Origin of the sequence: Microbacterium sp. MYb45 (genome assembly GCF_002979655.1) — a bacterium.
Classification (GTDB): Bacteria; Actinomycetota; Actinomycetes; order Actinomycetales; family Microbacteriaceae; genus Microbacterium.
On record NZ_PCPG01000001.1, the window covers coordinates 682,331 to 740,001 of the forward strand.

A 57,671-nucleotide genomic window follows, 5' to 3' on the forward strand; every position below is an offset into this window, starting at 1 on the left:
TTCTGTTCTGCCCCGCGGATCGACCGGAGCGCTTCCGCAAGGCGCTGGACCGGGCGGACGCGATCATCCTCGACCTCGAAGATGCCGTCCTCCCCGAGGGGAAGGCCGTGGCGCGCCGAAATGTGATCGATGCAGACATCGACGCCGCGCGGGTCATCGTGCGCGTGAACGCGCCAGGCACCGAAGCGTTCACGGCCGATCTCGACGCACTCGCCGCGACGGACTTCCACACGGTGATGGTGGCGAAGACAGAGAGCGCCGAGAGCCTCGATGCGTTCGACCAGCGGTACTCGCTGATCGCGCTGTGCGAGACCGCGCGCGGCATCCATGCGGCCGACCGGATCGCCGCGCACCCCCGGGTGACCGCGATGATGTGGGGCGCAGAGGATCTCGTGGCCTCTCTCGGCGGAACCTCATCACGGAATACGGAGGGTGGCTATCGCGATATCGCCCGGTACGCCCGTGCTCGTGTCCTCCTCGAGTCCGGCGCGCACGGCAAAGCGGCCATCGACGCGGTGCACATCGACATCGACGACGCCGAGGGGCTGCAGCGCGAGGCGATGGACGCCGCCGCCTCGGGGTTCCAAGCCACGGCCTGCATCCATCCGAACCAGGTGACGGCGATCAGGGCTGCGTATCGGCCGGACGACCATGCGGTGACTTGGGCGCGGGCGGTGCTCGCGGCTGCGGCCACGGAACGCGGCGTGTTCCTCTTCGAGGGACGGATGATCGACGAACCGGTGCTTCGGCACGCGCGATCGGTCGTCACCCGCGTCAGCTGATCAGAGGACCTTCGACTCCTCGAGGAGTCGAAGGTAACCGGGTGCCGCCACGAAGCGGTGTGCGGACCCGTTGCGCAGGACCTCCCCGTCGCGGGGAAGCGTCCCGCCGGAGACATGATCGATCACAGCGCGGATGACGCCGCCGTGTGCCACCACGAGCACCGATTCCGCTTGCGGGGCCGAGCGGCGCCGCGCTTCACGGGCTATCGAGTGGAGCGCAGCGATGGCACGCTCGCCGACCTGCTCCAGGGACTCCGCGCCCGGAACCTCGGCGTGCCAGTCGCCGTACGTCGAGATGTAGTCCTCGACGAGCATGCCTTCACCGTCGCCGAACTCGCGCTCCCGGATGTCGGGAATGACACCGACCACCTCGAGTCCGAGCCTGTCGGCGATGATCTCGGCCGTCTCCTTGGCGCGCAGCAGCGGACTGGTGTACACCGCGTGATGCGTGCTGGCGGCGAGGGTCTCGGCTGCCCTCCGCGCGTCTTCTCGCCCGGTCTCGTTCAGCGGGATGTCGGTCGAACCCTGGATTCGTCGAGCGAGGTTCCAATCGGTCTGGCCATGGCGGATGAGGGTGAGGTGGGTCACGAGAGAAGTTCCTGGAGTGCGGGGAGCACGTCGCTGGTGCCTGCGGCGATGGTGACATCGGCCCAGGCATCCGCACGCGTCGGCTCGCGATTGACGATGATCAGAGGGATGTTGCGGCGGCGGGCCCGCTCGACCAGCCGCACGCCGGAGTTCACGACGAGCGAGGAGCCGGCGACGATGAGGGCGGAGCTGGAGCGAAGCAGCGACTCTGCCGCACGGAAGCGGTCCAGCGGGACATACTCTCCGAAGAAGACGACATCGGGTTTCAGCATCCCGCCGCACACCGTGCACACCGGGACGATGAACCCCTCGGTGGATTCGGGGAGGACGTCGCCGTCTGGGGCGAGTGCCACATTCTCCGGAATGGTGATCCAGGGGTTTCGCTCCTCGATCTGCACCGCGATGTCACGGCGATCGAAGACCTGGCCGCACTGCAGGCAGAAGACGCGACGCATCGTGCCGTGCACCTCGATCACGTGCGAACTCCCGGCGCGCAGATGGAGTCCGTCGACGTTCTGGGTGATGACGCCCGAGACGTTCCCGGCAGCCTCGAGCTGTGCGACCGCGAGGTGACCGGCGTTGGGCTCTGCTCGCGCGAAAGCACGCCAGCCGAGGTGGCCACCGACCCAATAACGTCGTCGTGCCGCCTCGTCGCCCAAGTAGGTCTGGATCGTCATCGGGTCGCTGCGGGTTCTGGCGCCCTCTCCGCGGTACGCGGGTATCCCCGAGTCAGTGGAGATGCCGGCGCCTGTCAAGAGGGCGATGCGCCTGTCACGCAGCAGCTCGGCGGCGTGGGCGATGGCGGCCGACAGCTCGGCGGTGTTCGAGACGCTCACAGGACCTCCTCGAGCGAGTCTACGGCGTGGCGAGATGCGACGGACTCAGCGAGCAGCTCGTCGACGGCGCACGGTGCGTCGGAGCGGGGGTGCGAGCAGTGGCAGAGTGGGACGCATGCGACTGGTGCCTGTGACCGATGCCGACGATCCGCGCCTCGACGACTACCGCGGGCTCACCGACACGGCGCTGCGCACCATCCGTGAACCGGCGGGCGGGCTGTACATCGCGGAGTCGACGAAGGTCATCGCCCGTGCGGTGGCAGCCGGGCATCGTCCGCGCTCTGTGCTGGTGCAGGAGCGCCGCGTGGAGGACATCCGTGGAATCGTCGGCGATCTCGACGTGCCCGTGTACGTCGTCCCTGACGATGTGGCGGAATCGGTGACCGGTTTCGCCGTGCACCGTGGCACGATCGCGTCGATGCACCGCCCGGAGCTGCCGACGGTTCGAGACGTGATCGACGGCGCCTCCGTCGTGCTCATCCTCGAGAACATCGGCGATCACACGAACGTCGGTGCCGCGTTCCGTGCGGCAGCCGGTCTCGGCGCCGATGCCGTTCTGGTGTCACCGGGCGGGGCGGATCCACTGTATCGGCGCAGCGTACGGGTGAGCATGGGGACGGTCTTCCAGGTTCCGTGGACGCGGATCACCGATTGGGATACAGCCGTCGAAGACCTCCATGCCGCGCATTTCGACATCGCAGCGCTGGCTCTGCGCGACGATGCGGTGACACTCGACGCCTACGTCGCCGACCGCCCCGAGCGCGTCGCCCTCGTCATGGGTTCGGAGGGCGACGGTCTCTCCCGCACGGTGATCGACAGCGCAGACACCGTCGTCACGATTCCGATGTCCGGTGGTGTCGACTCGCTCAACGTCGCCTCTGCAGCAGCCGTGGCGCTGTGGGCGGTGAAGGGCTGACCCCGGGTCAGTCCCGCGGCGGAAGGATGATCGGCGAGGGCTCAGGGCGCTTCGCTGCCAGGTTGTCGCCCGACGACTGGTGCCGCAGTCGACGAAGCACCCAGGGCATCAGGTGCTCGCGCGCCCACCCGAGGTCTTCGGATCGGGCCTCGCGCCAGGTCCGCAGCGGGTACGGCTCGGGCTGCATGGCCTCGAGGTCGTTCGGGACGTTCAGGGCACGGAGCGCCATGCGTGCGACCTCGTGGTGGCCGAGCGCGTTGTAGTGCAACCGGTCGTCGTCGAAGAACCGCATGTCCTGCACGACCTTGAGCGCCCACTGGTCCGCGACGATGCAGTCGTGGCGCTCGGCGATCGCGCGGACGTTCTCGTTGTAGATGGCCACCTTGCCGCGGAAGGCGCGGAAAACCGGCGTGAAACCGGTGTCGATGCCCGTGAAAAGGAGGACGGCCGCTCCCGTCGATGACAGCCGCGCCACGGCATCCTCGAGCTGACTCGCGATGGCGTCGGGGTCGGTGCCCGGGCGGATCACATCGTTGCCCCCGGCACAGATCGAGACGAGGTCGGGACGCAGCGCGACGGCCGGTTCGATCTGCTCGGCGACGATCTGCGCGATGAGCTTCCCGCGGACGGCGAGATTCGCGTAGGCGAAGTCGTCCACCTGGGCGGCGAGCACCTCTGCCACCCGATCGGCCCAGCCGCGGTGGCTGCCGGGGTGCGCCGGATCCGGGTCTCCGATGCCCTCCGTGAACGAGTCTCCGGTGGCGACGAAACGGCGCCACGGGTGTGCGGTCTCGTTGGGGATGTACGGGGTCCGAGTCGAATCCTGGTCGGTCATCCAGCTCTCCTTCGCGAACGTCTGCCGAGGCGGCGGTGGCCGCAGCGCAGTGACCGAGCCTACTCGCACGCGCCGGCCCGAGGGAGGGGCGCGCGCGAGAAGCGCGGCACGTGCGCCAGTGTCCGCAGCACCGATTATCGTGGAGTCGATGCTCTCTCCGTCCTTTCCCCAGCGTGCCCCTTGGGGAACCGCAAGCAAGCTGCGCGCCTGGCAACAGGAGGCGCTGGAACAGTACTTCGAAGCCGATCAGCGAGACTTCCTCGTCGCGGCGACACCCGGTGCAGGCAAGACCACCTTCGCCCTCACCCTCGCGGTCGAGCTCATGCGCATCGGCGAAGTGAACCGCATCATCGTGGTGGCGCCGACCGAGCACCTCAAGACACAGTGGGCGGATGCGGCGGCTCGCGTGCACATCCGGCTCGACCCGCGATTCCGCAACAGCGACTGGGCGCCGGCACGTCACTACCACGGTGCCGTCGTCACCTACGCGCAGGTGGCTGCGAAGTCGTCCGTGCATCGGCATCTGACGGAAGACGCCAAGACACTCGTGGTGCTCGACGAGGTCCATCACGGTGGGGACGCGCTGAGCTGGGGCGACGCCATCCGCGACGCCTATGGCCCCGCGAAACGCCGACTGCTGCTCTCCGGAACGCCGTTCCGCAGCGACACAGCGCCGATCCCGTTCGTGGAGTACCACCCCGACGAATCCGGCGCACGCGTCTCGCGCACCGACTACAACTACGGCTACGGCCGTGCCCTCGCCGACGGGGTCGTGCGTCCCGTGCTCTTCCACATGTACGCGGGCAAGATGCGCTGGCGCACCACCACCGGCGATGAACTCGAGACGCACCTCGGCCAGGACAACACGAAGGACGTGACGTCGCAGGCCTGGCGCACGGCGCTCGACCCCGAAGGCGAGTGGATGCCGGCCGTGCTGTCGGCCGCAGATCGCCGCCTCACCGAGATCCGCCACCATGTTCCGGACGCCGGCGGCCTCGTGCTCGCCACCGATCAGACGGTCGCGCGCGCGTACGCGAAGATCCTGCACAGCATCACGGGGCAGCAGCCGACGATCGTGCTCTCCGATGACGCGACCGCTTCCGAGCGGATCGAGAAGTTCAGCGCGAACGACTCCCGCTGGATGGTCGCGGTCCGCATGGTGTCAGAGGGTGTCGACGTGCCGCGTCTCGCCGTCGGCGTGTATGCCACGTCGTCCTCCACACCACTCTTCTTCGCCCAGGCGATCGGACGATTCGTGCGGGCCCGTCGTCGGGGCGAAGCCGCCAGCGTGTTCCTGCCACAGGTGCCCGTGCTCATGGGTCTGGCGAACGAGATGGACAAGCAGCGAGACCATGCGCTCGACCGGCAGTCCAAAGAAGAAGACGGACTCGACGACTCCCTGCTCGAAAGCGCCAACCGCGAAGAGGAGACTTCGGATGCGCTGACGCAGGAGTTCAGCTACCAGGCGCTCTCCTCGGTCGCGCACTTCGACCGCGTCGTCTTCGAGGGCCAGGAGTTCGGCCAGCTGGCTGAGCCCGGCACCCCCGAGGAGGAGGAGTTCATCGGTTTCCCGGGTCTTCTCGAACCCGAGCACGTGCACGAGCTGCTCATGCAGCGCCAGTCGCGACAGTCCCGGTTGAGAGAGGCGCGCGAGGCGTCCACCGGGCCGACGGAGACGACGACGCTTCCGCCGCCCCTCCATCGCACCCTCAAGGAGCAGCGTCAGCTCCTGAACAGTCTGGTGGGCCTCTATGCCCGGCAGAGAGGCGAGCCGCACGGAGCGGTGCATGCCGAGCTCCGACGTATCTGCGGCGGACCGGCGGTGGCGCAGGCGACCGTGACACAGCTGCAGTCGCGTATCGAGGTCCTGCGCAAGCGCGTACGCTCCTGAGCGATCGTCTGCCGGCCTTGTTCGGCGGCCGTGCTTCGGATCCCCGAAATGCTGTCAATCCGCGTCTGAGCGCGGTCGCGTCGAGCCTCCGAGGCTAGCGTTGAACGGTTGCCCTCGCATCGGGCACCGGACACCTGGAGGATCCATGACAGCGCCTGCTGCCGCCGACCCGACCCCTGCTGATCGCAAGCGATGGGCCCGCTACCTCGTCGAGGAACGCGCCGAGGGCGCCGTGTATCAGAAGCTCGCGGCACGCCGCACGGGGGAGGAGCGGGAGATCCTCCTGAGGCTCGCAGACGCCGAGCGCCGCCACGAGCAGCACTGGCTCGACCTTCTCGGGGCCGAGCCCGCACGGTTGCCGCGCGCCGGCTTCCGCTCCCGGCTGCTCGGCTGGATGGCGGGCCGCTTCGGGTCCATCTTCGTGCTCGCGCTCGCGCAGAGCGCCGAGGCGCGCTCGCCCTACGATTCCGAGCAGTACGCGACCCCGGCGATGCGCGCCGACGAGAAGGTGCACTACGAGGTCGTCCGCGGACTCGCCGCGCGGGGGCGGAGGCGGCTCTCGGGGTCGTTCCGCGCCGCCGTCTTCGGCGCCAACGACGGTCTCGTGAGCAACCTCGCGCTGGTGCTCGGCATCGGTGCGACCGGGGTCAGTTCCGGATTCGTCCTCTTCAGCGGCATCGCCGGGCTGTTGGCCGGCGCGCTGTCGATGGGGGCGGGGGAGTTCGTGTCGGTGCGTTCGCAGCGCGAGCTGCTGGCCGCGACAGAGGCGAATGAGGACGCTCATGCTGCAGCCCGCGACCTCGACATCGATGAGAACGAACTCGCGCTCGTGTATCGGGCGCGTGGCATGGATCAGGAGGAATCGCTGTCGCGCGCGCGACGCATCGTCGCGGCGGCGCAGGCGGGCGTCAGCCGTGCGGCGACCGGGCCTGTGAACATCCAGGCTGGAGGCGATCACGAGATCGTCGGAAGCGATTGGACGGCGGCGATCTCGAGCTTCCTGCTGTTCGCCTCAGGCGCGATCATCCCGGTCCTGCCCTGGATCTTCGGGCTCCACGGCACGGCCGCGATCATCGTCGCCCTGGTCCTGGTCGGTGTCGCACTGCTGAGCACCGGCGCGATGGTGGGCGTCCTCTCGGGCGGCCCGCCCCTGCGCCGCGCCCTCCGTCAGCTCGCGATCGGGTTCGGCGCCGCAGCCATCACGTACGTGCTCGGTCTCGTGTTCGGTGTCGGCACAGCCTAAGGGGCGTGCGCGGACTCACCCCTCCACACGATTGATCGCGGGGACCGTGTAGCGGCGGTCGAGAACGGCGGGATCGGGCTCGTACATCCGCATCACCGGCCGGAAGTCTCCGGCCGGTGCGGGAAGCCAGTTGGCCGCCGCCGTCGCGTCTTCGGGTCGCGCATGGCTGATCGTGATGGTGAGAGCGCCTTCCGCATCGCGGACCAGGCCCGCGGTCCTGTCGCCGATCGAGTACCGCGCGATGGGATTCTCCACCAGGTAGAACTCCGGAACTGAGTACATCGTCAATGACCAGAAGGCGGACACGGGCGGCTCGGGGTCCAGACGCAGCGTGTATGTCCGGGCACCGGTGAGCTGATCTCCGCGGTCGTCGACGTACGTCATGATGTACGCCGCTTCGTACGGGTGGTTGCCCCATAGACCGCCGAGCGCGGCAGCTGCGCGTTCGGCGATTCGTAGTTCGGGGTCGGTCATCTTGAAGCGGTCGTCATCCAGGGCACCGACCTCGAAGTAGTCGAGGTTGTAGTCGAAGGCGTGGAAGGTGAGCTTCCAGCCGTTCTCTTCCGGGCTGGAGCCGTGCGTCAGGATCGTATGGAGGGTCTCCTTGGCGGCGTCCATGTCGCCGACCAGGCGCGCGGCGTCGGAGAGCGGCATCGACGCATAAGGTGATGCGCCCCGCACGGCGATCCCCGTAGAGGCAAGCGAGTCCTGCAACGGACGATCACGCTGTGCGGGTGGGAACTGCTGCGACCAGACGCGGAGCTTCTCGAGGAAGAGCGCGCTCCCTGGCACGTCGGGATCCGGGATGGCAAGGCCTGCAGGAACGGCATCAGGATCTCGCGGCGTCAGCGTCGTGGCGTCCTGGAGTGCGTGTACTTCGGGGAGCTCGTGATCACCGCTCACTGCCCAGCGTCCGACTATCGAGGCGATCGTCGTCGGGAATCGGATCACGACCGTATCTCCGGCGTCGCCGGTCCAGGACGGCGGAACGAGGAGGAACGTCCCCGCGCCCGTTCCGGTCGCGCGATGTCCGACGTAGGCGAAGTTGTTCGTCCATGCGTCGACGAACTGGAGGACGTAGTAGCGGCCGGCAGTGTCAGGGACCTGCAGCTCGACCGGGCCGACACTGAGGTCGACCTGCGCCATCGAGTACAGCGTGTCGTTGTTGATCGTGACGAACGTATCGGCCGGCCCTGCGAGCGTCCGAGCGTGGCTGAAGGTGTTGAACCGGGCGGCGGGGTTGGCGCCGACTCCGGTCGTCGTGTATCGCGTGACCTGATCGAGGTTGAACACGAGCGGAAACCCGTAAAGGTAGGCCTGGGTAATCGTCGATCGATCGGCATCGAGGGCTGTCATGCGGATCAGGCTATCCAGAGCCGTTCGCGTGCAGGGGGAGGAGATCATCCCCCTCGGATGAGGTCACTCGTGCGTTACCTCGCGTCGCGTGCGGACAAAGAAGAAGGCCCCGGATCTGTGGGATCCGGGGCCTTCTTTTACCTGTGCGCGGAGGGGGACTTGAACCCCCACGCCCTTACGGGCACTACGACCTCAACGTAGCGCGTCTACCATTCCGCCACCCGCGCAGGTTTTGGATGATCGTTGCCGACCGAAGAATGACATTACCACGTTCCCCGCGGCCTCTCGAACCGAGCGGTACGCCCGGGCGTGGCTCGCCGTTTCGATAGCCTGGAGCACATGACCGATCCCTCTCTTCCCGAGGTCGTGCGCATCGCCAGCGACCTCATCCGCTTCGACACATCCAACTTCGGTGGAGGGAATGCGAAGGGCGAGCGTGAGGCTGCGGAGTACGTGGGCGCCTACCTCGAGGAGCTCGGGCTGGAGGTCGAGTACTACGAGCCGATCGAGCGCCGTACCAACGTGATGGCCCGTGTTCCGGGCCGCGATCGGACCAAACCCGCACTCGTCGTGCACGGACATCTCGACGTCGTGCCGGCGATGGCTGACGACTGGAGCGTCGATCCGTTCGCCGGCCTCGTCCAGGACGGCATGCTGTGGGGACGCGGCGCCGTGGACATGAAGAACATGAACGCGATGATCCTCACCTCCGTCGCCGAGATCCTGCGGGCGGGGGAGCAGCCGGAGCGCGACCTCATCCTGGCGTTCTTCGCCGACGAAGAGAACGGGGGCGTCGAAGGTTCGGCTCTCGTCGTCCAGAACCGCTCGGAGTGGTTCGAAGGGGCGACGGCCGCGATCAGCGAGGTCGGGGGGTACTCGATCACTGTGGACGATCGGCGTGCGTACCTGCTGCAGGTCGGCGAGAAGGCGCTGATCTGGATCCGCCTGGTGGCGAAGGGTCGTGCGGGTCACGGCAGCCGCCTGCACGACGACAATGCCGTGACGAAGCTCTCGGAGGCCGTCGCGGCGATCGGCCGCACGCGCTGGCCGATCCGTCTGACGCCGACGACCACGGCGCTGCTGGAGGGCCTCAGCGCGCTGAGCGGGCGCAGTGCCGACGACCCCGATGCCCTCGCCGCTGCCGCGGGCCCCGCGGAGGCGTTCCTGAGGTCATCGTTCCGGACGACCACGAATCCCACGGCTCTGACTGCTGGCTACAAGCACAACGTGATCCCGGAGCGTGCCGAGGCACTCATCGATGTCCGCGTCATCCCCGGGACCGAAGACGATGTGCTCGCCGAGTTGCAGCAGATCGTCGGTGACGACATCGAGATCCAGACGGTCGTCCGTGACATCGGCATGGAGACACCGTTCGAGGGCGAGCTCGTCGAGGCGATGGTCGCCAGCATCGGTCGCCACGACCCCGGTGTCCCCGTGATCCCGTACCTGCTGGGCGCCGGCACCGACAACAAGGCGCTGGCCTACCTGGGCATCACCGGGTACGGCTTCGCGCCGTTGAAGCTCCCCGCCGACTTGGACTTCACAGGCATGTTCCACGGAGTCGATGAGCGAGTACCCGTAGAATCGCTTGTCTTCGGCCAGCGGGTGCTGGCCGATCTGCTGCGCACGTACTGAGCGCTGCGCGCTCCGTGCCTCTCTGAACTGAAAGCTCTCCATGCACCTGCTCGAAGCACTGATCCTGGGCATCGTCCAGGGACTCACCGAGTTCCTCCCGATCTCCTCCAGCGCCCATCTGCGCATCCTCGGCACGTTCCTGCCGTCGGGCGAGGACCCGGGCGCGGCCTTCACCGCGATCACACAGATCGGTACCGAGGCCGCGGTCGTCGTGTTCTTCTGGCGTGACATCGTGCGCATCATCGGCCAGTGGTTCCGCTCGCTCGTCGGCAAGGCGCCGCGCAATGATCCCGACGCGCGGATGGGCTGGATGATCATCATCGGCAGCATCCCGATCGTGGTTCTCGGGCTGCTCTTCCAGGACCAGATCGAGACGGTCCTCCGGTCGATGTGGATCGTCGCGATCATGCTCATCGTCTTCGGCATCCTGCTCGGCGTCGCCGACTACGTCGGGGCGAAGCGCCGGAAGTTGAACGACCTCACGTACCCGCACGGCATCGCCTTCGGATTCGCGCAGGCACTGGCGCTGATCCCGGGCGTCTCCCGCTCGGGCGGCACCATCACGATGGGGCTCTTCCTCGGTTACGAGCGCGCCGCTGCCGCCCGCTACGCCTTCCTGCTCGCGATCCCCGCGGTGTTCGGCAGCGGCTTCTACCAGGTGTTCAAGAGCTGGGACGAGCCGTCGTTCTTCTCGTTCGGCGACACGCTCGCGGCGACGGGCATCGCGTTCGTGGTGGCGCTCGGCGTCATCGCGTTCTTCATGAACTGGATCTCGAAGCGCAGCTTCCTGCCGTTCGTGATCTACCGGATCCTGCTCGGCACCGTGCTCCTGGTCCTACTCGGTACCGGTGTGATCGCGGCCTGACCCGGACTCAGCGCTTGCGGTCTCCTGGACCGTCATCGCGACGGCGGAGATACCGCTCGAATGCCTGCGCGATCGCATCGCCGGACGCCTCGGGGGAGTCCCACGTGTCGCGCGTGCGCTCGAGCTGACGGATGTACTCGGCCATGTCTTCGTCCTCCGACGCGGCCGCATCGATCGAAGCCTCCCAGGCCGCGGCCTCGGTGCGCAGCGTCTGGCGATCCACGTCGGCACCGGTCAGCTCCTCGAGCCGGTCGAGCAGGGCGAGAGTCACCTTCGGCGAGGGCGTCGCCGACGCGACGTAATGCGGCACGCTGGCCCATAGGCTGGCGGTGGGGATCCCCGCGTTCTCGGCGAAGTGCTCGATGACGGAAAGGATGCCGACCGGGCCCTCGTAGAGCGAGCGCTCGAGGTCGTGAGCTTCCCGCACCTGCTCGTTCTGGCTGGAGGCGAAGATCGAGATCGGCCGGGTGTGGGGGACGTCCGAGAGCATCGCGCCGAGGGTGACGAGTCCGGTGATGTCATCGCGCAGAGCCACGTCGATGAACTCCGAGGCGAACGCCTGCCAGGTTCGCGCGGGCTCCGCGCCGGTGAGCAGCCAGAACTCGGGTCCCGGCCCCGGATCGCGGGGACGCCACAGCCCGGCCTCCGGCCATGTCAGTCGACGTCGCCCCTCGGCGTCCATCCGGCTCGACGGTCGCGTGTACTGGTAATCGAAGTACAGCTCGGGATCGACGGAGTGCACGAGGTCGTACTCCGATGAAGCCCGCAGCGCCTCGATGGCGCCACTCGCCGCTTCACCCGCATCGTTCCAGCCGTCGAAGGCGGCGATGACGATGCGCTGACCGAGAACATCCATCGTGGGCTCCCTTCGAGATCGTGGACGAGATCCTTCCAGGCTAGTCCGCGACGGCGGGATGCGGGCGGTACCCCGGCTAGCATGGGTTCAGTGAGCAGAAAGCCCAGCGCGGTCCTGTGGGACATGGATGGAACACTCGTCGACACCGAACCCTATTGGATGGCGGCCGAGACGGCGCTGGTCGAATCCTTCGGCGGATCGTGGAGTCACGAGGATGCGCTGCAGCTCGTCGGAAGCGGCCTGCTCGACAGCGCGGTGATCCTCCAGGGGGCCGGCGTCACGATGGAGGCCCAGGCGATCGTCGACCATTTGACCGACGCCGTGCAGGATTCGCTCCGCACCAGTGGCGTGCCGTTCCGCCCGGGAGCTCGCGAACTCCTGAGCGACCTTCGGAGCGCGGGAATTCCGACGGGTCTCGTGACGATGTCCCTGCGGAGGATGGCGCTGAGCGTCGTCGATCTGATCGACTTCGAGGCGTTCGACCTCGTCGTGGCCGGGGACGATGTGGACAACCCGAAGCCGCACCCGGAGCCCTACCTGCAGGCAGCGGCCCTCCTCGACGTCGACATCGCCGATGTGATCGTCATCGAGGATTCGCCGACCGGCGTCCGCGCCGGACTCGCCTCGGGCGCGCTGACGCTCGCCGTGCCGCACATCGTGCCGCTCGACCACCTCGGGGCGCACGAGCTGTGGACGACGCTCGCCGGAAGGAATACCGGCGACCTCACCGATCTCTTCGACAGCATCAACGCCCGGACAGGAGCACCCCGATGACCGAGAGCCGCGTACCGAGGCCGAGTGGTCCTTTCCGACCAGGCGATCGAGTGCAGCTGACCGGTCCGAAGGGCCGCCTGCACACGGTGACGCTCCGCGAGGACGGGGAGCTGCACACGCACCAGGGCGTGCTGCGCCATCGTGACCTGATCGGCCTTCCCGACGGCTCCGTCGTGGCCAACAGCTCCGGACACGACTACCTGGCGCTCCGTCCCCTGCTGAGGGACTTCGCGATGTCGATGCCCCGCGGTGCAGCGATCGTGTACCCGAAAGATGCGGCGCAGATCGTGATGCAGGCCGACATCTTCCCCGGAGCGACGGTCGTCGAGGCCGGGGTCGGATCCGGGGCGCTCTCCCTTTCGCTCCTGCGGGCCGTCGGCCCGGGGGGAAACCTGATCTCGTTCGAACGCCGCGAGGACTTCGCCGACGTCGCCCGCGGCAACGTCGAGACGTTCTTCGGCGAACACCCCGACACCTGGCGCGTCGTCGTGGGCGACCTCGTCGAGTCGCTCCCGAATGAGGTGCCGGCCGGCACCGTCGACCGGGTGGTACTGGACATGCTCGCTCCCTGGGAGTGCATGGATGCCGTCGCCGATGCGCTCACCCCCGGCGGTGTCGTCCTCTGCTACGTGGCCACGGCGACGCAGCTGTCGCGTGTCGCGGAGTACATCCGAGGCACCGGGCTCTTCACCGAGCCGGATGCCTCCGAGACGATGGTCCGCGGGTGGCATGTCGAGGGGCTCGCCGTGCGTCCGGATCACCGCATGGTTGCTCACACCGGGTTCCTGCTGACGGCGCGACGACTCGCGCCGGGCGCCGTCGCGCCTTCGGTAAAGCGACGCGCTTCCAAGAGCAGCTACGGCGACGAGGATGTCGAGGCATGGACCCCTGGAGCCGTGGGCGACCGGGAGATCAGTGACAAGAACCTGCGCAAGCGGGCACGGGAGGCCGAGAAGGCTGCCGAGGGGGCACGCCTTGCTGCGGCGTCGCGCGATTCCGGGCACGCGACGGAATAGACTGGAGCGCGTGCGTAAAACGTCCGCCGTTCTGGCCTCCCTCAGCCTTGCCGTCCTCGCCCTGACCGGCTGCACCGCCGCGGCACCCGACGGTGGCGTCGCGTGTGATCGCGGGGCCGGATCGAACGAGATCCGTGACGCCGTGACCGTGGAAGGCGACGTCGGGTCGACGCCGGATGTGAGCGTGTTCAGCCCGCTGCACCTCAAGGAGACCGCTTTCGCCGACACGACGGTGGGCGAGGGCCGGAAGATCCTCGACAACGCGCAGGCTCTCGTGTTGGAGCTCTCGATCTTCAGCGGTGAGACCGGCAAGCAGGTCTACGCGACCTCGTACGACGAGTCCAAGGGTCAGGTCTCCACGGCCGACTATTGGGCGACGCAGTCGCCCGGGCTCGAGTCGGTGTTCGAGTGCGCGACGGCAGGGTCCCGGATCGTCGCCGCACTCACCCCGGAAGACTTCGGTGCGAACAACCTCGAAGGGTTCGGTCTCGCGGCCGACGACAACGCGGTGTTCGTCATCGATGTGGTCGATGTGTTCCTCTCCCGCGCCGAGGGTTCCCTGCAGTTCAACGACGCGAAGGGCATGCCGACCGTGGTGCGCGCTCCTGATGGCACGCCGGGCGTCATCATTCCGGACAGCGCCGCACCCACGGAGCAGGTTGTCCAGACCCTCATCAAGGGCGACGGTGATGAGGTCAAAGCGGGCCAGATCCCCCTCCTGAACGTGATGGCTGTGGGCTGGGATGACAAGAAGGTCATCAACAGCACGTGGGGCCAGGGACCGACCGGTGATCTCTCGACCTCGGCACCGACCGTCGCAGAGGCGCTCATCGGCGAGACCGTGGGCTCGCAGATCCTCGTCGTGACCCCGGCAGGTGACGCCGGTCCTGCCGTCGCGTACGTCGTCGACATCCTGGGCGCAGTCACGGCGCCGACGCAGTGATGGCCAGTCGGATCCCCGCGGAAGAGCGCCTGACGAATCTCGTCGTGGCGCTGATGGCCACGGAGATCGGGCTGACCAAGCAGCAGATCCTCGACAATGTCTCCGGATATCGGCAGCGGGCGGATGCGGGCACGCGCTCCGACGCGCTGGAGAAGATGTTCGAGCGGGACAAAGACGAGTTGCGCACCCTCGGCGTGCCGATCGAGACGATCGGAGACGCGGCTGATCCGAACGACCTCCGAGAAGCCCGCTACCGTATTCCGCAAGCGGAATACGACCTTCCCGGTGACATCGAGTTCTCCGCCGCAGAACTGGCCGTGTTGCAGCTGGCCGGGAGCGTCTGGAGCGCGGAGTCCGTCTCTGGCGACGCGCAATCGGGCGTCCGCAAGATCCGTGCCCTGGGCATCGACGGGGACGAGCCGATCATCGGCTTCGCGCCGCGCATCACCGCCCGCGACGCCGCCTTCGCGCCGCTCCAGGATGCGATCGAGCGGTGCCGCGTCGTCGCCTTCGATTATCTGAAGCCCGGGGAGGATGCGCCTCGGCGGCGGCGGATCCGCCCGTTGGCACTGGTCGACTACGAGGCCCGGTGGCACGTGTTCGGCATCGACGTGGACGTCGAGGAGGACAGGACGTTCCTGCTCAGTCGCATCGTGGGCGCCGTCAAGGTGAGCCCCACGACCTTCGACTCCGCGCTCCGTGACGGAGCGGGGGAGCGGGCGCTCTCCGGCCTGGAGCGCGTGGCGGCTGCGAACTCGGCTCTGCTGGAGGTGACGCCCGGCACCGAGGCAGCACTGCGGCTCGGGCGTCGTGCGACGTCGGCGCCGCAGGGAATCCACGTCCCGTTCGTCGACCTGCACATCTTCGCCGATGAGCTCGCCTCCTACGGACCCGAGGTGCGGGTGGTCGAACCGGTCGCGTTGCGCGATGCGGTCATCGAGCGGCTGCGAGCGGTCGTCGAATCGCACACCGATCAGGCGGAGGCGTCATGAGCGCGAAGTCCAAGCCGTTGCTCGCAGCCGACCGCGTCCGCCTCTACCTCACTCTTGTGCCGTACCTGCTCGAGCACGGCCAGGTGTCTCTCACCGAAGCCGCAGAGGAATTCGGCGTGACGCCGCAGGAGATGCGCGGCATGGTCGAGAAGCTGACGGTGATCGGGCTCCCCGGGGAATCCGGTTATTGGCAGCAGCCGCAGGAGATGTTCGACATCAACTGGGATCTGCTCGACCTCGAGGACGTCATCGAGATCACCAACGACGTGGCCCTGCGTCGAGTTCCGCGCTTCACTGCCCGTGAGGCGGCGGCGCTCCTCGCCGGACTGCAGATGGTCGCAGCGGTTCCGGCCGTCTCGGACTCGGGGCTCGTCGCCGGGCTCATCTCGAAGCTGTCCCGCGGTGCCGCGGATGCTCCCGCCGAGGTGGTCGTCGCGCCGAGCGCCGTCGACGAGGTGCGCGAAGCCGTCGCTCGGGGGCTGCACGAGGGCGTCGCGATCGCCTTCACCTATCAGGCTCCGGATGCCGCGCCGACGACCAGAACGGTCGACCCGATGCAGATCCTCATCACGAACGGCCAGTGGTACCTGCAGGGGTGGTGCCATATGCGGCAGGCGATGAGGACGTTCCATCTCGACCGCGTCAGCGCACCGACCCTCACCGACATCCCGATCACCCACGGCGGTGAACACGTTCCCGAGGCTTTCGCCGGTCTCGACGACGAGCGCGAGGTCACCGTGCGTGTGCCGGAGCGCCTCGCCCCCCTTTTGAGCGGCTTCGTTCCCACCGGGCAACCCGACGTGGTCGACGGGGCGGTGACCACCACGCTCCACCTCGCCGATCCGCGCGGCGTCAAGAGGCTCGCCGGGCGATTCGGCGGCGCGATGGAGGTGTTGGAGCCGGGTATCGCCCGATCCGCCACGCGGGACTGGGCCGCGTCGGGACTCGCGCTGTATCGCCGCCCCGATGCCGAGCATTGATCTGTAGACTGAACCGAACGCTCATCGACGACGGGAATCCTTACATGTTCGCTGGAATGCAAGGCTGGCACCTTCTGATCGTGCTCGCCGTCATCCTCCTTCTGTTCGGTGCCGCCAAGCTGCCGGCGCTGGCGAAGAGCATGGGCCAGTCCGCCCGCGTCTTCAAGGGTGAGATGAAGGCGATGAAGGAAGAGGACGCGCCTCGCGCCGACTCGACCATCGCCGACCCCACGTCGGTCAAGGACTCGGGCGCAGACCCTGAGACTCCGCCTCGCGCCTGACGGCCGTGGCAGCCATCGAACCGACCGTGATGCCGAAGGCGGATCGGGATCGGCGGATGTCGCTGGGCGCGCATCTCGTCGAATTGCGCAAGCGTCTGATGTATGCGGCGCTCGCTCTGGTCGTGGGCATGGTCGTGGCGTTCATCGTCGCCGACCCGGTCATCCACTTCATCACGGAGCCCATCCGCATCATCACCGAGAAACGCGGTGATGACTTCAGCGCGCTCAACTTCGGCACGGTGACTGCCGCGTTCGACATGCGCATGCGGATCGCCTTCTCGATCGGCCTCTTCATCTCGGCGCCGGTCTGGCTGTGGCAGGTGTGGGCTTTCATCATGCCCGGCCTGACCCGCAAGGAGATCAAGTACACAGTCGGCTTCGTGGTCGCTGCCGTCCCGCTGTTCTTCGCCGGGTGCTACCTGGGCGTGATGATCATGCCGCACGTGATCGAACTCATGTGGAGTTTCACGCCCGACGGTGCGACCAACTTCTACTACGCGCAGGAGTACTACGACTTCGTCTTCAAGCTGATGATCGTCATCGGCGTCTCGTTCGTCCTGCCGGTGTTCCTCGTCGCGCTTAACCTCGCCGGGGTCATGTCGGGCCGGGCGATCCTCAAGGGCTGGCGCATCGCCATCATCATCGCGACGGTGTTCGCCGCGCTCGCGACCCCGGCCGCCGACGTGGTCAGCATGCTGATGCTCGCGGGGATCCTGATCGTCCTCTTCTTCGCCGCCGCGGGGCTCTCTTTGCTGTTCGACAGGCGCAAGCGCAAGCGCGACGAAGCGACCGGGCTGTTGCCGGACGCGGTATGAGTTCGCCGTCCGATAGGTACGCGCAGGCGCAGCAGGCAGCGGAGCACCCGGAGACCTCGGCGTTCGCGGCACTGCAGAAGTTCGAGCTCGATCCATTCCAGGTCGCGGGATGCCATGCTCTGGAGAACGGCCGCAGTGTGCTGGTGGCCGCACCGACGGGGGCTGGCAAGACGATCGTCGGCGAGTTCGCGATCCATCTCGCGATGCGGACCCCGAGCGACAAGGCGTTCTACACCACGCCGATGAAGGCGCTCTCGAACCAGAAGTTCCGTGAGTTGGTCGAGGTGTACGGAGCGGATCAGGTCGGTCTGCTCACCGGTGACACCAACATCAACGGCAACGCGCGGATCGTGGTGATGACCACCGAGGTCCTCCGCAACATGATCTACGCCGACTCCGCCGCGCTCCGCGACCTGCGCTACGTGATCATGGACGAAGTCCACTACCTCGCAGATCGTTTCCGCGGCGCAGTGTGGGAAGAGGTCATCATCCACCTGCCTCAGCGGGTGCGATTGGTGTCACTGAGCGCCACGGTCTCCAATGCGGAGGAGTTCGGCGACTGGCTCGACACGGTGCGCGGCGACACCGACGTCATCGTCTCCGAGATCAGGCCCGTGCCGCTGGAGCAGCACGTCCTCGTCCGCGATGACCTGCTTCCGCTCTTCGACGATCGTGCGGGCATCGCGACCGCGCAGGTGAACCAGGAGCTGATGCGCATCCGCTCGTCGACCGGGTCGAACTACGACAACAACCGGCAGGTGCAGTCGTACCGCAGTGACCGCCATGCCGGGCGACAGGCGAAGCGTCCGCCGCGGGGTGGACGGCGGCCCGTGCGCGCCGCCAACGCCCGCCGGATCGAGCGGATGGATCGTCCGGAAGTCGTGCACCTCCTGGAGCGAGCGAACCTCCTCCCCGCCATCTTCTTCATCTTCAGTCGCGTGGGGTGCGACGCCGCAGTGCAGCAGGTGCGGCGCGCCGGGGTTCGGCTGACGTCCGCCGAGGAACGCGCGGAGATCCGTGCACTCGTTGAGGACCGCACCCGGACTCTCCAGGACGAAGACCTCGACGTGCTCGGCTACTGGGAGTGGCTGGACAACCTCGAGCGCGGCGTCGCCTCGCACCACGCGGGTCTGCTGCCGGCGTTCAAGGAAGTCGTCGAGGAGCTGTACCGACGCAAACTCGTGAAGGTCGTCTTCGCGACGGAGACTCTGGCGCTCGGCATCAACATGCCCGCCCGCACCGTCGTGCTCGAGAAGATGGAGAAGTTCAACGGCGAGGCCCGGGTCGCGATCACTTCGGGGGAGTACACCCAGCTCACCGGTCGCGCCGGAAGGCGGGGGATCGACGTCGAAGGTCATGCGGTCGTGCAGTGGACCGAAGGCATGGACCCACAGGCCGTCGCCGCGCTGGCGTCGCGCCGCACGTACCCGTTGAACTCGAGTTTCCGCCCCACCTACAACATGGCCGTGAACCTGATCGACATGTTCGGCAAGGCCAGGGCTCGTGAGATCCTCGAGTCGTCGTTCGCGCAGTTCCAGGCGGATCGCGCCGTCGTCGGACTGGCGCGCCAGGTGCGAGAAGCTGAAGCGTCGCTGGCGGGATACCAGAGCTCGATGGCCTGCGAGCACGGCGACTTCCCTGAGTACGCCGCCATTCGCCGGGAGCTCAGCGATCTCGAGAAGAAGAATCGTCAGGATTCCCAGGCGCCGCGGGCGTCGCGTGACAAACGGATGAAACGCATCCAGACGCTGCGCACGCAGATGCAGCGCCACCCCTGCCATCGCTGCCCGGATCGGGAAGCACACGCGCGCTGGGCGGAACGCTACTGGAAGCTCAAGCGCCAGACCGATCGGATCCGGCGTCAGATCGAGACCCGGACCGGGACGGTGGCGCGCGTGTTCGATCGGGTCGTCGAGGTACTCGAGACTCTGGACTACCTCACGGAAGTCGATGGCGAGACCACGTTGACGGAAGCCGGGCGCACGATGCGCCGGATCTACGGTGAGCGAGATCTCCTCGTCGCAGAGTCGCTGCGCCAGGGACTCTGGGCGGGCCTCGATGCCCCCTCACTCGCGGCGATGGCGTGCTGCCTCGTGTACGAACCGCGCCGTGACGAGGCGAACTCGGGGGAGCGGGGTCTCCCGCGTGGAGCATTCCGCACGGCCTGGGAGAAGACGACGACGCTCTGGGCCGAACTCGACGACCTCGAACAGGATCATCGCCTGCCGGGCAGCGAACCGCTCGCCGCAGGGCTCGCCGGCGCGATGCATGCCTGGGCTCGCGGCGGCATGCTCGACCGGGTGCTGATCGACGCCGACATGGCCGCGGGAGACTTCGTGCGCTGGGCGAAGCAGACGATCGACCTCCTCGATCAGCTGTCCATCGTGGCCGAGGATGCGGCTGTCGCTCGCACCGCACGCAGTGCCCTCGACGGTGTGCGCCGCGGCATCGTCGCCTATTCGTCGATGTGATGATGGCGACGACGTCCGCGAACGCCGCTGCGCCGGAGCGCGCGCTGCTGCCCCTGTGGGCAGCGGTGCCTACAGCCGCGCTCGGGGCACTGCTGATGAACCTCGCCTATCCGGGCGCCGCAGTATGGGCTCTCGCATTCCCCGCCACAGCTCTTGTGCTCGTGGCGCTGATCGGCAGACGGTTCGGCGGCGCACTTCTGGTCGGTCTGGTCTACGGCATCCTCTTCTTCGCTCTACTGGTCTCCTGGACGTCTCGCTACCTCGGGCCGATTCCGTGGGCGGCGCTCAGCGTCGTGGAAGGCGGTCTCACCGCCATCGCGCTCGTGCCCATCGCACTCGCCTACAGATGGCTGCCCCGTGCGTTTCCCGGCGCTGCAGGGCGTGTCCTGGGGCTTCCGACGGTCGTCGCGGCCCTGTGGGTCGGTCGGGAGCTCTTCGTCGGCTCCTGGCCGTACGGCGGCTTCCCCTGGGCGCGGATCGGGATGAGCCAGGCCGAGAGCCCCCTCGCGCCAATCTCCTCATGGCTCGGGGTGAGCGGTCTCAGTTTCCTGATGGTGCTGCTGGTCGCGATGCTGATCGAGCTCGTCCGCACGCGCGGGTGGCGTCGTCCGCTCGTCTTGCTGGTACCGGCGGTGCTGGTCGTGGTCCTGCTCTTCACTCCGCTGTTCCCAACCATGTCGTCGGGGTCGATGAGGATCGCCGCGGTTCAGGGCAACGGACCGACCGGGTATTTCGACGAACGCGAGCCGTTCTCGGTGATCCAGGCGCAGACCGACGCGACGGTACCGCTCTACGGGGAGGATGTCGATCTCGTCGTGTGGCCGGAGGGTTCTCTGGACGCCGACCCCTTCGAGAACGCGGCGATCGCCCGGAGGATGACTCTCGTATCGAACCGGATCGATGCGCCGCTGCTCGCGAATGCGGCGACCGCGCGGGACGATCTCTACTTCAACACCTCGATGCTGTGGACCGTCGACGGCACGGCCACGCAGACGCACGACAAACGACACCCCGTTCCCTTCGGCGAATACGTGCCCGACCGAGCGTTCTTCAACGCCCTGGCCCCCGACTTGATCGGCCTCATCCAGCGGGAGTACACGCCGGGGTCGAACCCGCCGATCGTCGAGGTCGACGGCGTCGCGATCGGGCTCGCCATCTGCTTCGACGTCATCTACGACGACGTGATCCGGGAAGGGCTGAACGACGGCGCCGAGGTGTTGGTCTTCCAGACCAACAATGCCGACTTCCGAGGCACCGACGAGAATCTGCAGCAGCTGTCCTTCGCCCGGATGCGCGCCATCGAGACAGGTCGCAGTGTCGTGAACGTGTCGACCGTCGGTACGAGTCAGGTCATCAGATCCGATGGATCGACCATGGCCAGCCTGGATGCAGGAAAGGCCGGAGCGCTGCTCGAAGATGTCGAGCTTCGTTCCGGCCTCACGGCGGGGGTTGTCCTGGGCCCCTGGATTCAGCAGTTCCTGCTGTGGGGCGGTCTGGGCGCGCTTCTCCTCGGGTGGTGGCGCGCCCGGGGCACTACGCCCCGATCTTCTCGCGGGTAGGGTCTTCTCCGGCGCCGCGGCGGGCGCGGATGAAGGCGAGTCGCTCTTCCAGCAACTCTTCGAGCTCCGCACGGGTACGGCGCTCCATGAGCATGTCCCAGTGGGTGCGAGCGGCCTTCTCATCGCTCGCTTCGAGCGTCACGGCCTGGCCGTCGACGTTCAGGCGTGCTTCGGCACCGCAGGCGCGGCATTCCCAGGTCTGGGGCGGTTCGGCGTCGGCCGCGAACATCAGGTTCGTGACGTGGCCGCAGGTGTCACAGGTGTAGGTGGTCTCACGGCGCTCCATGAAAACGACGCCCTCTTCGCTCTGTAGGCTCTGGGCGCCGAGTCGGATGCCGCGCAGGCTGCGATCTGCCATTTTGTGGTCCTCTCGTCGCTGTCAGGTATAACGCTCCAGCCTGTGCGCTTCATCCACGCGGGCGGCATCTCGGCGCGATTCACAGCTGAATCTCAGCGCCGGAGGTTATGGGGCGCGTCGGGAGTCGTCGGTTCAGGACAGAGTCCGAAGGGCGACGTCAGACCGATCCGAGACGATCCCATCGACTCCAGCGGCAACGAGACGGCGCATATCGGCGGGATCGTTGACCGTCCACACATGTATCTCGACACCGCGTCGGTGGGCGGCGCGGACGAGGGCAGGGGTGAGCACGGTGAGCGCTCCGTGTCGCTCGGGGATCTGGAGCGCGTCGATTCCCTGGAGCACGCGTGCGGAGGAGAGGCGGAGCGCGGACAGCGCGCGAAGCCCCGCGATCGTGCGGCTTCCGCCCGATGTCGCGGGCCGAAGCGAGGCGCCGGCCCGCAAGACGGAGGAGACGGCGGCGCGGCGGCTCGCGTCTGAGAAACTCGTGACGAGCACGCGGTGGGTGTGTTCGACCAGAATCGGTCCGAGCGGGTCGACAGCGGCGGGTGTCTTCACATCGATGTTGAAGCGCACATCGGGAAACGAGTCGAGCGCCTCCGCCACCGTGAGCAGTCCGCCGTGGGCGGAGAGGATCTCGCGTAGCTCCCGCGTGCGCACGTCCCGCACTGCTCGCGTGTCACCGACGAGCCTCTCGAGTGTCGAGTCGTGGAACAGCACCACATCGCCATCCGCCGTGACCTGGCAGTCGGTCTCGACATACTCGGCGCCCGCCGCGTGTGCGGCGGCGAAGGCAGCAGCGGAGTTCTCCCAGATGCCCGAATCCTCGCCCTCCGCGGTGACCAGACCGCGGTGAGCGAGGACCCGAGGATGCCGTGCCTTCGTGAAGTACGGGTGCGTCACGCGCCGGGAAGCGTGTTCGTCGGGCCCTGACCCGGCTTCGGAGTGAATGCGCTGCCGATGCCCTTGAGCGCCTCGGTGAGCTCACTCGGGATGATCCACAGCTTGTTGGACTGTCCCTCGCTGATCTTCGGCAGCATCTGGAGGTACTGGTAGGCGAGGAGCTTGTCGTCGGGCGCGCCCTGGTGGATGGCGGTGAAGACGTTCTGGATCGCCTCGGCCTCACCCTGGGCGCGGAGGACGGCGGCCTGCTTGTCACCCTCGGCTCGGAGGATCTCGGCCTGGCGAGCGCCTTCCGCCTCGAGGATCGCCGACTGCTTGGTGCCCTCCGCCGTCAGGATCGCGGCGCGGCGGTCACGCTCAGCGCGCATCTGCTTCTCCATGGAGTCCTGAATGGAGATGGGCGGATCGATCGCCTTGAGCTCGACGCGGCCCACGCGGATGCCCCACTTGCCGGTCGCCTCGTCGAGCACCACCCGGAGCTGGCCGTTGATGTTGTCACGGCTGGTCAGGGCTTCCTCGAGGTTGAGGCCACCGACGACGTTTCGCAGCGTCGTCGTGGTGAGCTGCTCGACGGCGCCGAGGTAGTTGGCGATCTCATACGTCGCCGCGCGGGCATCCGTCACCTGGAAGTACACGACCGTGTCGATCGAGACGACGAGGTTGTCCTCGGTGATCACCGGCTGCGGCGGGAACGAGACGACCTGCTCACGCATGTCGATCAGCGGCCGGAGCCGGTCGATGAAGGGGACCAGGATGTTGAGTCCGGGGGTGAGGGTCTTGTGATAGCGGCCGAGGCGTTCGACGACGCCGGCCGTCGCCTGGGGGATGATCCTGATGGCGCGTGCGACGGTGACCACCACGAAGATGATCACCGCGATGGCGAGGATCCAGCCGATCGCTGCGGGAATGAACGATGCGTCGTCCAAGGGGGTTCTCCTAGTCGTTGACGGGTCGGACGATGGCGGTCGCGCCGTTGATCGCGCTCACGGCGATCGGGGCTCCCTGAGGGATGGCGACCGGCGTAGCGGTGCGCGCGGTCCAGGTGTCGCCGTTGGCGAGCTTCGCCTGGCCGGAGATCTGCGTGATCTCGGCCAGCGCGATGCCGCGCAGATCGACGAGAGCGTCCACGTTGGACTTCGTCGGGTCTTCGCCGCGCCGGAGGCGCTTGAGCAACGGCGGTCGGAGGAAGAGGATGAACGCTGCCGCCGCCACGGCCGCGATGATCACCTGCACCCAGACCGGGACACCCAGCAGATCGGTCACCAGTCCGACGACACTGCCGAAGCTGAGCATGAGGAACGTGAAGTCCAACGAGAGCATCTCGATGACGAGGAACACGGCGATCAGGACCAGCCAGCCGATCCAAGCCCATTGGTCGATGAACGTGACGAATGTCGTGAAGTTGTCCATGCGGCCTCCTTTGTGGTCAACGTATCACGCGGGGGACCGCCGATCCGGGTGCCACAGCGCTCCCTTGATAGTGTGAGTGAGCCGTGCGATCACGGCCTTTTCGCGCATCATGAGGAGTCACCGTGACCGACGTTCTTCCCGCAGGTTCCCTCGACGGCAAGGTGGCGCTCGTCACCGGCTCATCACGCGGGATCGGCGCAGACACCGTCCGCTACCTCGCCGAGGCCGGCGCGGATGTCGTCATCAACTTCCGCAACAAGGCACCGCGCGCCGAGAAGCTCGCCGCGCAGCTGCGCGAGCTCGGACGTCGGGCGCTCGTGGTGGGGGCCGACCTCACCGATCCCGCATCCGTGGCCCAGATGTTCGACGCCGTCCGCGCCGAGTACGGACGTCTGGATGTCCTCGTACTGAACGCCTCCGGTGGCATGGAGTCGGGGATGGCCGAGGACTACGCGCTCACGCTCAACCGGGATGCGCAGCTCAACGTGCTGAACGCGGCGACCCCTCTGTTGGGCGACGGGGCGCGCGTCGTATTCGTCACCAGCCACCAGGCGCACTTCATCCGGACGACACCGACCATGCCGGAGTACGAACCGGTAGCCCTGTCGAAGCGAGCGGGGGAGGATGCACTCCGTGAGCTCATCCCGGCTCTCGCCGAGAAGGGGATCGGCTTCACGGTCGTCTCCGGCGACATGATCGAGGGCACGATCACCGCCACCCTGCTGGAGCGGGCGAACCCGGGCGCGATCGCCGAACGCCGGGAATCGGCCGGCAAGCTCTACAACGTCTCCGAATTCGCCGCCGAGGTGGCCAAGGCCGCGGTCGACCCGGTGCCCTCCGACAACACGCGGCTCGTCGGAGATGTGAGCGCGTTCGTCGCCGAGTAGCCGCAGACGAGAATCGGCCCCGTCCTGCTGACGCAGGACGGGGCCGATTCGGCGATGGGGGGAGACGTCAGCTGACGGGCTCTCCCTGGACGGCGGCGACGTACTCCTTCTCATCCTTGCCGAGCGTGATGGCACGCACGATCTGGATGATTCCGAGCACGATCAGCGAGATGCCGAGCAGCAGCCAGAAGGCGAACCCGGCGATCAGCGGCGAGAACAGCACGATGATTCCCGCGATGATGCTGAGGATGGCGTACAGGACGGTCCAGACCCGCGAGCCGTCGCTACCGAGGAGCGTCAGGGCGACGACGCCGTCGACGATCCAGCTGACACCGATGAAGATCACGACGACGAAGGCCAGCGTTGCCGCCGCGGCGCTCAGGTTGAAGAACGCGATGACGCCGGCGACGACGTAGAGCAGGCCGAGGACGATGTGTCCCACGCGAGCCCATCCGCCCTTCGCGCCCGAGAAGATCCCGAGGCCGATGTAGACCAGGCCGGCGATGACGAGGTAGGAGGCGAAGATCGCCGTCACGATGACCGCGGACTTCACCGGCCAGACCAGGAGGACGATTCCGGCGATGAGAGCGAGAACGCCCGCTACGGCCAGCGAGACACGGATCGACTTGAACAGTGACTTCGCCTGGGTGAGTGGTTCAGACATGGTGGGGACCCCTTTCTGAGAAGTTCCTGTGAGGATGCACCCTCAGGGTAGCGCTCTCGCAGGCGGACGTGGGGCAAGCTCCGCCGACCGTGTTGCTCGAAGTAATCGCGGGACTCGGGGCGACATGACAGGATCGACGGGTGACAGGCCCGGACGAGACGCGTTTGCGCGAGCTCATCGTGATGCGCAAGGTCAGAGACCGGATCGATCGGGAGTACGCGAAACCCCTCGATGTGGAGGCGCTCGCACGCGGAGTGCACATGTCGGCGGGGCACCTCAGCCGGTGCTTCCGGGAGGCATACGGCGAGTCGCCTTACTCCTATCTGATGACGCGTCGGATCGAACGCGCGATGGCACTGCTGCGACGCGGAGACCTCACGGTGACGGAAGTGTGCTTCGAAGTCGGGTGCTCGTCGCTCGGAACCTTCAGCACGAGATTCTCGGAGCTGGTGGGTGTCCCACCCAGCGTGTACCGTGAACGCGCCGCGAACGTCGAGGGGATTCCCTCGTTCCAGGTGAAGCAGGTCACCAGACCGATCAGGAATCAAGAAGCACCGCGCACCGACACGCATCTAACGTGAACACCATGAAGATCAGCATCCATTACGCCTTCCTTCCCCACACCGACGCCGAGGCCGCTCTCGCCTTCTACCGGGACGCCCTCGGGTTCGAGGTGCGCAACGACGTCGGCTACGACGGTCTCCGCTGGCTCACGGTCGGTCCCGAGGGTCAGCCGGAGACCTCGATCGTGCTGCATCCGCCGGCAACCGACCCGGGGATCACGGAGACCGAGCGTCAGACGATACTCGAGCTCATCGCCAAGGGCAGCTACGCGGCGCTGACCCTCGCGAGCGATGACGTCGACGATCTGTTCTCCCGCCTCGTCGACAGCGGTGCCGACGTCGTGCAGGAGCCGATGGATCAGCCGTACGGCGTGCGCGACTGCGCGTTCCGCGACCCCGCGGGCAACCTGCTGCGTATCAATCAAGCAGCCTGAACACTCTCCGATTCACGAAGGACGCAGATGACCGACGACCAGCACCCCGCGGACACCCATGACCTGATCCGCGTGCAGGGCGCACGTGAGAACAATCTGAAAGACGTGAGCGTCGACATCCCGAAGCGGCGGCTGACGGTCTTCACCGGGGTGTCAGGGTCGGGCAAGAGCTCGCTCGTCTTCGACACGATCGCCGCCGAGTCTCGGCGCATGATCGATGAGACTTACAGCGCGTTCGTGCAGGGGTTCATGCCGTCGGTGCCGCGCCCGGATGTCGACGTCCTGGAGGGACTGACCACCGCGATCATCGTCGACCAGGAGCGTCTCGGCGCGAACCCGCGGTCGACCGTCGGTACCGTCACCGATGCGAACGCGATGCTCCGCATCCTGTTCAGCAAGCTCGGCCAGCCGTACATCGGCGGTCCGACGGCGTTCTCCTTCAACATCCCCACCCAGAAGGCCAGCGGAGTGATGACCGGGCCCGGGGGAGAGAAGAAGATCGTGAAGGATGCGATCTACCTCGGGGGCATGTGCCCACGGTGCGAGGGCAGGGGAGCAGTCTCCGACCTCGACCTGGCTCAGATCGTCGATGAGTCGAAGTCGCTCGACGAGGGCGCGATCATGGTGCCGGGCTACACCGCTGACGGCTGGATGGTGAAGGGGTTCTCGCAGTCCGGGTTCTACCCCGCCGACAAGCCGATCGCGCAGTTCACCGAGAAGCAGCGCCATCTCTTCCTCTACGGCGAGGTGACGAAGGTGAAGATCTCGGGGATCAACATGACCTATGAGGGTCTGATTCCGAAGATCACGAAGGCGATGCTCTCGAAGGATCTCGACGCGTTGCAGCCGCACATCCGCGCCTTCGTCGAGCGCGTCGCCACGTTCGCGGTCTGTCCCGAGTGCGATGGGACCCGGCTGACGGAGGGCGCGCGTTCCTCGAAGATCGACGGCATCAGCATCGCCGATGCCTGCCGGATGCAGGTCACGGATCTCGCCGCCTGGGTCCGCGGACTCGATCTTCCCGGAGCCGGACCGCTGCTCCAGGCGCTCAGCGCGAACCTGGACGCCTTCGTGACGCTCGGCCTGGGATACCTCAGTCTGGAGCGACCGTCGGGCACATTGTCCGGGGGAGAGGCGCAGCGGATCAAGATGTTGCGTCACCTCGGCTCGTCCCTGACCGACATCACGTACGTCTTCGACGAGCCGACCATCGGTTTGCACCCGCACGACATCCAGCGCATGAACGGACTGCTGCTCCAGCTGCGCGACAAGGGCAACACCGTCCTGGTCGTCGAACACAAACCGGAGACCATCGCGATCGGGGACCATGTCGTCGATCTGGGTCCGGGCGCGGGAAGCGCCGGTGGAGAGATCTGCTTCGAAGGCACGGTCGAGGGATTGAAGGCGAGCGGCACCAAGACGGGAGACCACCTCGATGACCGGGCGCAGCTGAAGGATGCTGTGCGGTCGGCATCGGGGGCGATCGAGGTGCGTGGCGCCACGGCCAACAACCTGCAGAACGTCGATGTCGACATCCCCACCGGTGTCCTCACTGTCGTGACCGGCGTCGCCGGGTCGGGAAAGAGCTCGCTCATCCACGGCTCGGTGTCGAAGCGCGACGGAGTCGTGGCGATCGATCAGGCCGCGATCAAGGGCTCCCGGCGGAGCAACCCGGCGACGTACACGGGGCTGCTCGAGCCGATCAGAAAGGCGTTCGCGAAGGCGAACGGTGTGAAGCCCGCCCTGTTCAGTGCCAACTCCGAGGGAGCCTGCCCCTCGTGCAAGGGCGCGGGTGTCATCATCACCGAGCTCGGATTCATGGACACGATCGAGACCCCGTGCGAGGACTGCGGCGGCAAGCGCTTCCAAGCAGGCGTCCTGGAGTACAAGCTCGCGGGCAAGGACATCACCGAGGTTCTCGATCTCCCGGTCGCCGAGGCGCGAGTGTTCTTCAGCGAAGGGGAGTCCACGCTCCCCGCCGCCACGGCGATCCTCGGCCGCATGGAAGACGTGGGGCTCGGCTACCTGTCGCTCGGGCAGCCGCTGTCCACGCTGTCGGGCGGCGAACGCCAGCGGATCAAACTCGCGATCCAGATGGGGGAGAAGGGCGACGTCTATGTGCTCGACGAGCCGACGACCGGCCTGCACCTCGCAGACGTCGACAAGATCCTCGGATTGCTGGATCGACTCGTCGACTCAGGGAAGACCGTGATCGTCATCGAGCACCACCAGGCCGTCATGGCGCATGCCGACTGGATCATCGACATCGGCCCTGGCGCCGGCCACGATGGCGGACGGGTCGTCTTCGAGGGAGCGCCGAAGGATCTGGTATCCCAGAAGTCGACAGTGACGGGGGAGCACCTCGCGGAGTACGTCGGCGCCTGAGCCGATGAGTGCGATCAGGTTCGCGGAACCGCGCCCCGCCACGTCGTGATCGCAGTGCGCGTCTCATGGTCGAGGCCGGCTTCCGTGAACCAGTCGTCGATGCGAAGGTTCTCGTACATGTCGCGGAACGCCGAATCGGGTGTGTGCCCGAAACGGCCGAGGATCTGGTGTCTTTCCTCGACCTCGAACGAGCGCCGGTGCAGGAGCGCCATCCGTTCGGCGTTCGCGAACGATCCCATGTAGTCGCGAACAGCTGCATCGCTGGTGACGTCGAGCGCACGGAGGAGCACCGCGGCTACGAGCCCCGTTCTGTCCCACCCGGCAGAGCAGTGGAAGAGGATCGCACCATCGTCGGCGGATGCCATCGCGGTGAGCACCTCAGCGAGGCGATGAGGCAGCTCTTGCAGATGTGCCAGGTAGTAGAGCGGCGTTCCCCACCGTCCGTCCGCTTCATAGGGCGCCCAGAAACCGACGTCGTCGCCGTCGAGGTCCACCCGTACGTGGGCGAGCGGAGACGGCACCTCGCCGCTGGACTCGTCGGGGCGACGGAGATCGATGACGGTACGCACTCCGTATGCGAGCAGAGCCTCCCACCCGGAAGCATTGACTTCATCGAGACGTTCGGCGCGAATGAAGATGCGATCGGGCGTGGTCGTTCCGTCGACGCGCTCGAGCCCACCGAGATCCCGGGCGTTGGCCAGGCCGTTGATGGTGAGGGCGGGCTTCATGCTTCCCATCCTCGCATCGGCCCGGACCGTCAGCCTCTGCGACGAACTCTGCGCACGATCAGGAGAAGGGCGCCTGTCAGCAGGGTGGCGGCACCGATCAGAACCAGGGGAGTGGCGTCAGCGCCGGTGACGGCGAGTGAGCCGTCCTGTCCTGCCGGCACGTTCGGCGTGCCGGGACTGCCCGGCGTGCCAGGGCTCACGGGCGAATCGGGGACCGAAGGCGGGTCCGTGGGCGGAACCAGCGACACCGGGTTCTCCAGGCTGATCGCGACGGTGTTGTCGGTGATCGTGAACGTCGCTGTGCCGTCGCGATTGTCGGTGACGCCGGTACCGGTGTAGATCGGCGTTCCGTAGATGACGTCCTCGCCCGCGGCAGCAGCCTCAGAGAGTGTGACGACTGTGCCCACGGGCAGGTCGGTTCGTCCATCGGTCGCGCCATCCGTGAGCCCGAACTCGCCGGTCGTCGCGGAACCGGCAACGATGAACGAGTAGTCGATCGTGTACTGAGCCCCATCGACCGCATTCGCGCCGTTCCCGCTCACGGTCTTGGACACATCGAACCCACCGAGACCGTCACCGTCACCGTCACCTCCGGACGCGACGTAGGTGACGGGGCCTGCGGTGACCGTACGACCGGCGACCGTCATGCTGTTGCCGAAAGCCTCGCCATCTTGGACGCCGGACGGAAAGTCCATCACGGTGATGAACTGGTAGACGCGGTCATCGCTGGTCACCGGTTCGTTGAAGGTCACCGTGAAAGTGTGAGAAGCCGCATCCGCGACGAGGGAGTAGGTCCCCGCGCCCGTGCCGTGCGAAACGGTGTGCCAGACGTCGTCGCCCCAGTCCGAGTCGAGAGTCCAGCGTGCGGAGGTCGCCGCCGGATCGAAGGTGAGCTGCTCGTCGTACTCATCAACGATCGTCACAGGTTGGCCGTCGGCCGACGCCAAGACCTCGGCCGGGATGTTCAGAGCCCACGTCATGGACTCTCCGTCGAAGTTGACGGATCCCCATTTCTCCGGACTCTGGGGGAGGCTGGCAGCGTTGTCGCCCACGCCGCCGGGAGTCGCCATGTCGAACGTCAGGCCGTTGTCCGCGGTGAAGACGACGGACTCGTCATCGAATGCAGATGTGAAACGTGCCTGGAAGTGCAGCGAACCGCTTACGTTCGTGTGGGTCTCGACATAGTCCCCGAGTGTGCAGAGGAAAGACCCGGACGAGACGACGCAGCTTCCGACCTCAGCTCCGTCGTCGTCCCGCAGTGCGAAGGACGCCGCGTACCCGGACATCGAATCGGGAAAATCGAGGCTGAAGGTGTCGCCCGCCATCGCGGTGTCATCCACCGCCCAGGTCGCTTCGACCGTGTAGGGCGTTTCCGTCATAAGGGGTGGCGCGTTCATGATCTCTACGCCGGTGATCGCAGTCACGGGCGCCGCAGTCGCGGCAGCGGTGGCGATCAGCGCCGGCACGCTCCCTACGAGGATCGCGACCAATCCCAGGGCGAGTCGGCGTGTGATGCAGCGTCCTCTTGTCACGCGTGTCGTTCGAGAGTTCATCGGTGTCCTTCGCTCGAGGGGATCAGCTGGTCGTCGTCGTGACCAGCATCGTATCGCGTAACATCTTACATATGACGGCATTGATGCCGAGCGCGAGGACATGGTCGGCAAGCGCGTGGGGCTGCGACGTGGGGTCCGGGCGTGTTGCGTATGGGAATACGAGCAATCCGCAGGAAAGGTTGCGTCGCTCGCGACAAGGTAACTGCGAAGTCGACAAGTCGACGCCGATACCGGGTTCCGTCTCCGGGGCGATCGGATGCGGGGGTTGCATGTGGCCTGAACTCGGCGGCGCGTGTCGGCTGAGCCTCGTGAGGTCTTCCTGCGCCATCGGCGCTCGATCTCCTGGAGCACGGTCTCGGTTGATCTATAGCCGATAATGCACATTATGTCAGATGGCGTCAGGATGGCCACCGCCGGCTCAGCCAGCGCTCCTCTGATTCGCGGTAGAGGCATCCCCCCTGAGCGGGACGTGAATCTACTGCGCGGACCAGACCCCGAGCTCGTTGCCGCTCGGGTCGGAGAAATGCAGACGTCGACCGCCGGGGAACGCGTACGGGTCTTGCAGAATCGTGCCACCGGCGGCGATGATGCCGCTCATCGTCGCGTCGAGGTCGTCCGAGTAGAGCAGTACCAGCGGGCCTCCGGCCGGACGCGGCTCGTCGGCGAGCAGGAGCCCACCGACCTCGCTGCCGTCACCTCGCGGCGACATGATGCCGGCATAGCCCGGCCCGTAGTCGGTGAAGCTCCACGCGAACGCCTCGGCGAAGAACCGCTTCGATGCTTCGAGATCGGTGACGACGAGTTCGACGTAGTCGAGTGAGTGGTGCAGCGGTGAACTGGTCATGGCGTCACGCTAGTCGCCACCTCCGACATCGACCACGGACGGGGCGCCGCCGTCGCAGGAGTAGCGTTGATACGTGCCGCAGGTCCCCCACTCCCCCGTGTCCACACCAGGAGTTCGCGCATGGATCATCTGGTCCGTCGGTGTCGCGGCCTATGTGCTTTCCATCACGAACCGCACGTCGCTCGGTGCCGTCGGAGTGGAGGCCGCTGACCGCTTCGACGCGGATGCGTCGACACTCGCACTGTTCGCCGTCGTGCAGCTCGCGGTCTACGGAGGGATGCAGATTCCGATCGGGGTCCTGCTCGACCGCTTCGGTTCTCGCCCGATCATGACGATCGGCATGCTGCTGATGGCGGCGGGGCAGCTCACCATGGCCCTCTCCCCCAGCATCGGTATCGCGATCTTCGCGCGGGTTCTGCTCGGTGCCGGCGACGCGGCCATCTTCCCTGCGGTGCTACGACTCGTCGCGACCTGGTTTCCCGCGCAGCGGGGTCCGATCATGGTGCAGTTCACCGGGATCATCGGGCAGACCGGTCAGCTGATCGCCCTGGTCCCCCTCGCTGCACTGCTGCATGCGACGACATGGAGCATCACGTTCGGCAGCATCGCCGGGCTCGGAGTGCTGTTCACGATCCTCGTGGCGCTCGTCATCCGCAATCACCCGGCCGAGCGCGGCGCCGACGTCACCGTGAACACCGACACGGGCGTGATCCGCGTCGTCACCTCCGCGATCGACACGGGCGTCGGCATCCGCGCGGCGTGGGCTCACCCGGGAACCCGCCTCGCCTTCTGGTCGCATTTCACCACGCCGTTCGCGGGTACCGCGTTCGTCCTGCTGTGGGGAATGCCGTTCCTCACAGCGGCCGAAGGCCTCGATGCCGCACATGCTGCGGGGATCATCTCTGTATATGTCGTTTCCGGCATGCTTCTCGGGCCCATCATCGGAGATCTCTCCCGTCGATTGCCCAATCACCGCTCGCTCGCGCTCGTGCTTCCCGCGGTCGGTGTGCAGATGGCCGCCTGGATCGCTGTCATCGCGCTGCCCGACACCGCTCCCATCTGGCTGCTCTACGTTCTCGCCGTCGCGCTGGCAACCGGTGGGCCCGCGTCCATGATCGCGTTTGATCATGCCCGCACCCACAACCCGAGCCATCGGTTGAGCACCGCCACCGGCGTCACCAACGCCGGCGGGTTCATCGCCGCTCTCATCGCGATCTTCCTGATCGGACTCGCTCTCGACCTTCAGGGCGCGGGTACGCCCGAGACATACACGCTCGAGGCGTTCCGCCTCGCCTTCCTCATGCCGATCCCCCTCTGGATCATCGGTACGACCTTCATCCTCGTCGAGCGCAAGCGGACGCGGATCCGGATGGGCCTCGACCCTGAGCGTCGTCGCTGAGCGCCGTTTCTCACGACGTCCACCGCACGCGGGCTCTACGCCCCGTACGGCTTCGCCGTGCCGGATGATCCGAAGCGTTACATGGTGACGCAGATGACGCAGGGCAGGGCTGACTCGCCGGCGGGGGTGGCGTCGTGCTGGGGACTCAGCGGAGCAGGTGCTGCAGCGTCTCGACGATCAGCTCGACGCTCACGCGTTCGGGAACCTCTGTGTCGCCTGCTTCGAACTCCGCGAGCTCGACGCCTCGGACGGAGCCCGATGACAGAGCGGCGAAGATCGCCGCGATCTGGTGCGGCAGCAGACCACCTCCGACGCGGTACGCGGCCGGGATGTACCCCGGTTCGAGCACGTCCCAGTCGACGTGGATCCACACGGGCCGACCGGAGACGAGCTCCAGCACCCGCTCCGGTGTGCTCTCGGAGGGGGCGAGCACCGTCACGCCCGCGCCGGCGAGCAGCTCGCCCTCGGCCGGGTCGATGTCGCGTCCGCCGACAACGACGACCTGCCTCGGATCGAGCCCTGATCCGTGGCCGCTGTCCCACAGCCCGCATGCCGCCGCGAGAACCATTCCGCCCAGGTAACCGGACCCCGTCGTTTCCGGGGTGTTGAAGTCGCCGTGCGCGTCGATCCACAGCAGCATCGCGTCGGGATGGTGCTCGGCGACCGTCGGAAGCGTGCCGAGACTCGCCGCGCAGGTGTTGGTGATGAGCAGCGGTGTCGCTCCTGCGCTGAGGGCACTCCGCAGCGCATCGCGCAGTCCGGTCAGTGTCTCTTCCGCTTGCGGGAGCGCGACGGACCAATCGTCTTCCGTGCTCGCCGTCGGCGTTCCGACGATCTGAGGGACGAGACCGAGCAACGACGACACCGCCTCGCCGACTCGATGAGCACCGATGAGGGCGCCGTCGGTACGGTCGGCGACGCGACCCTGAGAGACGATGAGCGAGTACGCGGATGCCATGCGTCCAGCTTTTCACTCGTGGGACGACCGACCAAACGGGCGATCACCGCACCGTCGTTGCGTCCTCTGCAGAAATCGCCCGGCGGCGCGGCTCACTGCCTGCGTGGCGTCCACCCGGAAGGCAAGGGGCCGTCCTGCACGGCTCGTTCCCGGTCTCCCTGGGCCGACCACCCCTGGGCCTCCCCCGGAATGTCGAAGGCTCCCCGCGCAAGCCGGAGACCCACGTCCTCGTGATGCATGCGCGGCGCTCCCCCACGACGCACCGACGCGCGAACGCTCCACGCGTCGTCGGCGAACCCTCCGCCACGGAACACGCGATAGTCGTCGTAACGGGCAGGATCCAGCAGGTCCCAGCACCATTCCCAGACATTGCCGAGCGTGTCGAAGAGACCGTTCAGGTTCGGGAGCTTGCCGCCGACGTCCTGCGGAGTGGGCACGCCGTCCGCACTCGTCCACGCGGCGTCGGCGAGGGGCGCGTAGTGCGGACCCGCAGAGCCGGCGCGGCACGCGAACTCCCACTCCGCTTCGGTCGGCAGGCGGTAGCCGTCTGCGGTGGTGTCCCAGCTCACATCCTCGCCGTCGAACAGGTACACCCGGTCGAGGCCTTCCCACTCGGACGCGGCATTGCAGAAGTGCACGGCTCGCAGCCACGAGAGATCGGATGCGGGGCGCCGCGGATGGCGCATGGGGACGTCGAGAACGTCGGCGAGCTGTTCCTCCGTGACCGGATAGATCCCGATCTCGAACGGCTCGAGCTCGACCACACGCTGCTCTTTACGACGTGCATCGGTCAAGGTCACGACGCCCGCGTGGATGCGAGCCAGTTCGAGGTCGCTCACGGCCCTATCCGCCGTAGCCAGGCGGGTCTCACGCGGGAATCCGTTCGACCCAGGTGGGATACTTCGCGGCACGGCCGTCTCCGGATGACGTACGTGTCACGCGACGCCGCACCCACGGACCGACGAACTCTCGGTAGTACGCGAGACCGGAGGGACCGGCTCCCAGGCGATCGCTCGGCGCCCACCAGGTCTCCGGAGGCTCGAAGCCCAGCGCGTGGAGCACCCGGGCGGCCACGCGGTGATGTCCGGCCGCGTTCATGTGCAGACGATCATCGGCCCAGTACGCGCCCCGGGAGAGTTCCCGGTCCGGCCAGTTGAGCGCTCGGATGACGTCGGGACGTTCTTCGATCCGACGTATCACCGCCTCGGAGAGCAGATCCCCCCTACGCTGCACCAGCGACCCCATCGGAAGCTGCCCGCTGGGGTTCGCGCCGGAGAGGAGGATCATCGTCACGCCCTCCTCGTCGCACCGGCGCAGCACCCGGCTGAACGCATCCGCGATGTGTTCGACATCGGTACGAGGGCGCAGCATGTCGTTGCCACCGCCGTTGAACGAAAGGTGAGTGGGTCGCAGAGCCAGCGCGGGTTCGAGCTGCTGCTCGACGATCGGCCAGGCCAGCTTGCCGCGGATGGCGAGATTCGCGTAGTGGATCGGGTGCCCGGCGGCGTCCGCCCACCCCTGCGCCGCGAGATCGGCCCAGCCGCGCTCCTGCCCGTTCGGGAGAACGTCGCCGACGCCCTCTGTGAACGAGTCGCCGATAGCCACGAAGCGCACATCTGCCATCGTCCCAGCCTATTGCGGCCCGACGACACGGCGGTCGCTTCGCGGCGGTGCGCCCGCGTCGTCAGCGGTCGTCGAGAGCCTGTCCGCCGCGGTCGACCAAGCCCCAGGCGGCGGCGGCTGCGCCGAGGAAGCACACGCCGAACACCGCGAACAGCAGGGGCGCTCCCCCGGCGAGAAGGATGACGGGGACGGACAGCGGCGCCACGATCGAGGCGATTCGACCGATCCCGGCCGCCCATCCCGCCCCGGTCCCCCGCAGAGACGTGGGGTAGATCTCGGGCGTCACCGCGTAGAGCGCTCCCCAGGCGCCGAGGTTGAAGAAGGACAGCGCCATTCCCGCGCCGATGATCGCTCCCTCGGTGGAGGCCGTGCCGAAGATCACGGCCGAAACAGCTGAACCCACCAGGAAGACCGAGAGGGTCAGACGTCTCCCCCAGACCTCGATCAGCCAGGCGGCGACGGCATATCCGGGGAGCTGGGCGAGCGTGATGATGAGGGTGAAGCCGAAGGACTTGACGAGGTCGAAACCCGCGTCCACGAGGATGCTCGGAATCCAGATGAACGCGCCGTAGTAGGCGAAGTTGACCCCGAGCCAGACCAGCCACAGGCACAGCGTCCGTAGCCGGAACTCCGGATTCCACAGCGTTGCGAGGCGTGCGCGCGCCGTGATCGCGATCGCCCGAGAGGGCGGCTCTTTCCGGATGGCCGGTGCCGAGACGACACCGGCATCCGCCTCGAACGCCGACACGATGCGGTCCGCCTCCGCGATGCGGCCCCGCGAGGCGAGCCAGCGCGGGGATTCGGGCATCCGCCACCGGACGAAGAGCGCGTACACCGCGGGAATCGCGCCGAGCGCGAAGGCCCATCGCCACCCGTCGTCGGAGGCCGGGATGACGAGGAAACCGATAACCGCCGCGGCGGTCCATCCGAGTGCCCAGAAGGCCTCCAGCACGACGATCAACCGACCACGAATCCGTGCGGGAGCGAACTCGCTCACGTAGGTCGAGGCGACGGGGAGCTCGGCGCCGAGGCCCAGACCGACCAGGAACCGCAGGACGAGAAGCGCAGCGAGTCCGCTGACCAGTGCGCTCGCTCCCGTCGCGACGCCGTAGACGAGCAACGTGAGCGCGAACACCTGCCGTCGTCCGAAGCGATCGGCGAGGAGTCCGCCGAGGGTGGCGCCTATGGCCATACCGACGAAACCGATGGACGCTATCCAGCCGGCATCGCTCTTGCTGAGATCCCACTGCTGGGTGAGCGCCGCGAGGATGAACGAGATGAGCCCGACATCCATCGCATCCAGCGCCCACCCGAGGCCGGATCCGGTCAGCAGGCGGAAGTGACGACGCGTGAACGGGAGGACGTCCAGGCGCTCAGCGAGCGACGCGCGGCTCGGCAGGGCGGTGTTGGCCATGCTCCTCATCGTAGAGCCGCGCCAACCCCGTCCCGCCTCGGATGACGCTCAGTCGCGGTCGGCGAGGATCCTGCGGACCCGCGGGATCACCTCGGTGCCGTAGAGCTCGATGCTGCGCATCATCGACTCGTGCGAAAGGGTACCGGTGGCGTATTTCAGGTCGAAGCGGCCCAGACCGAGAGTGGTGACTGTGTCGGCGATCTTCGCCGCGACGCGATCGGGGGAACCCGCGTAGATCGCGCCCTCCGATCCGACATCGTTCTGGAATCGCGCGCGACTGTACGCGGGCCATCCGCGCTCGCGTCCGATGGTGTTGTTCATCGCCTCGAAGCCGGAATACGCGGCATCCCAGGCCTCGGCGTCGGTCTCACCGATGTGTCCTGGAGAGTGCACGGAGATCGGGCGCGATGTCGTCCCGAACGAGGCGACCGAACGGTGATAGAGGTCGACGAACGGCTTGAACCGGTGCGCAGGGCCGCCGATGATCGCCAGCATCAGTCCGAGACCGTGGCGCGCGACCCGCACGACCGATTCCGGGCTGCCGCCGACGCCGACCCAGGTGCGCAGGCCGTTCTCGGTCTTCGGGAACACGTTCGCGTTCTCGAGGGAGGCGCGCATCGTGCCGGACCAGGTGACCGGTTCCTCCTTCAGCAGCTCGACGAAGAGTTCGAGCTTCTGCTCGAACAGTGCGTCGTAGTCGCGCAGGTCGTAGCCGAACAGCGGGAAGGACTCGATGAAGGAGCCGCGTCCCAGGACGACCTCGGCCCGCCCGTTCGAGAGTGCATCGAGTGTCGAGAACCGCTCGAACACGCGCACCGGATCGTCAGACGACAGCACGGTGACAGCGGTGCCGAGTCGGATGTGCTCGGTGCGCGCGGCGATGGCGGCGAGCACCATCTCCGGCGCAGAAACGGCGAACTCGGTGCGGTGGTGCTCCCCCACTCCGAAGAAGTCCACACCGACGGTGTCGGCGAGTTCCGCCTGCGCCACGATGTTGCGGATCGTCTGCGCCCCGGTGAGGAGCTCTCCGCCCGCATCCCTCGTGATGTCGCCGAAGGTGTCCAGCCCGAATTCGATGCCCATGTCATGCCTTCCTATTCATGTGAATGAACACCTGAAGGTCGGGCCGCATTCCCGTCAGCGTGGCAGCAGCGCCGTGCGCAGGGTGTCGAGGCCGACGCCGCCGATGTCGAGCGCCCTCTTGTGGAAGTCCTTGAACGAGAACGCGTCGCCCTCGGCGGCACGGACGCCGTCGCGGACCTGCTCCCAGATGCGCTGTCCCACCTTGTATGAAGGCGCCTGCCCCGGCCAGCCGAGGTACCGGTTGACCTCGAACTGCACGAACTGATCAGACATGTTCACGTTGTGGCGCATGAAGTCGAGCGCGTAGTCCGCGTCCCACACACCGGTACCGTCGAGGCGCGGCTTGCCGAGGTGCACACCGATGTCGAGGACGACCCGCGCCGCCCGCATCCGCTGCCCATCGAGCATTCCGAGACGGTCGGCCGGGTCGTCGAGGTAGCCGAGCTGCTCCATCAGACGCTCGGCGTAAAGGGCCCACCCCTCGGCGTGGCCCGAGGTACCGGCGAGCAGACGGCGCCAGGAGTTGAGCTCGGCACGGTTGTAAACCGCCTGCGCGATCTGGAGGTGATGGCCGGGCACACCCTCGTGGAAGACGGTGGTGAGTTCGCGCCAGGTGTCGAACTCCGTGACACCCTCGGGAACGGACCACCACATGCGACCGGGACGGGAGAAGTCGTCCGTCGGGCCGGTGTAGTAGATCCCACCCTCCTGCGTCGGGGCGATCATGCACTCCAGTGTGCGGATAGCCTCCGGGATGTCGAAGTGCGAGGCGCCGAGTTCCGCGACCGCACGGTCGCTGGTCTCCTGCATCCACTTCTGCAGCGCTTCCGTGCCGACGAGCTTGCGGGTGGGATCGGCCTCGAGATGAGCAACGGCCTCTTCGACCGAGGCTCCGGGAAGGATCTCGTTCGCGATCGCGGTCTGCTCCGCCACCATGCGCGCGAGCTCCTCACGGCCCCACTCGTACGTCTCGTCGAGATCGATCGTCGCGCCGAGGAACCGGCGGGAGTTGAGCGCGTACAGCTCACGCCCCACGGCATCGACGTCGCCGGCGGCCGGGGCGAGCTCCTCCGCCAGGAATCGACGCAGCTCGTCGTAGGCGACCCGTGCGGCGGCGGAATTGTCGGCGAGCGTACGAGCCAGGGAGGCGGGAAGCTGACCTTCGTCCGGGTCGGCTTCCGCCACGAAGGCGGCGAAGAACCCGTCATCGGCGGTATAGCGGTCGATCTGGGTGGCGACTTCGACCACCTGACGACGTGCGGGCATGACGCCCTCGGCGATGCCGGTGCGAAGCGTCTCGACGTAGCCGCGGAGAGCGCCGGGGACGGCGGCCAGGCGCGTCGCGACGACGTCCCAGTCCTCGACTGTCGACGTCGGCATCAGGTCGAACACCGAGCGCACGTCCTGCGCCGCGGAGGCGATGACGTTGAGGTCGCGCAGATGCCACTTGGCGTCGTGAAGCTCGAGGTCCAGGCGGAGCTCCGCGCTGAGATCGGTCTTGGTGACCTCGTCGATCGCGTCGACGGGCGTGAGAGCAGACAGCTTGTCGAGGGTCGATCGGGTCGCCGCGGCGATCTCCTCATGGCCGGCCGGGCTCAGATCGCCGAAACGATCGTTCACCTCGTCGCGGCCGATGTAGGTGCCGAGAGTGGGCGCCAGAACCGCGATCTTGTCGACCCATTCATCGGCGACGGCGTCGATGGCGGAGGGGGTGCGAGGAGCTGAAGTCATAACTGCCAGCCTAATCCCCGCCCCCCTTCCACCGCCGGAGGTCAGTGCGCGGCTTCGTTCCAGTCGCGACCACGGCCGACCTGCACGTCGAGCGGCACGGTCAGCTCGGCCGCATCTCCCATGCGCGCGCGGACGATGCGCTCGGTGGCATCCCACTCCCCCGGAGCGACCTCGACCACGAGCTCATCGTGGATCTGCAGCAGCACCCGCGAGGAGAGCTGTTCGGACCGCAGATCGTCGTGGATGTGCAGCAGCGCGATCTTCATGATGTCGGCCGCGCTGCCCTGGATCGGCGCGTTGAGCGCCGCGCGCTCGGCGTTCTCCCGCAGCACCCGGTTCGGGCTCGCGAGGTCGGGGAACGGACGGCGACGACCGAAGATCGTCTCGGTGTAGCCGACTTCCTTGGCCTTCATGACCGACGCACGCAGATAGTCGCGCACTGCTCCGAAACGGGCGAAGTACTCGACCATGAGCTGCTTGGCCTCGGACTGCTCGATGCGCAGCTGCTTGGACAGCCCGAACGCCGAGAGTCCGTAGACCAAGCCGTACGACATCGCCTTGACCTTGGTGCGCATGGCGGGCGTCACATCGCTCGGATCGACGCCGAACACCCGTGCGCCCACGAAACGGTGCAGGTCTTCCCCGCTGTTGAAAGCCTCGATCAGCCCCTCGTCGCCCGAGAGGTGCGCCATGATGCGCATCTCGATCTGCGAGTAGTCGGCGGTGAGGAGAGCCTCGTAGCCCTCTCCGACCTCGAACGCACTGCGGATGCGGCGGGATTCCTCCGTGCGCACCGGGATGTTCTGCAGGTTGGGGTCGGTACTGGAGAGCCGCCCGGTCTGACTTCCGGTCTGCACGTAGGTGGTATGGACGCGGTGGTCATCGCCGATCGCCGTGTCGAGCGATTCGATGATCTGACGCAGCTTGGTCGCTTCGCGGTGCTGCAGCAGCAGGCTCAGAAAAGGGTGCGGATGGCTCTCCTGCAGGTCGGCGAGCACGGCGGCATCCGTCGAATAACCCGTCTTCGTCTTGCGGGTCTTCGGGAGCTGGAGGTCTTCGAACAGGACCTCCTGCAGCTGCTTGGGTGAGCCGAGATTGAACTCGCGCCCGACGACGGAGAACGCCTCCTGCGCGAGCCCCTCGGCGCGCGTGGCGAGCTCGCCGGAGAAGGTCGAGAGCACTTCGTGGGAGACCGCCACGCCGGCGACCTCCATGTCGGCGAGGGTGAGCAGCGTCGGCAGCTCGATGTCGACGAGGACCGTGCCGACCGACTCCGGGATGTCTTCCCGCAGCGCATCGGCGACGCGCAGGGCGAACCAGGCCTCCTGCGAGGGCGTCGCACCCTCGGTCTCGGGCACGAGCTGGGACGGGTCTGCTTCGGGCAGCTTCTCGCCCAGGTATCGCTCGACCAGGTCGGCGAGGGTCTTGTCCGGGAAGCTGGGGCGCAGCAGCCAGCCGGCGAGACTCGTGTCGTACGAAAGGCCGCGGAGGCGGAGGCCCTGACGGATCAGCGCCTTGACCTGCGGCTTCGCATCGTGGAGCACCTTCGGCGCGTCGGATTCGATCCACTCGCGCAGGGCTTCGGCAGCGGTGTCCGTCCAGTCGGCCTCGCGCAGATCGGTCAGCGTGGCCGCACCGATGCGCACCGGGACGCCGCCCTGGGTGGTGACGCGAAGGGAGACATCGCCGTCCTGCGCTGCGGCCCAGGCCGCGAGATCGGCGGGCGCGACGTCGACCGGCGCAGGGAGGACGACGACGGAGGCAGGATCATCGGCGACTTCGCCGGCGCCGACGGCCTCGAACACCCGCGGCAGGAGGGTGCGGAACTCCAGACGCGCGAAGATGTCGCGCACCGCCTGTGCGTCGATCGGGGCGACCTCGAGATCAGCAGGTCCGACCGGAAGCTCGACGTCGGTGAGCAGACGGTTGAGCTTGCGATTGCGACGCACGTCTTCGATGTGATCGCGGAGGTTGCCGCCGACCACGCCCTTGATCTCATCGGCCCGTGCGATCAGCTCGTCGAGCGAGCCGAACTGCGTGAGCCACTTGACCGCAGTCTTCTCGCCGACCTTCGGCACACCGGGAAGGTTGTCGCTGGTCTCGCCGACCAGTGCCGCGATGTCGGGGTACTGCTCGGGCCGGACCCCGTAACGCTCCTGGACAGTCGTCGGGTCATACCGCTTGAGCTGGGAGACGCCCTGCACCGAGGGGTAGAGCAGCGTGACATCGTCGTTGACGAGCTGGATGGTGTCGCGGTCGCCCGAGACGACCAGCACGTCGTAGCCCTGTTCCGCGCCCTGGGACGCGAGCGTCGCGAGTATGTCGTCGGCCTCGATCCCCTCTTTCGTCAGAACCGGGATCGACATGGCGGCGAGGCAGTCCTGCAGGAGCGGGATCTGTCCTTTGAACTCCTGCGGCGACTCGGAGCGCGTGGCCTTGTACTCCGGATACTCATCGGTGCGGAACGAGTGCCGCGAGGTGTCGAAGGCGATGGCCAGGTGCGTCGGCTGCTCGGCTTTGATGAGGTTCACCAGCATCGACAGGAACCCGTAGATCCCGTTCGTGTGCTGGTTGTCCTTGGTCGTGAAGTTCTCGACCGGAAGGGCGAAGAAGGCACGATAGGCGAGCGAATGGCCGTCGACGACCATGAGGGTAGGCTTTGCGGAGTCCGTCACCCTGTCAGCCTAACGAGGACGACAGACACCCGCTGAGGAGGATGCATGAGCGACGTCGCGACGAGCGAAGGACTCGACTGGGCCACGGCCCGCGGGATGGGTGCTCTGGCCGAGAAGATGGGCATGGAGTTCGTCGAGTTCAGCGTCGAACGCTGCGTGGCGACGATGCCCGTCGAGGGCAACACGCAGCCGGTCGGGCTCATGCACGGCGGCGCGTACGTGGTGCTCGGAGAATCGCTCGGCTCGATGGCCGCGAACCTCCACGCCGGCGTCGGGCGGCTCGCGGTCGGCGTCGACATCAACGCCACCCACACGCGCTCGGCCACTTCCGGAGTCGTGACCGGCGTGTGCACGCCCGTGCACCTGGGCCGGAGCATCACCGTGCACGAGATCGTGGTGACCGACGATCAGGGTCGACGCTGCTCGACGATCCGCATCACCAACATGATCAAGGACGTTCCCGCCGAGCGCTGAGCGGCTCCTCCAGCAGTCGCTGGAACAGTACGTGATCCTGCCACTCCCCCGCGATGCGGAGGTACTTCGGAGCCAGTCCGATGCGCTCGAAACCGTTTCCGAGCAGCACACGCTGGGATCCGATGTTGTGCAGCAGTGTCGCGGCCTGCATCCGGTGGAGGCGCAGCTCCATGCGCGAGTACTCCAGGATCTGTGACACCGCGCGGGTCGCGAGTCCGCGGTGCTGCCTCGCGGCGTCGACCCAATAGCCGAGGTCGGCGCTCCAGAACGCGCCACGGACGATGTTGTTGATGTTCATCCGTCCACGGATCTCACCGTCGTCCGACTCGATCACGAAACGGATGCTACGGCCGGACGCGGCGTCGGTGACGCACTCCTGAGCGTGGCGCTCCTGGGAGTCGATCGTGAAGAAGGACTCGCCACGAGTCGGCTCCCACGGTGCGAGGTGCTCCCGGTTCGACAGATACGCCCTCGAGAGCGCTGCACCGTCACCGATACGGACGGGCCGCAGGATGTGCTCGCCATCGAGCCGGAGGACTCCGGCGCTCACCGCTACTTCTTGGGGGCGAGCTGCTCGATGATCGCCTTGGCGACGTCCTGCATGGTCAGACGACGGTCCATGGACGCCTTCTGGATCCAGCGGAACGCCTCAGGCTCGCTCAGGCCCATCTTCTCGTTGAGCAGGCCCTTGGCGCGGTCGACGAGCTTGCGGGTCTCGAAGCGCTCGACCATGTCGGCGACCTCGGCCTCGAGCGTGATGATCTGCTCGTGGCGGGCGAGGGCGATCTCGATCGCGGGCAGCAGGTCGTTCGGCGTGAACGGCTTCACGACGTAGGCGAGGGCGCCTGCTTCGCTGGCCCGCTCGACGAGCTCCTTCTGGCTGAACGCCGTGAGGAGGACGACCGGCGCGATGTTGCCCTTGTGCAGCTTCTCGGCGGCGCTGATGCCGTCGAGCTGAGGCATCTTCACGTCCATGATGACGAGGTCGGGGCGCAGCTCGGTCGCGAGCGCGACCGCGGTCTCGCCGTCACCGGCTTCACCGACGACATCGAAGCCGTTGTCGCGGAGGATCTCGACGATGTCGAGGCGGATCAGCGACTCATCCTCGGCGACGACGACGCGTCGCGGGGCGGATGACGTGGGCTGCTCGGCCTGCTCTTCTTGCTCTGTCACAGAACCATCCTAGTGGAGAGGTCCGTGCGCGGGCTGTAGGTGCTCGCGGCGGAGGATCGCGCCCCGACCCTGCGCTAAAGTCGTAGACGCGACACACGAGCCGGCGTGGCGGAATGGCAGACGCGGAGCACTCAAAATGCTTTGTCCGAAAGGGCGTGTGGGTTCGAGTCCCACCGCCGGCACACGAATCGCGGTCGAGACCGCTGAATCACTCGCACAGCCTCAGATCGACCTCGTGTCCCGGGCCTGCGGACGCGATGACCGGAGGGGACTGCGATGACCTGGCCCGAAGACGAAGTGATCACTCGCCCTCAGCCGGTCGAACTCCATCCCGGCTGGGGCTGGGGTCTGCTGCTCGTTCCCGCGGCAGTGGGGCTCGCCGCCCTCGGCGTGTTCCTGTACCGCTCGCTCGGTTCGGGGGCGGGACTCCTGATCGGCGTCGCGCTCATCGCGTGGGCAACATCCCTGGTGATGCCGTTCTTCGTCATCGCCTGGTACGCGGTACAGGCGACGTGGAAGGCATCGCGCGAAGCGCGTGGCCAGACCTTCGCCGCCCCATCGCAGGCGCTCCGCGGCATCGGTTTCCGCATCCGCTGGAGCCACGGTGCACGGCGCTTGATGTTCAATCCCGCGTCCTACGACGGACGTGACCTCCCGATGCTCGTCGCCGGTCGGGTCGTCCACGGTGTCGCGATCGGCATCCTGGTTCTCGCGGGCCTGATCGCCGCGTTCCTTTCTTTCACCTCGCGCTGAAGCGACTACTCGGCCAGCACGGCCAGTTCGGCCAGGACTCGAGGATGCGCAAGGATCCGGAAGTGTCCTCCGGTCTCGAGTCGGACGTTCTTGGCCCCGGCCAGCTCGCTCCCCTCCGGTATGTGGGGATCGAACGCCGCATAGATCGACACGATCCGTTCATTGACCGTGAGCTGCCGGGCGATGTCCACGATCGATGGATCTTCCGGCGAGAAGGCGCGCAGGGTGCGCGACAGCATCAGACGGGCGTAGCGCGAGCCGCCGAACGGCGTAGCGATCGCGAGCATCGAGCGCACCCGCTCCCCCGCCGGGCCGGTCATGACGAGCTTGCCGGCGAGCCCTCCCTTGCTGTGTGCGACCAGGATCACGTCGGTGAGCCCTTGGCGCTCCAGGAACTCCGCGACAGCCGCCGCGATGTCGGCGACCGGACGCTCGTTCCGACGAAGCGTGTCGACGATGTGGACTGCGTGGCCGCGCGCGTGCATCTGCTCCACGAGGGGCTGCATGAACTTCCAGGTCTCGTACACACCCGGAAGCACGACGATGTGCGCAGCGCTCCCTGAGGCGAGGTTCGTGGCGTCTGTGCGGTCGAAGGTCGCGCGCAGCTGCCAGTAGCCCGCGTACGCGTAGTCAGCCAGCCACCAGCCCGCGTTCCTCAGCACGCTGATGATGCACTCCTCCGTCTCTGGGAAGCGGCCGATCGCACGCTCGGCGGCCACGGCCCGTCCGGGTTCGCCACGATGGCGGCGGCAACGGTACGAGGCGCGGAGTGCTGCACGACGTGGTGGCGTCCGGGCACCTCCACGAGCCGTGCAGTGCGCGCGGAGTCGCGAAGCCGCCGACACCATTCGCGCCCAGCCACCGGGTCATCGCCTCCCCTGATCACCAGGATGGGCCGCGTCAGCTCGGCGTACCGCTGCTCGGTCGGGTGCTCGATCATGTGCCGCGCCTGCTTCAGGTACCACCGGATGCCGCAGCGGAGATAGTCGGAGAACACGATCAGGTTGCTGGGCGGAGTCTCCCCGAGCGTGTCGATCGCGAGCGCCCTGGTCTGAGACACGAGGCTGCGATGGCTCTGATCGACGACAGGACCGATCGCGACGACGGCCTGCACGCGGTCCGGGCGGTGCAGAGCGGCCTCGGCCGCCCACTGCACTCCCATGGAGTGACCGACGACGATGATGCGATCCTCCCCCAGGGCGGCGATCACTTCCGCGAGTGCTCGTCCCATCCGCACCACATCGGGATTGCCGGAGGGCCTGGGCAGCCCCGCGAATCCCGGCAGGTCCACGGACACCACACGCGTGAGATCAGCAGGAACGTCATGCAACCGCGACAGGTAGCGATGCGACATTCCGATGCCGTGCACGAGCGCGATGGTGGGCGATTCCGCACCCGGCGGCCGCGGGCTGTCCCAGAGCCCGAAAGGCATCCCGTCGGTGACGATGCGACGACGGGAAGGACACATGTTGTGAAGCTACCGCAACGCGCGGAAACGCAGCACGGGCTTGACTGGCGCTCCGGTGCACGGCAGAGGGGGCGAGACCGAAGTCTCGCCCCCTCTCATTGCGGTTTCTGTCCGCGAGATCGCTGCACCCACCACTCGATACCGAAGCCGATCAGGATGAGCGACCCCGTGCAGATGCCGATGATCCACGGATCGATGTGGGTGGTCACGGCCAAGAGGAGTGAAGCGAAGAACAGGAGAGCGGGCCACCACCCACCCAGGAATGTAGGTTTAGGCACAGTTCGACTTCGCGACCTTATGGAGCCCCGAACCGACTGGGATTCGCATCGAGTAGCAGGAACTGTTTGCGAGTGAAGTGCCCTTGATCGCGCTTCGGACACCGGACCAGACGTTGGCGAGAGTCGGAGCGCCGATTAAACCGCAGAGCGTTCCGATCCAGCTGCCCACGCCCGGAATCTTGCTGGCACCACCGCAACCTCCAGCGAGCGCCACGCCTACAGTTGCCACGGATGCCGCCGCAATGGCCTGGGCTTGGTAGCCGTACATATTCCAGTAAACGCCAGGCCCGTCCGCGCCCCAGCCGACGGTGACTGCTGGGTCTGCGACCACGGGATAGGTTGCTTCCCGGGTATCCACGTGCTGAGTAATCATGTCGCCATCGAAAGAGTAAGACGTCGGTAGTTCTTTACCCTCCGCATCAACGGCCCAAGGGGCAGCGATCCTCCCCACCGTAATGGTGATCCCATCGAGATCGACGATCACGTCGAACCCTTCGTTGCTAGCCGACAGCTCTGCCCCCTCAGGCAATTCGATTGCAAAGTCAGTGGAAGTTTCTCCTGGATCCAGCAGGCTCATGACTCGCACTCCGTCCTCCAGCACAGTGGTTGACGTATTCAATTCTGCAGCACTGATCTTCAAATCGAATTCTCCGAGAGAGACGACAGCGCCTCCTTCGATGACTTCCGTCGTCACGCCCTGCGCCTGGTCTGGCGCATCCGTCGCAGATAAGCCTAGAGCCTGCTGAGCCGAGTCGAAGGGGCCTCCTCGGTCGCGGCCCCCGTTGCTGCCTGTGCCGGCAGACCCCCCGTCGCGACGAGTGCGATCGCGAGCATCGCACTCCCCGCAGCCTTGGCGCCGCAACTGCAACTCGTGGCCAGTACTTTTCTCATTTGGCTTCATCCTAAGAAATAGGTGAGCCGCCTCATGATGAATGCTTCAGCGATCACCCAGATTGATTTACACGCTGGCGAATCCACTGCTAGCACGTAACAGGTATAACGCTACTCGCCTAACAAGCCCTCGTCTGTCCCCCATTCGGCGGACATCGGCGGCTTCCCGGTCACGTAGAGGTCGGGGTGTGGCGGCGCGGGCAACGTTCCAGGACTGAAGCTGCGGATAAGCGCGGCGAAGCCTGGCCCGGAACAACAGCCAGTATCTTGCGTTCCTCAGCATGCCGATTCCACGCTCCTCATTGGAGGGCACCCTTCGGGTGTCAACGCTGCGGACCGCACGACAGAGGGGGCGAGACCGAAGTCTCGCCCCCTCTGGATGCTGAGTGTCAGACGCCGGCCTTGTAGATCGGGGCTGCACCGCGGATCGCATCGCCGACCTTGTGCACGCGGAGGTCGTTCGTCGAACCGATGATTCCGGGAGGGGAACCGGAGATCACGACGACCTTGTCCCCTTCCTCAGCGAGTCCGTTGCCGAGCAGATACTCGTCGACCTGGTGATACATCAGGTCGGTGTGCTGCACCATGTCGACCAGGGTCGAGCGGATGCCCCACGTGAGCGCCATACGACGGCGGATGTCCGGCTCCGGCGTGAACGCGATCATGGGGATGCGCGAGCGCAGACGCGACAGACGACGAGCGGAGTCGCCCGACTGCGTGAACACGCAGAGGAACTTCGCGTCGACGAACTCGGCGACCTCGAGGGCGGCCAGCGTGATCGCACCACCCTGCGTGCGGGGCTTGGTCGTCAGCGGCGCGATACGCTCCAGGCCGTGCTCCTCGGTGGATGCGATGATCCGCGCCATCGTCTCGACGACCACGACCGGGTAGTCCCCGACGCTTGTCTCGCCGGAGAGCATGACCGCGTCCGCACCGTCGAGGACGGCGTTCGCGACGTCCGAGGTCTCGGCGCGCGTGGGGACGGGGCTGCTGATCATCGACTCGAGCATCTGCGTCGCGACGATGACCGGCTTCGCCATGCGGCGGGCGATCTCGACCGCGCGCTTCTGCACGATCGGGACGGCCTCGAGCGGAAGCTCGACGCCCAGGTCGCCTCGGGCGACCATGATCGAGTCGAACGCGTCGACGATCTCTTCGAGTGCGTCGACCGCCTGCGGCTTCTCGACCTTCGCGATGACGGGGACGCGAACGCCCTCCTCCGCCATGATCTCGTGCACACGGGTCACGTCGGAGGCATTGCGCACGAACGACAGCGCGATCAGGTCGGCGCCGATGCGCAGACCCCAGCGCAGGTCGTCCTCGTCCTTCTCGCTCAGTGCGGGGACGTTCACGGCGACGCCGGGCAGGTTGATGCCCTTGTTGTTCGACACCGCTCCGGCGACGATGACCTTCGTCGTCACGGTCACGCCGTCGGTCTCCACGACCTCGACGCGCACCTTGCCGTCGTCGATGAGGAGGAAGTCACCGGGCTTCACATCCTGCGGGAGCCCCTTGAAGGTGGTCCCGGAGATCTCCTTGTTGCCGATGATGTCTTCGGTGGTGATCTTGAAGATGTCGCCCTTGGCGAGCTCGTAGGGGCCGTCCTCGAACTTGCCGAGACGGATCTTCGGTCCCTGCAGGTCGACGAGGATCGCGACCGGACGGCCGGCGTCCTCTGCGGCACGCCGCACGTTGGCGTAGTTGTTCTCGTGCACGGAGTAGTCGCCGTGGCTGAGGTTCAGTCGAGCGACATCCACCCCCGCGTCGATCAGTGCACGCACCGTCTCATAGGTGGAGGTGGCGGGGCCCAGGGTGGCGACGATTTTCGCGCGTCTCAAAGATTTCTCCAGGGTAGAAGTGGGGGAAGGTGAATCAGGCGACGGTGCCGGCCTCAGCCTACGCGGGCTGGAGACCGATCGCGACATCGCTCGGGCGCACCGGCTCGGGAAGAACCGTGGTGCCCATCAGGAACCGATCGACGTTCGCGGCGGCCGCGCGGCCCTCGGCGATGGCCCAGACGATGAGCGACTGCCCACGGCCGGCGTCGCCGGCCACGAACACGCCGGGAACCGTCGACTCGTAGCCGGAGTCGCGACGGAATGCGCCGCGGTCGGTGACCTGCGGAAGCGTCTCGTCGGTGTACCCGTCCTGCTCCGGTCCGGTGAAGCCCATGGCGATCAGGATCAGGTCGGCGGGGATCTCGCGCTCGGTGCCGCTCTTGGGAACACGACGACCGTCGATGTACTCGGTCTCGGCGACGCGCAGCGCACGGACCTCGCCCACCTCGTTGCCGAGGAACTCGACGGTGGACGCGAGGAACACCCGCTCGCCGCCTTCCTCGTGCGCAGAGGACACCTCGAAGAGCGTCGGCATCATCGGCCACGGCTGGTGGTCGGGACGTGCGTCGCCCGGCTGCTTGCCGATCGCGAGGTTGGTGACGCTCAGCGCGCCCTGACGGTGTGCGGTACCGATGCAGTCGGCGCCGGTGTCGCCGCCGCCGATCACGATGACGTGCTTGCCCTCGGCGCTGATCTGGTCGGTGACCTTGTCGCCGGCGACCGCGTGATTGGACTCGACGAGGTACTCCATGGCGAAGTGCACGCCGTCGAGGTCGCGTCCGGGGATCGCGAGATCGCGCGGAACCGTGGAACCCGTCGCGATGACGACTGCGTCGTAGCGGGCGCGCAGGTCGGGCCAGGAGATGTCCTTGCCGATCTCGACACCCGCGCGGAAGCGGGTGCCCTCCTCCTGCATCTGGCGCAGGCGCGACTCGAGCTGCGACTTCTCCATCTTGAAGTCCGGGATGCCGTAGCGCAACAGACCACCGATGCGGTCGTCGCGCTCGAAGACCGCAACCGTGTGGCCTGCACGCGTGAGCTGCTGGGCGGCGGCGAGACCCGCGGGCCCCGATCCGACGACCGCGACCGTCTTGCCGGTCAGACGCTCCGGCGGTTCCGCCTCGACCCAGCCCTTGGCGAAGGCCTCATCGATGATCGAGACCTCGATCTGCTTGATGGTCACGGCGGGCTGGTTGATGCCGAGCACGCACGAGCTTTCGCACGGAGCGGGGCACAGACGACCGGTGAACTCCGGGAAGTTGTTCGTGGCGTGGAGCCGCTCGATCGCCTCGCGACCCTCGCCACGCCACGTCAGGTCGTTCCACTCGGGGATCAGGTTGCCGAGCGGGCAGCCCTGATGGCAGAACGGCACACCGCAGTCCATGCAGCGACCGGCCTGACGACGCAGGACCTGCTTGTCGCCGGGCTCATAGACCTCTTTCCAGTCCATGATGCGCACGGGCACGGGGCGACGGGCGGGAAGTTCCCGCTCGGTCACCTTCAGAAAGCCTTTGGGGTCAGCCACCGGTCACCTCCAGGATGCGGTTCCACACGATGTCGCCGTCGGGGTCGATCCCCTCGGCCAGCGCTTCCTCGCGCATGCTCCGCACGGCGGCGAAGTCACGAGGCAGCACCTTCACGAACTCTGCAGCGGTCTCCTCGAAGCTCTCGAGAAGCGCGGACGCTCGCGGCGAGGCCGTGCGTTCGACGTGCGCGACCAGCAGGCTGCGCAGCACCTCGAGGTCGGCACGGTCGAGCGGTTCGAGCAGGAGCTCCCCGCTGCCGAGCGACTGCGCGTTCACCTTGCTCGTGTCGAGCGCGTGCACGTACGCCACTCCCCCGGACATACCGGCACCGAAGTTGCGTCCGGTCGATCCGAGGATCACCGCGAGCCCGCCGGTCATGTATTCCAGCGCGTGGTCTCCCACGCCCTCGACGACCGCGGTCGCGCCCGAGTTGCGGACGAGGAACCGCTCACCGACGACGCCCGAGATGAACATCGTCCCCGAGGTCGCGCCGTAGCCGATCACGTTGCCGGCGATCACGTTCTCATGAGGCGCGATGGCAGCTCCGCGCGGCGGACGGATCGTGATGTCGCCGCCTGAGAGTCCCTTGCCGACGTAGTCGTTCGCGTCGCCCTCCAGGCGCAGCACGATTCCCGGCGGAAGGAAGGCACCCAGCGACTGTCCTGCGGTGCCGTGCAGCGTCACGTCGATCGTGCCCTCGGGCAGACCGGCGGCGCCGTGCCGAGAAGTCACCTGGTGCCCCAGCATGGTGCCGACGGCGCGCTCGGTGTTGGCGATGGGCAACTCGACCACGACAGGCTCGCCGTTGAGCAGTGCGCCCTTGGCGATGTCGATCAACTGCACGTCGAAGTGCTTCTCCAGCTCGTGATCCTGCGTGCGACCGCTGCGGCGCGGTTCGCCCGCCGGGAACACCGGTCCTTCGAGCACGGGGGTGAGGTCGAGTCCCTCGGCCTTCCAGTGCTCGACCGCGGCGTTGACCTCGATGAGGTCGGCGCGGCCGACGATCTCGTCGATCGAGCGGTAGCCGAGCTCCGCGAGGAGCTCACGCACCTCTTCGGCGATGAACTCCATGAAGTTGACGACGAACTCCGGCTTGCCCGTGAACCGCTCGCGCAGCACCGGGTTCTGTGTCGCGACGCCCACGGGGCAGGTGTCGAGGTGGCAGACGCGCATCATGATGCAGCCGCTGACGACGAGCGGAGCCGTGGCGAAGCCGAACTCCTCCGCACCCAGCAGCGCGCCGATGATCACATCGCGGCCGGTCTTGAGCTGACCGTCGACCTGCACCACCACGCGGTCGCGCATGCCGTTGAGCATGAGCGTCTGCTGTGTCTCGGCGAGACCGAGCTCCCACGGCGTTCCCGCGTGCTTGAGCGAGTTCAGGGGGCTCGCACCCGTTCCGCCGTCGTGGCCGGAGACCAGGATGACGTCGCTGAGCGCCTTGGCCACGCCGGCCGACACCGCGCCGATACCCGACTGGCTCACGAGCTTCGTGTGGATGCGCGCCTCGGGGTTCGCCCGCTTCAGGTCGAAGATGAGCTGCTTGAGGTCTTCGATCGAGTAGATGTCGTGGTGCGGCGGCGGGGAGATGAGCCCCACACCGGCCGTCGCGTGACGCGTTCGCGCCACCCACGGGTACACCTTGGTCGGAGGCAGCTGGCCGCCCTCGCCGGGCTTCGCGCCCTGAGCGAGCTTGATCTGGATGTCGTCCGACTCGGTCAGGTACAGGCTGGTCACGCCGAAGCGCCCGGAGGCCACCTGCTTGATCGAGCTGCGGCGCTGGGGGTCGAGCAGCCGGTCCGGATCCTCGCCGCCCTCACCGGTGTTCGACTTGCCGCCGATGCTGTTCATCGCGATCGCGAGCGTCTCGTGTGCCTCACGGGAGATCGAGCCGTAGCTCATGGCTCCCGTGGAGAAGCGCTTGACGATCGCGGACACCGGCTCGACCTCGTCCAGCGGCACGGGCTTGCGGGTTCCGGTGCGCAGCTGGAACAGGCCGCGCAGCGTCTTCAGCTCGGCAGCCTGCTCGTCGACGAGCTTCGTGTACTCGCGGAAGATGTCGTAGCGCCGGGTGCGGGTCGAGTGCTGCAGCTTGAACACCGTCTCCGGGTTGAAGAGGTGCGGCGAGCCGTCGCGCCGCCACTGGTACTCGCCGCCGGTCCACAGCCGCTCGTGCGCACGCGCCGCGGCATCCTCCGGGTAGGCGTAGTCATGACGCGCCTGGTTCTCGGCGAAGATCTCTTCGATGCCGATGCCACCGAGCTTGGACTCGGTGCGGGTGAAGTACGCGTCGATGAACTCCTGGCTGAGGCCGATCGCCTCGAACACCTGGGCACCCGCGTACGACGACACCGTGGAGATGCCCATCTTCGACATGATCTTGAGCACACCCTTGCCCAGCGCGTAGATCAGGTTCTTGACGGCCTTCTCGGGCGTGATCCCGGTGATGTAGCCGGTGCGCACCAGGTGCTCGACCGACTCCATCGCCAGGTACGGGTTGACGGCGGAGGCGCCGTAGCCGATCAGCGTGGCGACGTGGTGCACCTCGCGCACATCGCCGGCTTCGACGATCAGGCCCACCTTCATCCGGTTCTCACGGCGGATGAGGTGGTGGTGGATCGCCGAGACCATGAGCAGCGAGGGGATCGGCGTCAGGTCCTTGTTCGAGTCGCGGTCGGACAGGATGATGAACTCGGTGCCGTTCTCGATCGCTTCATCGACCTCTGCGCACATCTCGGTGAGCCGGTCCTGCAGCGTCTGGGGGCCGGCGTCGAAGTGGTAGAGACCGCGGATAGTCGCACTCGACCGACCGGGCATGGCCTTGTCGATGTGACGGATCTTCGCGAGCTCATCGTTGTCGATGACGGGGAAGTCCAGCGACACCGTGCGCGTGTGCTCCGGACCCCAGGAGAGCAGGTTGCTCTCGGGGCCGAGGCCCAGCTTGAGGCTCGTGACGACCTCTTCGCGGATCGAGTCCAGGGGCGGGTTCGTGACCTGCGCGAACTGCTGCGTGAAGTAGTCGAACAGCAGACGCGGACGCTTGCTGAGCACGGCGATCGGAGTGTCGGATCCCATGGCGCCGAGCGGCTCGACACCGGTCTGGCCCATCGGGGTGAGGAGGATGCGGACCTCTTCCTCTGTGTATCCGAACGTGCGCTGACGACGGGTGATCGATGCCGGCGGGTGCACGATGTGCTCGCGCTCGGGGAGCTCGGCAAGCCGGACGGCGCCGGCATCCAGCCACTCCTGCCACGGGTGCATCGTGGCGAGGTCGTGCTTGATCTCGCTGTCTTCGACGATGCGACGCTGCGAGGTGTCGACCAGGAACATCTTGCCCGGCTGCAGGCGTCCGCGACGCTTGATGCGCTCCGGCTCGAACTGCAGCACGCCGGTCTCGGAGCCGATCACGACCAGGCCGTCGGTCGTCTCGGTCCAGCGTCCGGGGCGCAGACCGTTGCGGTCCAGCGTGGCGCCGACGAGCGTGCCGTCGGTGAAGATGAGGGCGGCCGGACCGTCCCACGGCTCCATCTGGTTGGAGTGGTACTCATAGAACGAGCGCAGCTCCGGCGTGATGTCGGCCTGCTTCTCGTACGCCTCGGGAACCATCATCATGATGGCGTGCGGCAGACTGCGCCCGGTCAGGGTCAGCAGCTCGAGCACCTCGTCGAACGACGCGGAGTCGCTGGCGCCGTCGGTGCAGATCGGGAGCAACGGCTGGATGTCGCCGAGCAGCTCGGACTCGAGCTGCGACTGGCGGGCGCGCATCCAGTTGCGGTTGCCGCCGACCGTGTTGATCTCGCCGTTGTGGGCGAGCATGCGCAGCGGCTGCGCCAGTGGCCAGGACGGGAACGTGTTGGTCGAGTAGCGGGAGTGCACCACAGCCAGCTCGGACGCGAAGCGTTCGTCCTGCAGATCGGGGTAGAACGGCTCGAGCTGCAGCGTGGTGACCATGCCCTTGTAACCGAGGGTGCGGGCCGAGAGCGACACGAAGTAGGCGCCGAGCTCATGGCCGGCGCGCTTGCGGAGCCGGTAGGCGACGCGGTCGAGGGCGATGCCCGTGAGCGGGGCATCGGTGTGGGTCGCTCCGCCGGCGCTGACGAACAGCTGCTCGAAGGCGGGACGCGCCTCATCGGCGAGCTTGCCGAGATTCTCGTTGGCGGTGGGGACCTCGCGCCAGCCGAGGACGCGGAGTCCTTCGGAGCGGGCGATCTTCTCGATCCCGGCTTTCTGCTGGCGGCGCTCGCTCGAGTCGCGAGGCAGGAAGGCCAATCCAGCGGCGTACTCCCCCACGGGCGGCAGTTCGAAGCCGACGACTGCGCGGAGGAACGCATCGGGCATCTGCGTCAGGATGCCGGCGCCGTCCCCGGTGCCCGCGTCGGAACCGATGGCTCCGCGGTGCTCCAGGTTGCGCAGGGCCTCGAGGGCCAACGCGATGATGTCGTGCCCGGCTTCGCCGCGCAGGGTCGCGACCATGGCGAGGCCGCAGGCGTCCTTTTCGAACGCCGGGTTGTACATGCCCTGCTTCGGGGGGTAGGCGCCGGACGCGCCGTAGGGTGGCTGGAAGTACACCAGTTACCGTCCTCAGATCTTCAGTGAAACCCGGGGACGACGTCGGCCCGCTCGTTCAGTGCAATGGTTCTCCCGCCACGAGGTGGCGTTGTTATCGGGAGCCGTTCTCGCTCGTGGGAGCAGTGCTTGTGGCAGTGGCTCCTGCGGTGACTTCCTCGGTCGGAGGCTCGCTCACGTCCACGAAGTCAGAGGGATTGTTCTGCGATTGTACATCAGCGTCGGCGTCGACCTTCTCGCGGCCCGGCTGGTACGGTGACGGCTCGAGACCGGGGTGCCGACGCGTCTGCACGACGAGGATCACGAGTCCGACGACGACTCCGATGATCGCTGCCCAGACGTTGCTGCGCAGCCCCAGGATGATCTCGCTCGGATCGATGCGGATCGACTCCCAGACGATGCGGCCCGCGCTGTACCAGATGAGGTAGATCGCGAACAGGCGACCCCACTGGAAGAAGAGCTTGCGGCCGAGCCACAGGAGGACCAGCACACCCAGACCGTTCCAGATGATCTCGTAGAGGAAGGTCGGGTGGAAGAGGGTGCCTTCCGGCAGACCGGCCGGGAACGCGGAGTTCGTCGACTCGATCTCCAGTCCCCACGGCAGGCCTGTGGGAAGGCCGAACAGTTCGTGGTTGAACCAGTTGCCGAAACGGCCCATGGCCTGAGCCAGCAGCAGACCGGGCGCCAGCGCGTCGGCGAACGTCCAGAAGCGGATGCCCGTCCAACGGCAGCCGAGGTATGCGCCGATCGCGCCGCCGATGAGGGCGCCGAAGATCGCGATGCCGCCCTCCCAGATGGCCCACACCGAACCGGGTTCGAACGGGTTCCAGGTGTTCCTGCCCTCGCCGAAGTAGAAGTTCGGGTGCGTGACCACGTGGAAGATTCGGGCGCCGATGATCGCCAGCGGCACGGCGAGGATCGAGATGTCGATCACGACCCACGGCTCCGCTCCGCGCTTGGTCAGGCGGTAGTTGGTCAGCAGCGTCGCCGCGATGATGCCCGCGATGATGCACAGCGCGTAGAAGTGGATCCGTACGGGTCCGAGGTCGATGTACGACACCGGAGGGCTCGGGATGCTGGCGAGCACGCTGGTGACGGTGCTGGGGAACGCGAGTGACATGAGTGCGATTCTAGTTCTCGGTTTCGGGGCGCGCCGACGAGGTGCCGGCTGCCAGGTTTCGGGTGACTTCGGCGAGGGCGGGGACGCCGCCGTCACGGAGAGCGCGGACCAGTGCGGTCCCGACGATGGCGCCGTCGGCGTACTCCGAGACACCGGCGATCTGTTCGGCGGTGGAGATGCCGATGCCCACGCACGCGCGGTGCGCTCCGTGTGCGCGGAGGCGTCCGACCAGGGTACGGGCGGCGCGGTCGAGTTCGGCGCGCTCTCCCGTGATTCCCATCGTCGAGACGGTGTAGACGAAACCGGTGGACGACTTCACCACCAGGTCGAGCCGCTCG

Annotated in this window: 52 protein-coding genes and 2 tRNA genes (2 of these 54 running past the window's edge); 23 read left to right on the forward strand and 31 right to left on the reverse strand. The window is 67.0% G+C overall.

What is annotated here, in order from left to right; genetic code table 11:
* Positions 1–782 carry the 3' portion of a CoA ester lyase gene (locus CQ034_RS03260; RefSeq protein ID WP_105709910.1) on the forward strand. 25 nt of this gene lie to the left of the window's left edge, so 782 of the gene's 807 nt are visible here — the last part of the coding sequence; the start codon falls outside the window, past its left edge; the stop codon is at positions 780–782.
* Here CQ034_RS03260 and CQ034_RS03265 read toward each other — a convergent pair whose 3' ends face one another.
* Together CQ034_RS03265 and CQ034_RS03270 are read right to left on the reverse strand one after the other, a co-directional pair.
* On the reverse strand, positions 783–1,370 hold the full coding sequence (locus CQ034_RS03265; RefSeq protein WP_105709911.1) for a histidine phosphatase family protein: 588 nt from the start codon (positions 1,368–1,370) through the stop codon (positions 783–785).
* Positions 1,367–2,206 carry a Sir2 family NAD-dependent protein deacetylase gene (locus CQ034_RS03270; protein ID WP_105709912.1) on the reverse strand — a complete coding sequence of 280 codons (840 nt, stop codon included), beginning with the start codon at positions 2,204–2,206 and terminating at the stop codon, positions 1,367–1,369. The genes CQ034_RS03265 and CQ034_RS03270 overlap by 4 nt, the downstream gene beginning before the upstream one ends.
* 115 nt (positions 2,207–2,321) lie before the next feature.
* On the opposite strand from CQ034_RS03270, the gene CQ034_RS03275 reads away from it, so the two are divergent.
* Positions 2,322–3,122, forward strand: coding sequence for an RNA methyltransferase (locus CQ034_RS03275; protein WP_105709913.1), 801 nt, complete (start codon positions 2,322–2,324; stop codon positions 3,120–3,122).
* A gap of 7 nt (positions 3,123–3,129) precedes the next feature.
* Here CQ034_RS03275 and CQ034_RS03280 read toward each other — a convergent pair whose 3' ends face one another.
* Positions 3,130–3,957 carry an SGNH/GDSL hydrolase family protein gene (locus tag CQ034_RS03280; RefSeq protein ID WP_105709914.1) on the reverse strand — a complete coding sequence of 276 codons (828 nt, stop codon included), beginning with the start codon at positions 3,955–3,957 and terminating at the stop codon, positions 3,130–3,132.
* Between the two features lie 148 nt (positions 3,958–4,105).
* Here CQ034_RS03280 and CQ034_RS03285 point away from each other — a divergent pair, with 148 nt between their 5' ends.
* Both CQ034_RS03285 and CQ034_RS03290 read left to right on the forward strand, forming a co-directional pair.
* Positions 4,106–5,848: a DEAD/DEAH box helicase gene (locus tag CQ034_RS03285; protein ID WP_029263412.1), complete on the forward strand. Its 1,743-nt coding sequence runs from the start codon at positions 4,106–4,108 to the stop codon at positions 5,846–5,848.
* A 145-nt stretch (positions 5,849–5,993) separates the two neighbouring features.
* Positions 5,994–7,091, forward strand: a complete 1,098-nt coding sequence (locus CQ034_RS03290; RefSeq protein ID WP_105709915.1) for a VIT1/CCC1 family protein — start codon at positions 5,994–5,996, stop codon at positions 7,089–7,091.
* Between the two features lie 15 nt (positions 7,092–7,106).
* On the opposite strand, the gene CQ034_RS03295 is transcribed toward CQ034_RS03290, so the two are convergent.
* Positions 7,107–8,447: a DUF1254 domain-containing protein gene (locus tag CQ034_RS03295; RefSeq protein ID WP_105709916.1), complete on the reverse strand. Its 1,341-nt coding sequence runs from the start codon at positions 8,445–8,447 to the stop codon at positions 7,107–7,109.
* Positions 8,448–8,591: 144 nt separating this feature from the next.
* A tRNA-Leu gene (locus tag CQ034_RS03300) sits at positions 8,592–8,674 on the reverse strand.
* 112 nt (positions 8,675–8,786) lie between these two features.
* Here CQ034_RS03300 and CQ034_RS03305 point away from each other — a divergent pair.
* Both CQ034_RS03305 and CQ034_RS03310 read left to right on the forward strand, forming a co-directional pair.
* Positions 8,787–10,082: a M20/M25/M40 family metallo-hydrolase gene (locus CQ034_RS03305; protein WP_105709917.1), complete on the forward strand. Its 1,296-nt coding sequence runs from the start codon at positions 8,787–8,789 to the stop codon at positions 10,080–10,082.
* Positions 10,083–10,122: 40 nt separating this feature from the next.
* Positions 10,123–10,947: an undecaprenyl-diphosphate phosphatase gene (locus CQ034_RS03310; RefSeq protein ID WP_105709918.1), complete on the forward strand. Its 825-nt coding sequence runs from the start codon at positions 10,123–10,125 to the stop codon at positions 10,945–10,947.
* 7 nt (positions 10,948–10,954) lie between these two features.
* Here the strand turns inward: CQ034_RS03310 and CQ034_RS03315 are convergent, their stop codons facing one another.
* Complete coding sequence (locus CQ034_RS03315) at positions 10,955–11,803, reverse strand: PAC2 family protein (RefSeq protein ID WP_029263408.1); 849 nt, start codon at positions 11,801–11,803, stop codon at positions 10,955–10,957.
* 81 nt (positions 11,804–11,884) lie between these two features.
* Here CQ034_RS03315 and CQ034_RS03320 point away from each other — a divergent pair, with 81 nt between their 5' ends.
* From CQ034_RS03320 to lnt, 9 genes are read left to right on the forward strand one after another with little or no spacing between them, the layout of a single operon-like run.
* The gene (locus CQ034_RS03320; RefSeq protein WP_374956806.1) at positions 11,885–12,577 is read left to right on the forward strand and encodes an HAD family hydrolase; all 693 of its coding nucleotides are present in this window, start codon (positions 11,885–11,887) and stop codon (positions 12,575–12,577) included.
* Positions 12,574–13,593 carry a tRNA (adenine-N1)-methyltransferase gene (locus tag CQ034_RS03325; protein WP_105709919.1) on the forward strand — a complete coding sequence of 340 codons (1,020 nt, stop codon included), beginning with the start codon at positions 12,574–12,576 and terminating at the stop codon, positions 13,591–13,593. Before CQ034_RS03320 ends, CQ034_RS03325 begins: the two co-directional genes overlap by 4 nt.
* Before the next feature lie 10 nt (positions 13,594–13,603).
* Positions 13,604–14,536 carry a hypothetical protein gene (locus tag CQ034_RS03330; protein WP_105709920.1) on the forward strand — a complete coding sequence of 311 codons (933 nt, stop codon included), beginning with the start codon at positions 13,604–13,606 and terminating at the stop codon, positions 14,534–14,536.
* Positions 14,536–15,528 carry a YafY family protein gene (locus CQ034_RS03335; protein ID WP_105709921.1) on the forward strand — a complete coding sequence of 331 codons (993 nt, stop codon included), beginning with the start codon at positions 14,536–14,538 and terminating at the stop codon, positions 15,526–15,528. Before CQ034_RS03330 ends, CQ034_RS03335 begins: the two co-directional genes overlap by 1 nt.
* Positions 15,525–16,508, forward strand: a complete 984-nt coding sequence (locus CQ034_RS03340; RefSeq protein WP_105709922.1) for a YafY family protein — start codon at positions 15,525–15,527, stop codon at positions 16,506–16,508. Before CQ034_RS03335 ends, CQ034_RS03340 begins: the two co-directional genes overlap by 4 nt.
* 44 nt (positions 16,509–16,552) lie before the next feature.
* Positions 16,553–16,789, forward strand: a complete 237-nt coding sequence (tatA, locus tag CQ034_RS03345) for a twin-arginine translocase TatA/TatE family subunit (protein WP_105709923.1) — start codon at positions 16,553–16,555, stop codon at positions 16,787–16,789.
* A gap of 56 nt (positions 16,790–16,845) precedes the next feature.
* Positions 16,846–17,604 carry a twin-arginine translocase subunit TatC gene (gene tatC, locus CQ034_RS03350; RefSeq protein WP_029263401.1) on the forward strand — a complete coding sequence of 253 codons (759 nt, stop codon included), beginning with the start codon at positions 16,846–16,848 and terminating at the stop codon, positions 17,602–17,604.
* Positions 17,601–20,075, forward strand: coding sequence for an RNA helicase (locus CQ034_RS03355; protein WP_105709924.1), 2,475 nt, complete (start codon positions 17,601–17,603; stop codon positions 20,073–20,075). Before tatC ends, CQ034_RS03355 begins: the two co-directional genes overlap by 4 nt.
* 2 nt (positions 20,076–20,077) lie before the next feature.
* Entirely contained in the window at positions 20,078–21,634 is a 1,557-nt protein-coding gene (gene lnt, locus CQ034_RS03360; RefSeq protein WP_105709925.1) for an apolipoprotein N-acyltransferase, read from the forward strand.
* Here the strand turns inward: lnt and CQ034_RS03365 are convergent.
* The 4 genes from CQ034_RS03365 to CQ034_RS03380 all read right to left on the reverse strand — a co-directional run bounded on the left by CQ034_RS03365 (position 21,609) and on the right by CQ034_RS03380 (position 24,305).
* Complete coding sequence (locus CQ034_RS03365; RefSeq protein WP_029263398.1) at positions 21,609–21,992, reverse strand: RNA polymerase-binding protein RbpA; 384 nt, start codon at positions 21,990–21,992, stop codon at positions 21,609–21,611. The two genes, lnt and CQ034_RS03365, sit on opposite strands and share 26 nt — an antisense overlap.
* 132 nt (positions 21,993–22,124) lie before the next feature.
* Positions 22,125–22,895, reverse strand: coding sequence for a glycerophosphodiester phosphodiesterase family protein (locus CQ034_RS03370; RefSeq protein WP_105709926.1), 771 nt, complete (start codon positions 22,893–22,895; stop codon positions 22,125–22,127).
* On the reverse strand, positions 22,892–23,821 hold the full coding sequence (locus CQ034_RS03375) for an SPFH domain-containing protein (RefSeq protein WP_051662450.1): 930 nt from the start codon (positions 23,819–23,821) through the stop codon (positions 22,892–22,894). The genes CQ034_RS03370 and CQ034_RS03375 overlap by 4 nt, the downstream gene beginning before the upstream one ends.
* 10 nt (positions 23,822–23,831) lie before the next feature.
* A complete protein-coding gene (locus CQ034_RS03380; protein ID WP_105709927.1) occupies positions 23,832–24,305 on the reverse strand; it encodes an NfeD family protein in 474 nt (157 codons plus the stop codon).
* A gap of 122 nt (positions 24,306–24,427) precedes the next feature.
* Between CQ034_RS03380 and CQ034_RS03385 the strand changes: the two genes are divergently transcribed.
* Positions 24,428–25,192: an SDR family oxidoreductase gene (locus tag CQ034_RS03385; RefSeq protein ID WP_029263394.1), complete on the forward strand. Its 765-nt coding sequence runs from the start codon at positions 24,428–24,430 to the stop codon at positions 25,190–25,192.
* Between the two features lie 67 nt (positions 25,193–25,259).
* Here CQ034_RS03385 and CQ034_RS03390 read toward each other — a convergent pair whose 3' ends face one another.
* A complete protein-coding gene (locus CQ034_RS03390) occupies positions 25,260–25,856 on the reverse strand; it encodes an HdeD family acid-resistance protein (protein WP_105709928.1) in 597 nt (198 codons plus the stop codon).
* A gap of 182 nt (positions 25,857–26,038) precedes the next feature.
* Here CQ034_RS03390 and CQ034_RS03395 point away from each other — a divergent pair, with 182 nt between their 5' ends.
* The 3 genes from CQ034_RS03395 to CQ034_RS03405 are packed head-to-tail and all read left to right on the forward strand — an operon-like array spanning position 26,039 to position 29,238.
* Positions 26,039–26,437 carry a helix-turn-helix transcriptional regulator gene (locus CQ034_RS03395; protein ID WP_051662469.1) on the forward strand — a complete coding sequence of 133 codons (399 nt, stop codon included), beginning with the start codon at positions 26,039–26,041 and terminating at the stop codon, positions 26,435–26,437.
* Positions 26,438–26,442: 5 nt separating this feature from the next.
* Complete coding sequence (locus CQ034_RS03400; protein ID WP_105710341.1) at positions 26,443–26,853, forward strand: VOC family protein; 411 nt, start codon at positions 26,443–26,445, stop codon at positions 26,851–26,853.
* A gap of 27 nt (positions 26,854–26,880) precedes the next feature.
* Entirely contained in the window at positions 26,881–29,238 is a 2,358-nt protein-coding gene (locus CQ034_RS03405) for an excinuclease ABC subunit UvrA (protein WP_105709929.1), read from the forward strand.
* 14 nt (positions 29,239–29,252) lie between these two features.
* Here the strand turns inward: CQ034_RS03405 and CQ034_RS03410 are convergent, their stop codons facing one another.
* From CQ034_RS03410 to CQ034_RS03420, 3 genes are all read right to left on the reverse strand, one after another.
* Positions 29,253–29,966, reverse strand: a complete 714-nt coding sequence (locus tag CQ034_RS03410) for a tyrosine-protein phosphatase (protein ID WP_105709930.1) — start codon at positions 29,964–29,966, stop codon at positions 29,253–29,255.
* Between the two features lie 29 nt (positions 29,967–29,995).
* The gene (locus CQ034_RS03415) at positions 29,996–31,519 is read right to left on the reverse strand and encodes an Ig-like domain-containing protein (protein ID WP_219860755.1); all 1,524 of its coding nucleotides are present in this window, start codon (positions 31,517–31,519) and stop codon (positions 29,996–29,998) included.
* A gap of 475 nt (positions 31,520–31,994) precedes the next feature.
* Positions 31,995–32,363: a VOC family protein gene (locus CQ034_RS03420; protein ID WP_029263387.1), complete on the reverse strand. Its 369-nt coding sequence runs from the start codon at positions 32,361–32,363 to the stop codon at positions 31,995–31,997.
* Between the two features lie 73 nt (positions 32,364–32,436).
* Between CQ034_RS03420 and CQ034_RS03425 the strand changes: the two genes are divergently transcribed.
* On the forward strand, positions 32,437–33,762 hold the full coding sequence (locus CQ034_RS03425) for a nitrate/nitrite transporter (RefSeq protein ID WP_029263386.1): 1,326 nt from the start codon (positions 32,437–32,439) through the stop codon (positions 33,760–33,762).
* Between the two features lie 145 nt (positions 33,763–33,907).
* On the opposite strand, the gene CQ034_RS03430 is transcribed toward CQ034_RS03425, so the two are convergent.
* The 7 genes from CQ034_RS03430 to polA all read right to left on the reverse strand — a co-directional run bounded on the left by CQ034_RS03430 (position 33,908) and on the right by polA (position 43,246).
* Positions 33,908–34,720: an arginase family protein gene (locus CQ034_RS03430; RefSeq protein WP_029263385.1), complete on the reverse strand. Its 813-nt coding sequence runs from the start codon at positions 34,718–34,720 to the stop codon at positions 33,908–33,910.
* Positions 34,721–34,812: 92 nt separating this feature from the next.
* Positions 34,813–35,559: an SUMF1/EgtB/PvdO family nonheme iron enzyme gene (locus CQ034_RS03435; protein ID WP_105709932.1), complete on the reverse strand. Its 747-nt coding sequence runs from the start codon at positions 35,557–35,559 to the stop codon at positions 34,813–34,815.
* Positions 35,560–35,587: 28 nt separating this feature from the next.
* A complete protein-coding gene (locus CQ034_RS03440; protein WP_181156197.1) occupies positions 35,588–36,343 on the reverse strand; it encodes an SGNH/GDSL hydrolase family protein in 756 nt (251 codons plus the stop codon).
* Positions 36,344–36,404: 61 nt separating this feature from the next.
* The gene (locus tag CQ034_RS03445) at positions 36,405–37,757 is read right to left on the reverse strand and encodes an MFS transporter (RefSeq protein ID WP_105709934.1); all 1,353 of its coding nucleotides are present in this window, start codon (positions 37,755–37,757) and stop codon (positions 36,405–36,407) included.
* Between the two features lie 48 nt (positions 37,758–37,805).
* Positions 37,806–38,840: an LLM class flavin-dependent oxidoreductase gene (locus tag CQ034_RS03450; RefSeq protein WP_105709935.1), complete on the reverse strand. Its 1,035-nt coding sequence runs from the start codon at positions 38,838–38,840 to the stop codon at positions 37,806–37,808.
* A 54-nt stretch (positions 38,841–38,894) separates the two neighbouring features.
* Entirely contained in the window at positions 38,895–40,571 is a 1,677-nt protein-coding gene (locus CQ034_RS03455; RefSeq protein WP_105709936.1) for a DUF885 domain-containing protein, read from the reverse strand.
* 41 nt (positions 40,572–40,612) lie between these two features.
* Positions 40,613–43,246: a DNA polymerase I gene (polA, locus tag CQ034_RS03460; protein ID WP_181156198.1), complete on the reverse strand. Its 2,634-nt coding sequence runs from the start codon at positions 43,244–43,246 to the stop codon at positions 40,613–40,615.
* A 45-nt stretch (positions 43,247–43,291) separates the two neighbouring features.
* Here polA and CQ034_RS03465 point away from each other — a divergent pair, with 45 nt between their 5' ends.
* Positions 43,292–43,720, forward strand: a complete 429-nt coding sequence (locus CQ034_RS03465) for a hotdog fold thioesterase (protein WP_105709938.1) — start codon at positions 43,292–43,294, stop codon at positions 43,718–43,720.
* On the opposite strand, the gene CQ034_RS03470 is transcribed toward CQ034_RS03465, so the two are convergent.
* Positions 43,695–44,270, reverse strand: coding sequence for a GNAT family N-acetyltransferase (locus CQ034_RS03470; protein ID WP_029273872.1), 576 nt, complete (start codon positions 44,268–44,270; stop codon positions 43,695–43,697). The two genes, CQ034_RS03465 and CQ034_RS03470, sit on opposite strands and share 26 nt — an antisense overlap.
* A 2-nt stretch (positions 44,271–44,272) precedes the next feature.
* Positions 44,273–44,893: an ANTAR domain-containing response regulator gene (locus CQ034_RS03475; RefSeq protein WP_017830602.1), complete on the reverse strand. Its 621-nt coding sequence runs from the start codon at positions 44,891–44,893 to the stop codon at positions 44,273–44,275.
* A 99-nt stretch (positions 44,894–44,992) separates the two neighbouring features.
* Here CQ034_RS03475 and CQ034_RS03480 point away from each other — a divergent pair.
* Positions 44,993–45,075, forward strand: a tRNA-Leu gene (locus CQ034_RS03480).
* Between the two features lie 94 nt (positions 45,076–45,169).
* Positions 45,170–45,646, forward strand: a complete 477-nt coding sequence (locus CQ034_RS03485; RefSeq protein WP_105709939.1) for a hypothetical protein — start codon at positions 45,170–45,172, stop codon at positions 45,644–45,646.
* 5 nt (positions 45,647–45,651) lie between these two features.
* On the opposite strand, the gene CQ034_RS03490 is transcribed toward CQ034_RS03485, so the two are convergent.
* The 8 genes from CQ034_RS03490 to trpA all read right to left on the reverse strand — a co-directional run.
* Entirely contained in the window at positions 45,652–46,317 is a 666-nt protein-coding gene (locus CQ034_RS03490; protein ID WP_105710342.1) for a triacylglycerol lipase, read from the reverse strand.
* On the reverse strand, positions 46,302–47,114 hold the full coding sequence (locus CQ034_RS03495; RefSeq protein WP_105709940.1) for an alpha/beta fold hydrolase: 813 nt from the start codon (positions 47,112–47,114) through the stop codon (positions 46,302–46,304). Before CQ034_RS03495 ends, CQ034_RS03490 begins: the two co-directional genes overlap by 16 nt.
* Positions 47,115–47,384: 270 nt before the next feature.
* Complete coding sequence (locus CQ034_RS19400; protein WP_146114791.1) at positions 47,385–48,086, reverse strand: hypothetical protein; 702 nt, start codon at positions 48,084–48,086, stop codon at positions 47,385–47,387.
* A gap of 586 nt (positions 48,087–48,672) precedes the next feature.
* The gene (gene pyk, locus CQ034_RS03500; RefSeq protein ID WP_029263374.1) at positions 48,673–50,121 is read right to left on the reverse strand and encodes a pyruvate kinase; all 1,449 of its coding nucleotides are present in this window, start codon (positions 50,119–50,121) and stop codon (positions 48,673–48,675) included.
* 58 nt (positions 50,122–50,179) lie between these two features.
* Positions 50,180–51,646, reverse strand: a complete 1,467-nt coding sequence (locus tag CQ034_RS03505) for a glutamate synthase subunit beta (protein ID WP_029263373.1) — start codon at positions 51,644–51,646, stop codon at positions 50,180–50,182.
* Positions 51,639–56,162 (reverse strand): glutamate synthase large subunit, encoded by a 4,524-nt coding sequence (gene gltB / locus CQ034_RS03510; protein WP_105710343.1) that lies wholly within the window; start codon positions 56,160–56,162, stop codon positions 51,639–51,641. Before gltB ends, CQ034_RS03505 begins: the two co-directional genes overlap by 8 nt.
* 145 nt (positions 56,163–56,307) lie before the next feature.
* Positions 56,308–57,333: a prolipoprotein diacylglyceryl transferase gene (gene lgt, locus CQ034_RS03515; RefSeq protein ID WP_105709941.1), complete on the reverse strand. Its 1,026-nt coding sequence runs from the start codon at positions 57,331–57,333 to the stop codon at positions 56,308–56,310.
* Between the two features lie 10 nt (positions 57,334–57,343).
* Positions 57,344–57,671: the 3' portion of a tryptophan synthase subunit alpha gene (gene trpA, locus CQ034_RS03520; RefSeq protein ID WP_029263370.1), read on the reverse strand. It continues 476 nt past the right edge of the window; 328 of the gene's 804 nt are visible here — the last part of the coding sequence; its start codon lies off the right edge, out of view; its stop codon occupies positions 57,344–57,346.

Bases quoted from the DNA above. Each gene is read 5' to 3' on its own strand.
- CQ034_RS03275 (WP_105709913.1), top strand. From the start codon at position 2,322: ATGCGACTGGTGCCTGTGACCGATGCCGACGATCCGCGCCTCGACGAC.
- CQ034_RS03280 (WP_105709914.1), bottom strand. From the start codon at position 3,957: ATGACCGACCAGGATTCGACTCGGACCCCGTACATCCCCAACGAGACC.
- CQ034_RS03285 (WP_029263412.1), top strand. From the start codon at position 4,106: ATGCTCTCTCCGTCCTTTCCCCAGCGTGCCCCTTGGGGAACCGCAAGC.
- CQ034_RS03290 (WP_105709915.1), top strand. From the start codon at position 5,994: ATGACAGCGCCTGCTGCCGCCGACCCGACCCCTGCTGATCGCAAGCGA.
- CQ034_RS03295 (WP_105709916.1), bottom strand. From the start codon at position 8,447: ATGACAGCCCTCGATGCCGATCGATCGACGATTACCCAGGCCTACCTT.
- CQ034_RS03305 (WP_105709917.1), top strand. From the start codon at position 8,787: ATGACCGATCCCTCTCTTCCCGAGGTCGTGCGCATCGCCAGCGACCTC.
- CQ034_RS03310 (WP_105709918.1), top strand. From the start codon at position 10,123: ATGCACCTGCTCGAAGCACTGATCCTGGGCATCGTCCAGGGACTCACC.
- CQ034_RS03315 (WP_029263408.1), bottom strand. From the start codon at position 11,803: ATGGATGTTCTCGGTCAGCGCATCGTCATCGCCGCCTTCGACGGCTGG.
- CQ034_RS03320 (WP_374956806.1), top strand. From the start codon at position 11,885: ATGGGTTCAGTGAGCAGAAAGCCCAGCGCGGTCCTGTGGGACATGGAT.
- CQ034_RS03325 (WP_105709919.1), top strand. From the start codon at position 12,574: ATGACCGAGAGCCGCGTACCGAGGCCGAGTGGTCCTTTCCGACCAGGC.
- CQ034_RS03335 (WP_105709921.1), top strand. From the start codon at position 14,536: ATGGCCAGTCGGATCCCCGCGGAAGAGCGCCTGACGAATCTCGTCGTG.
- CQ034_RS03340 (WP_105709922.1), top strand. From the start codon at position 15,525: ATGAGCGCGAAGTCCAAGCCGTTGCTCGCAGCCGACCGCGTCCGCCTC.
- tatA (WP_105709923.1), top strand. From the start codon at position 16,553: ATGTTCGCTGGAATGCAAGGCTGGCACCTTCTGATCGTGCTCGCCGTC.
- tatC (WP_029263401.1), top strand. From the start codon at position 16,846: ATGTCGCTGGGCGCGCATCTCGTCGAATTGCGCAAGCGTCTGATGTAT.
- CQ034_RS03355 (WP_105709924.1), top strand. From the start codon at position 17,601: ATGAGTTCGCCGTCCGATAGGTACGCGCAGGCGCAGCAGGCAGCGGAG.
- lnt (WP_105709925.1), top strand. From the start codon at position 20,078: ATGGCGACGACGTCCGCGAACGCCGCTGCGCCGGAGCGCGCGCTGCTG.
- CQ034_RS03365 (WP_029263398.1), bottom strand. From the start codon at position 21,992: ATGGCAGATCGCAGCCTGCGCGGCATCCGACTCGGCGCCCAGAGCCTA.
- CQ034_RS03380 (WP_105709927.1), bottom strand. From the start codon at position 24,305: ATGGACAACTTCACGACATTCGTCACGTTCATCGACCAATGGGCTTGG.
- CQ034_RS03390 (WP_105709928.1), bottom strand. From the start codon at position 25,856: ATGTCTGAACCACTCACCCAGGCGAAGTCACTGTTCAAGTCGATCCGT.
- CQ034_RS03395 (WP_051662469.1), top strand. From the start codon at position 26,039: ATGCGCAAGGTCAGAGACCGGATCGATCGGGAGTACGCGAAACCCCTC.
- CQ034_RS03400 (WP_105710341.1), top strand. From the start codon at position 26,443: ATGAAGATCAGCATCCATTACGCCTTCCTTCCCCACACCGACGCCGAG.
- CQ034_RS03405 (WP_105709929.1), top strand. From the start codon at position 26,881: ATGACCGACGACCAGCACCCCGCGGACACCCATGACCTGATCCGCGTG.
- CQ034_RS03410 (WP_105709930.1), bottom strand. From the start codon at position 29,966: ATGAAGCCCGCCCTCACCATCAACGGCCTGGCCAACGCCCGGGATCTC.
- CQ034_RS03415 (WP_219860755.1), bottom strand. From the start codon at position 31,519: ATGAACTCTCGAACGACACGCGTGACAAGAGGACGCTGCATCACACGC.
- CQ034_RS03420 (WP_029263387.1), bottom strand. From the start codon at position 32,363: ATGACCAGTTCACCGCTGCACCACTCACTCGACTACGTCGAACTCGTC.
- CQ034_RS03430 (WP_029263385.1), bottom strand. From the start codon at position 34,720: ATGGCATCCGCGTACTCGCTCATCGTCTCTCAGGGTCGCGTCGCCGAC.
- CQ034_RS03440 (WP_181156197.1), bottom strand. From the start codon at position 36,343: ATGGCAGATGTGCGCTTCGTGGCTATCGGCGACTCGTTCACAGAGGGC.
- CQ034_RS03445 (WP_105709934.1), bottom strand. From the start codon at position 37,757: ATGGCCAACACCGCCCTGCCGAGCCGCGCGTCGCTCGCTGAGCGCCTG.
- CQ034_RS03450 (WP_105709935.1), bottom strand. From the start codon at position 38,840: ATGGGCATCGAATTCGGGCTGGACACCTTCGGCGACATCACGAGGGAT.
- CQ034_RS03455 (WP_105709936.1), bottom strand. From the start codon at position 40,571: ATGACTTCAGCTCCTCGCACCCCCTCCGCCATCGACGCCGTCGCCGAT.
- CQ034_RS03465 (WP_105709938.1), top strand. From the start codon at position 43,292: ATGAGCGACGTCGCGACGAGCGAAGGACTCGACTGGGCCACGGCCCGC.
- CQ034_RS03485 (WP_105709939.1), top strand. From the start codon at position 45,170: ATGACCTGGCCCGAAGACGAAGTGATCACTCGCCCTCAGCCGGTCGAA.
- CQ034_RS03495 (WP_105709940.1), bottom strand. From the start codon at position 47,114: ATGTGTCCTTCCCGTCGTCGCATCGTCACCGACGGGATGCCTTTCGGG.
- gltB (WP_105710343.1), bottom strand. From the start codon at position 56,162: ATGTACAACCCGGCGTTCGAAAAGGACGCCTGCGGCCTCGCCATGGTC.
- lgt (WP_105709941.1), bottom strand. From the start codon at position 57,333: ATGTCACTCGCGTTCCCCAGCACCGTCACCAGCGTGCTCGCCAGCATC.